Source organism: Pseudarthrobacter sp. NPDC058196, from assembly GCF_042882685.1.
Lineage (GTDB): Bacteria > Actinomycetota > Actinomycetes > Actinomycetales > Micrococcaceae > Arthrobacter.
This window is the reverse complement of sequence record NZ_JBHVVN010000013.1, coordinates 56410-114080: the sequence shown is the minus strand read 5'-3', so window position 1 is coordinate 114080 and position 57671 is coordinate 56410. Positions and strand designations below refer to the sequence as shown.

At 64.1% G+C, this 57671-nt stretch carries 44 protein-coding genes (2 of these 44 only partly in view); 28 read left to right on the top strand and 16 right to left on the bottom strand.

Translation table 11 applies throughout. The features are described 5' to 3' along the window. Together ACFVVC_RS18530 and ACFVVC_RS18525 are read left to right on the top strand one after the other, a co-directional pair. Positions 1 to 1473 carry the 3' portion of a TRAP transporter large permease subunit gene (locus ACFVVC_RS18530; protein WP_387456554.1) on the top strand. 447 nt of this gene lie to the left of the window's left edge, so 1473 of the gene's 1920 nt are visible here — the last part of the coding sequence; its start codon lies beyond the left edge, outside the window; its stop codon occupies positions 1471 to 1473. A gap of 14 nt (positions 1474 to 1487) precedes the next feature. Then, on the top strand, positions 1488 to 2387 hold the full coding sequence (locus ACFVVC_RS18525) for an NAD(P)-dependent oxidoreductase (protein ID WP_387456551.1): 900 nt from the start codon (positions 1488 to 1490) through the stop codon (positions 2385 to 2387). A 22-nt stretch (positions 2388 to 2409) separates the two neighbouring features. Here ACFVVC_RS18525 and ACFVVC_RS18520 read toward each other — a convergent pair whose 3' ends face one another. From ACFVVC_RS18520 to ACFVVC_RS18495, 6 genes are all read right to left on the bottom strand, one after another. Then, positions 2410 to 3411, bottom strand: coding sequence for a hypothetical protein (locus tag ACFVVC_RS18520; protein WP_387456548.1), 1002 nt, complete (start codon positions 3409 to 3411; stop codon positions 2410 to 2412). Then, complete coding sequence (locus ACFVVC_RS18515; RefSeq protein ID WP_387456545.1) at positions 3398 to 4360, bottom strand: hypothetical protein; 963 nt, start codon at positions 4358 to 4360, stop codon at positions 3398 to 3400. Before ACFVVC_RS18515 ends, ACFVVC_RS18520 begins: the two co-directional genes overlap by 14 nt. A gap of 183 nt (positions 4361 to 4543) precedes the next feature. Then, positions 4544 to 5023, bottom strand: coding sequence for a nucleoside deaminase (locus tag ACFVVC_RS18510; protein ID WP_387456543.1), 480 nt, complete (start codon positions 5021 to 5023; stop codon positions 4544 to 4546). Positions 5024 to 5128: 105 nt separating this feature from the next. Then, entirely contained in the window at positions 5129 to 7444 is a 2316-nt protein-coding gene (locus ACFVVC_RS18505) for a hypothetical protein (RefSeq protein ID WP_387456541.1), read from the bottom strand. A 500-nt stretch (positions 7445 to 7944) separates the two neighbouring features. Beyond that, positions 7945 to 8790 (bottom strand): class I SAM-dependent methyltransferase, encoded by an 846-nt coding sequence (locus ACFVVC_RS18500; protein WP_387456538.1) that lies wholly within the window; start codon positions 8788 to 8790, stop codon positions 7945 to 7947. Between the two features lie 39 nt (positions 8791 to 8829). Further along, positions 8830 to 10083 carry a S8 family serine peptidase gene (locus ACFVVC_RS18495; RefSeq protein ID WP_387456535.1) on the bottom strand — a complete coding sequence of 418 codons (1254 nt, stop codon included), beginning with the start codon at positions 10081 to 10083 and terminating at the stop codon, positions 8830 to 8832. Positions 10084 to 10320: 237 nt separating this feature from the next. On the opposite strand from ACFVVC_RS18495, the gene ACFVVC_RS18490 reads away from it, so the two are divergent. From ACFVVC_RS18490 to ACFVVC_RS18470, 5 genes are all read left to right on the top strand, one after another. Further along, positions 10321 to 11763, top strand: a complete 1443-nt coding sequence (locus tag ACFVVC_RS18490; RefSeq protein WP_387456532.1) for a DUF3375 domain-containing protein — start codon at positions 10321 to 10323, stop codon at positions 11761 to 11763. Beyond that, positions 11760 to 12416, top strand: a complete 657-nt coding sequence (locus ACFVVC_RS18485) for a DUF4194 domain-containing protein (RefSeq protein WP_387456529.1) — start codon at positions 11760 to 11762, stop codon at positions 12414 to 12416. The genes ACFVVC_RS18490 and ACFVVC_RS18485 overlap by 4 nt, the downstream gene beginning before the upstream one ends. Next, a complete protein-coding gene (locus ACFVVC_RS18480) occupies positions 12413 to 15820 on the top strand; it encodes an ATP-binding protein (RefSeq protein ID WP_387456527.1) in 3408 nt (1135 codons plus the stop codon). Before ACFVVC_RS18485 ends, ACFVVC_RS18480 begins: the two co-directional genes overlap by 4 nt. Further along, positions 15810 to 17048, top strand: coding sequence for a Wadjet anti-phage system protein JetD domain-containing protein (locus ACFVVC_RS18475; RefSeq protein ID WP_387456524.1), 1239 nt, complete (start codon positions 15810 to 15812; stop codon positions 17046 to 17048). Before ACFVVC_RS18480 ends, ACFVVC_RS18475 begins: the two co-directional genes overlap by 11 nt. Before the next feature lie 182 nt (positions 17049 to 17230). Beyond that, positions 17231 to 18013: a GntR family transcriptional regulator gene (locus tag ACFVVC_RS18470; RefSeq protein WP_387456521.1), complete on the top strand. Its 783-nt coding sequence runs from the start codon at positions 17231 to 17233 to the stop codon at positions 18011 to 18013. A gap of 147 nt (positions 18014 to 18160) precedes the next feature. Here the strand turns inward: ACFVVC_RS18470 and ACFVVC_RS18465 are convergent, their stop codons facing one another. The 4 genes from ACFVVC_RS18465 to ACFVVC_RS18450 all read right to left on the bottom strand — a co-directional run bounded on the left by ACFVVC_RS18465 (position 18161) and on the right by ACFVVC_RS18450 (position 21272). After that, complete coding sequence (locus ACFVVC_RS18465; RefSeq protein WP_387456518.1) at positions 18161 to 18487, bottom strand: type II toxin-antitoxin system PemK/MazF family toxin; 327 nt, start codon at positions 18485 to 18487, stop codon at positions 18161 to 18163. Beyond that, positions 18484 to 18687 carry an antitoxin MazE-like protein gene (locus ACFVVC_RS18460; protein WP_285249261.1) on the bottom strand — a complete coding sequence of 68 codons (204 nt, stop codon included), beginning with the start codon at positions 18685 to 18687 and terminating at the stop codon, positions 18484 to 18486. Before ACFVVC_RS18460 ends, ACFVVC_RS18465 begins: the two co-directional genes overlap by 4 nt. Positions 18688 to 18825: 138 nt before the next feature. After that, on the bottom strand, positions 18826 to 19797 hold the full coding sequence (locus ACFVVC_RS18455) for a nucleoside hydrolase (RefSeq protein ID WP_387456515.1): 972 nt from the start codon (positions 19795 to 19797) through the stop codon (positions 18826 to 18828). A gap of 29 nt (positions 19798 to 19826) precedes the next feature. Beyond that, on the bottom strand, positions 19827 to 21272 hold the full coding sequence (locus ACFVVC_RS18450) for an MFS transporter (protein WP_387456512.1): 1446 nt from the start codon (positions 21270 to 21272) through the stop codon (positions 19827 to 19829). Positions 21273 to 21422: 150 nt separating this feature from the next. Between ACFVVC_RS18450 and ACFVVC_RS18445 the strand changes: the two genes are divergently transcribed. From ACFVVC_RS18445 to ACFVVC_RS18435, 3 genes are read left to right on the top strand one after another with little or no spacing between them, the layout of a single operon-like run. Continuing rightward, on the top strand, positions 21423 to 22292 hold the full coding sequence (locus tag ACFVVC_RS18445; RefSeq protein ID WP_387456509.1) for a ribokinase: 870 nt from the start codon (positions 21423 to 21425) through the stop codon (positions 22290 to 22292). Between the two features lie 5 nt (positions 22293 to 22297). After that, the gene (locus ACFVVC_RS18440; RefSeq protein WP_387456611.1) at positions 22298 to 22783 is read left to right on the top strand and encodes a GNAT family N-acetyltransferase; all 486 of its coding nucleotides are present in this window, start codon (positions 22298 to 22300) and stop codon (positions 22781 to 22783) included. A gap of 33 nt (positions 22784 to 22816) precedes the next feature. After that, positions 22817 to 23479 (top strand): DeoR/GlpR family DNA-binding transcription regulator, encoded by a 663-nt coding sequence (locus ACFVVC_RS18435; RefSeq protein WP_387456506.1) that lies wholly within the window; start codon positions 22817 to 22819, stop codon positions 23477 to 23479. A gap of 35 nt (positions 23480 to 23514) precedes the next feature. On the opposite strand, the gene ACFVVC_RS18430 is transcribed toward ACFVVC_RS18435, so the two are convergent. Beyond that, entirely contained in the window at positions 23515 to 24510 is a 996-nt protein-coding gene (locus tag ACFVVC_RS18430; protein WP_387456503.1) for a hypothetical protein, read from the bottom strand. Between the two features lie 690 nt (positions 24511 to 25200). Between ACFVVC_RS18430 and ACFVVC_RS18425 the strand changes: the two genes are divergently transcribed. Next, a complete protein-coding gene (locus ACFVVC_RS18425; RefSeq protein WP_387456501.1) occupies positions 25201 to 25575 on the top strand; it encodes a hypothetical protein in 375 nt (124 codons plus the stop codon). A gap of 605 nt (positions 25576 to 26180) precedes the next feature. On the opposite strand, the gene ACFVVC_RS18420 is transcribed toward ACFVVC_RS18425, so the two are convergent. Then, positions 26181 to 27602 carry a hypothetical protein gene (locus ACFVVC_RS18420; RefSeq protein WP_387456499.1) on the bottom strand — a complete coding sequence of 474 codons (1422 nt, stop codon included), beginning with the start codon at positions 27600 to 27602 and terminating at the stop codon, positions 26181 to 26183. A gap of 510 nt (positions 27603 to 28112) precedes the next feature. On the opposite strand from ACFVVC_RS18420, the gene ACFVVC_RS18415 reads away from it, so the two are divergent. Genes ACFVVC_RS18415 through ACFVVC_RS18400 form a run of 4 tightly spaced genes read left to right on the top strand, consistent with a single transcriptional unit; the run spans position 28113 to position 35033 of the window. Next, positions 28113 to 28727, top strand: a complete 615-nt coding sequence (locus tag ACFVVC_RS18415; RefSeq protein ID WP_387456497.1) for a hypothetical protein — start codon at positions 28113 to 28115, stop codon at positions 28725 to 28727. Then, entirely contained in the window at positions 28724 to 30415 is a 1692-nt protein-coding gene (locus tag ACFVVC_RS18410) for an Eco57I restriction-modification methylase domain-containing protein (protein WP_387456495.1), read from the top strand. Before ACFVVC_RS18415 ends, ACFVVC_RS18410 begins: the two co-directional genes overlap by 4 nt. After that, positions 30412 to 32607 carry a DUF262 domain-containing protein gene (locus ACFVVC_RS18405; RefSeq protein WP_387456492.1) on the top strand — a complete coding sequence of 732 codons (2196 nt, stop codon included), beginning with the start codon at positions 30412 to 30414 and terminating at the stop codon, positions 32605 to 32607. The genes ACFVVC_RS18410 and ACFVVC_RS18405 overlap by 4 nt, the downstream gene beginning before the upstream one ends. After that, entirely contained in the window at positions 32604 to 35033 is a 2430-nt protein-coding gene (locus ACFVVC_RS18400) for a hypothetical protein (protein ID WP_387456489.1), read from the top strand. The genes ACFVVC_RS18405 and ACFVVC_RS18400 overlap by 4 nt, the downstream gene beginning before the upstream one ends. A 692-nt stretch (positions 35034 to 35725) precedes the next feature. Here ACFVVC_RS18400 and ACFVVC_RS18395 read toward each other — a convergent pair. After that, a complete protein-coding gene (locus tag ACFVVC_RS18395; RefSeq protein ID WP_387456486.1) occupies positions 35726 to 36805 on the bottom strand; it encodes a HigA family addiction module antitoxin in 1080 nt (359 codons plus the stop codon). A 518-nt stretch (positions 36806 to 37323) separates the two neighbouring features. On the opposite strand from ACFVVC_RS18395, the gene ACFVVC_RS18390 reads away from it, so the two are divergent. The 6 genes from ACFVVC_RS18390 (at position 37324) to ACFVVC_RS18365 (ending at position 47727) form a co-directional block, all read left to right on the top strand. After that, the gene (locus ACFVVC_RS18390; RefSeq protein ID WP_387456483.1) at positions 37324 to 37566 is read left to right on the top strand and encodes a hypothetical protein; all 243 of its coding nucleotides are present in this window, start codon (positions 37324 to 37326) and stop codon (positions 37564 to 37566) included. A gap of 359 nt (positions 37567 to 37925) precedes the next feature. After that, entirely contained in the window at positions 37926 to 39296 is a 1371-nt protein-coding gene (locus ACFVVC_RS18385; RefSeq protein WP_387456480.1) for a HesA/MoeB/ThiF family protein, read from the top strand. 109 nt (positions 39297 to 39405) lie between these two features. Next, positions 39406 to 40956: a TIGR02677 family protein gene (locus tag ACFVVC_RS18380; protein WP_387456477.1), complete on the top strand. Its 1551-nt coding sequence runs from the start codon at positions 39406 to 39408 to the stop codon at positions 40954 to 40956. Continuing rightward, positions 40953 to 42251 carry a TIGR02678 family protein gene (locus ACFVVC_RS18375; protein WP_387456474.1) on the top strand — a complete coding sequence of 433 codons (1299 nt, stop codon included), beginning with the start codon at positions 40953 to 40955 and terminating at the stop codon, positions 42249 to 42251. The genes ACFVVC_RS18380 and ACFVVC_RS18375 overlap by 4 nt, the downstream gene beginning before the upstream one ends. Further along, positions 42248 to 46426 (top strand): TIGR02680 family protein, encoded by a 4179-nt coding sequence (locus tag ACFVVC_RS18370; RefSeq protein ID WP_387456471.1) that lies wholly within the window; start codon positions 42248 to 42250, stop codon positions 46424 to 46426. Before ACFVVC_RS18375 ends, ACFVVC_RS18370 begins: the two co-directional genes overlap by 4 nt. After that, the gene (locus ACFVVC_RS18365; protein WP_387456468.1) at positions 46423 to 47727 is read left to right on the top strand and encodes a TIGR02679 family protein; all 1305 of its coding nucleotides are present in this window, start codon (positions 46423 to 46425) and stop codon (positions 47725 to 47727) included. Before ACFVVC_RS18370 ends, ACFVVC_RS18365 begins: the two co-directional genes overlap by 4 nt. Before the next feature lie 254 nt (positions 47728 to 47981). Here the strand turns inward: ACFVVC_RS18365 and ACFVVC_RS18360 are convergent, their stop codons facing one another. Then, on the bottom strand, positions 47982 to 49394 hold the full coding sequence (locus ACFVVC_RS18360; RefSeq protein WP_387456466.1) for an amino acid permease: 1413 nt from the start codon (positions 49392 to 49394) through the stop codon (positions 47982 to 47984). A 47-nt stretch (positions 49395 to 49441) separates the two neighbouring features. Then, the gene (gene hisC, locus ACFVVC_RS18355) at positions 49442 to 50539 is read right to left on the bottom strand and encodes a histidinol-phosphate transaminase (RefSeq protein WP_387456463.1); all 1098 of its coding nucleotides are present in this window, start codon (positions 50537 to 50539) and stop codon (positions 49442 to 49444) included. Between the two features lie 93 nt (positions 50540 to 50632). Here hisC and ACFVVC_RS18350 point away from each other — a divergent pair, with 93 nt between their 5' ends. Beyond that, entirely contained in the window at positions 50633 to 51136 is a 504-nt protein-coding gene (locus ACFVVC_RS18350; RefSeq protein WP_387456460.1) for an Lrp/AsnC family transcriptional regulator, read from the top strand. Between the two features lie 116 nt (positions 51137 to 51252). Next, complete coding sequence (locus ACFVVC_RS18345) at positions 51253 to 51534, top strand: thiamine pyrophosphate-binding protein (RefSeq protein WP_387456457.1); 282 nt, start codon at positions 51253 to 51255, stop codon at positions 51532 to 51534. 82 nt (positions 51535 to 51616) lie between these two features. On the opposite strand, the gene ACFVVC_RS18340 is transcribed toward ACFVVC_RS18345, so the two are convergent. Further along, entirely contained in the window at positions 51617 to 52291 is a 675-nt protein-coding gene (locus ACFVVC_RS18340) for a hypothetical protein (protein WP_387456455.1), read from the bottom strand. Positions 52292 to 53025: 734 nt separating this feature from the next. Here ACFVVC_RS18340 and ACFVVC_RS18335 point away from each other — a divergent pair. The 5 genes from ACFVVC_RS18335 to ACFVVC_RS18315 all read left to right on the top strand — a co-directional run. After that, positions 53026 to 54684 carry a thiamine pyrophosphate-binding protein gene (locus ACFVVC_RS18335; protein WP_387456452.1) on the top strand — a complete coding sequence of 553 codons (1659 nt, stop codon included), beginning with the start codon at positions 53026 to 53028 and terminating at the stop codon, positions 54682 to 54684. A gap of 84 nt (positions 54685 to 54768) precedes the next feature. Next, positions 54769 to 55335, top strand: a complete 567-nt coding sequence (locus ACFVVC_RS18330; RefSeq protein ID WP_387456449.1) for a hypothetical protein — start codon at positions 54769 to 54771, stop codon at positions 55333 to 55335. A 187-nt stretch (positions 55336 to 55522) separates the two neighbouring features. Further along, on the top strand, positions 55523 to 56272 hold the full coding sequence (locus ACFVVC_RS18325) for an SDR family oxidoreductase (RefSeq protein WP_387456446.1): 750 nt from the start codon (positions 55523 to 55525) through the stop codon (positions 56270 to 56272). Between the two features lie 83 nt (positions 56273 to 56355). Next, complete coding sequence (locus tag ACFVVC_RS18320; RefSeq protein ID WP_387456443.1) at positions 56356 to 57081, top strand: hypothetical protein; 726 nt, start codon at positions 56356 to 56358, stop codon at positions 57079 to 57081. A gap of 90 nt (positions 57082 to 57171) precedes the next feature. Next, on the top strand, positions 57172 to 57671 hold the beginning of the coding sequence (locus ACFVVC_RS18315) for an HD domain-containing phosphohydrolase (RefSeq protein ID WP_387456609.1). It continues 1042 nt past the right edge of the window; 500 of the gene's 1542 nt are visible here — the first part of the coding sequence; its start codon is at positions 57172 to 57174; its stop codon lies beyond the right edge, outside the window.

The following is a 57671-nucleotide window of genomic DNA, read 5'->3' as shown; positions in this document are numbered from 1 at the left end:
CTGCAGCTGCCCGTGTTCTGGGTATCCCTTCCCTTCTCGGCGGGGATGGTACTCATCGCTTGGTTCGCCCTGGTCAAGCTGAAGCGGCAGGAGCGTCGCCCCGTGTTCGTGGCGGCCGGCATCACCGCCGTACTCATGGCCATGGTGGTCCTCAGCCAGCCGCTCTTCTACTACGCGTCCCCCAACCTCCTCCTCGGCGTCGTCCTTGCGGTGCTGTTCATCCTGCTGTTCCTGGGCCTTCCCATTGCCTTCGTCCTGGCCCTGGCCTCAGGGATCTACCTCTACCTCGGCGGCATCTCCGACGTCAGTGCCATCCCCATCGGCATGGCCTCCGGAGCCAAGGGCTTTGTCCTGCTCGCCATCCCGTTCTTCATCCTCGCCGGGACGGTCATGAACTCCGCCGGGCTGACGCTCCCCCTGGCCAAGCTCGTTGACGCCCTCATCGGGCACCTGCGCGGCGGCCTGCTCCAGGTGGTGGTGGTCACGATGTACATTTTCTCCGGCATCTCCGGCTCCAAGGTGGCAGACGTTGCCGCCGTCGGCACCACCATGCGGAACATGCTCGAAGAACGCAAATACCCCCGCGGCGAGGTGGTCGCGGTCCTGTCGGCCTCCGCCATCATGGGCGAGACCATCCCGCCGAGCATCGTGCTGCTGGTCCTTGGATCCATCACCACGATTTCCACCACCACCTTGTTCCTGGCAGGATTCCTGCCGGCGGCCTTCCTGGCCCTGGTGGTGATGGCGCTCGTGTTCGTCCGCGCCCGCAAACAGGGCGGCGTGGCCAGCCCCAAGGCAACGTGGCGGACCCGCGGAACAGCCACCTTCTTCGCGATTCCCACCCTGCTGCTTCCGGTGGGCATGGTGGCCGGGATCCTCAGCGGCTTCGCGACCCCCACCGAGGTGTCCTCGGTCGCCGTCGCGTACGCCTTCATCCTCGCCGCCGCCTACCGCCGCGGCAGCAAGCGACTGCTGGGTGACACGCTCCGGGAAACCACCACGACGGCGGGCATGGTGCTGTTCATCATCGCCGCGGCCTCGCCCCTGGCGCAGACCCTCGCCCTGGCAGGCGTCTCCCAGCAAATCCACGACCTGATGTCCAGCCTGGGTGATTCCCCGGTCCTCTTCATGCTCTTCACCGTCGTGCTGCTGATCATCATGGGCCAACTGCTCGAAGGCCTCCCTGCCGTCCTGATCTTCGCGCCCCTGCTGCTGCCCATCGCCACCAGCTTCGGCGTCAACCCGGTGCAGTACGCCATGGTGCTGATCATCTCGATGGGCATCGGCTCCTTCGCGCCGCCGGCCGGCGTCGGCTTCTATGTAGCCTGCGCAACCGGACACGAAACCGTGGAGAAGAGCCTCAAGCACTTCTGGCCCTACCTCATCGCCGTGTTCATCGGGCTGCTCGTCCTCGCGGCCGTGCCCTGGTTCAGCACCTTCCTCCCCGCCCTCGCCGGCCTCATCCCCTTCTAGAGAACATGGCCACGTTGACACTTCAGCAACAGCAGCGGCCCGCCACCCATCAGTCCGTGGCCCTCCTGGGCACCGGGCCGATGGGGGCGCCCATCGCGCGGAACATCCTGGCCGGCGGGGTCCCGCTGGCACTGTGGAACCGGACGCCGGACAAGGCCCGGGCCATTGCCGGTGGCAGCATTGCGGCCTCCCCCGCCGGTGCCGCCCGGGACATCGTCCTGACGGTCCTGCCGGACCTGCCTCACGTCCAGGCTCTGCTGCAGGGCGACGACGGGCTGCTGGCGGGGTGGCAGCGCGCCGGCACCGAACAACCCATCCTCGTGATCCACGGGACGGTCTCGCCCGTGGCCGTTGCGGCGTTCGGCGAGGAGTGCCGGCGGATCTGGGGGGTGACGGTTATCGATGCGCCGCTGAGCGGCGGCACCATCGGCGCCGAGGAAGGACGGCTCAGCATCATGGCCGGCGGTCCGCGGGACGCTTTCGAACAATGCGCACCGCTGTTCGGGCTGTACGGCGCCAAAGTGTCGTGGTTCGGGGAAACGGGCGCCGGATCAGTGGTCAAAGCCTGCAACCAGATAGTGGTTGCCGCCACGGTGACCTCGCTCGCCGAGGCCATGGCCCTGGCGGCGGCCTCGGGCCTGGACCTGGCGGACGTGCAGGCCGTCCTTGCCGGCGGCCTGGCCAACTCGGAGGTGCTGGCCCAGAAGGGGCAGCGCTTCATCGACCAGGATTTCGACGGCGGCGGCTCGGCAAAGAACCAGCTGAAAGACCTCAACTTCATCGCCGAAACGGCCGGGAATTCCGGCCTGGAACTCCCGCTGGCCGGCTGCCTGCAGAGCGTCTTCGAGACGATGGTCGCGGCAGGCGACGGCGACCTGGACCACACCGGGGTCTACCGGACGATCCAGGCTTAGCGTTCCGCCTGCCGGGGAATGGTCAGGGCGCGGAGCGCGAACCCGAGTCCGTGCTCTGCCCGGTGGTTGGAACGAAGGTCCAGTCGAAGGACCCGTCGCCGTGGAGTGTCAGCCGCAGGAACCCGTGGGTGTCGCTGAACCGTTTGGCGATGTACTTCGGCTTGCTGGTGAACGGCCGCAGATCGATGCCGCCGGTGGATACCTGGAATGCCGTCATCCCGTCATCAACGCACTTGTCCGCATTGTTCACCGGGCAGGACCGTTCGTAGTTGTGCTGGGACCCGGACAAGGTGAGCCGGACCCGGTACTTCCACATCACATCGATCCACGGCTTCTGGTCGGCGGCCCGCCCGTGCTCCGCCGTGTCAGAGGTGTAGTAGGGCTCGTGGTACACGACGGCGAGGTGCTTGCCGTCGTCCTTGGCCGCGCCGAGGTCCTTGTCCAGCCACGTTGTTGCGGCCGCTGCCGCTCCCTTGTCGTACCGCCACAGTGCGGACGACAGGAAGGCGACGTGCCAGGTGCCAAAGTCCTTTGAGTACGGCTCCCCGTTCGAAATGAAGCCGCGCTCCTGGTTGATTGCGGACTTTTCCGGCGCCCCGGGGCACTGGCCGTTCATGAAGTTGTCCAGGTCTTCGTTGCGGCCAGGTTCCCAGTCGTGGTTGGGGGCGGACACCCAGTACAACTTGGGCAGGGCACCACCCCACAGCGGCGTCCAGTACTTTACATAGCCATCGCAGTTGCCGGTGTCGTATTGAAAGTCCCCCAGCCCCAGGAATGCGTCGATCCCGTTGGTTTCCACCAGCTTGGCGATCGCCGCGCCGTTCCGGCCTGACGGGCTGCCGGGGTCCACGTCACCGGCGGGGTTCATGTCCCCCACGGCGGCAAGGTGGACGTCCGGTACCGGGGATGGTGGGGGGTTTGGCGGGCTGGTGCATCCCGCCACTACGAGGGCCAGCAGGACGGCGACGGCGGCGGCGACGGCGACAAGCGGTGGGGCGGGGATCGGGGTACTACGGTGCGGCACGCGTACCGGAGTCCGTGCTCGAACCCGAGGTGGGAACGAAGTTCCAGTCAAAGGACCCGTCGTCGCGGAGGGTCAACCGCAGGAACCCGTGAGTGTCGCTGAACCGCTTCTCGATGTAGGACGGGCTGCTGGTAAACGGGCGCAACCCAATACCTCCCGTGGAAACCTGGAACGCGGTCATCCCGTCCGGCACGCACTGGTCGGCGTTGTTCACCGGGCAGGACCGTTCGTAGTTATGCTGCGACCCGGACAGGGTCAGGCGTACCCGGTGTTTCCACATCACGTCAATCCACGGCTTGTGATCGGCGGACCGACCATGTGCCTCCGTGTCCGAGGTGAAGTAGGGCTCATGGTAGGCGACGGCCAGGTGCTTTCCCTCGGCCTGGGCAGCCGTGAGGTCCTTGTCCAGCCACCCCGTCAACGCCCAGGCCTGCTCCGTGTCGTAGGTCCAGGGCGCGGAGGACAGGAATACAAAATGCCAGTTCCCAAAATCCTTCGAGTACGGTTGCCCGTTGGCGATGAATCCACGTTCCTTATTGATCGCGGCTTTCTCAGGAGCTCCAGGGCACTGGCCGTTCATGAAGTTGTCCAGGTCTTCGTTGCGGCCGGGCTTCCAGTCGTGGTTGGGGCTGGACACCCAATACAGCTTGGACTTGGTGCCGCCCCACAGGCGCGTCCAGTACTTCACGTAGTCATCGCAGTGCGCGGAGTCGTACTGGAAGTCCCCCAGCCCCAGGAACGCATCAATCTCGTTGTTCTCCACCAGCTCGGCAATCGCGGCACCGTTCCGGCCGGAGGGAGTTTCGGCAGCACCTGTCCTGACGCCGTTCATGTCCCCCACGGCAGCGATCCGAATCTCACCAGCGCGGGGCCCGGACGACGCCGGTGCCGGCTCTTGGGCGCACCCGGCGGTGGAGGCTGCAAGGAGGATGCCGGCAATTGCGGCCACACGCCGGAAGGGTCTGCGGCGAGGGAACGCTGCCTTCATCCGATACCCCCTTCAAGGAGCCTGGCCGACGCCCGGCCAGCGAAGAACAGCCCGGCCGATCGGTACCTCTGATGGTCCTAAGGGCCGGACGGACTGTCAAGGGCAGGATGGGCGGCGCGGCTCGCCACGATCCCCGTCCAAGGGCTATTCGGCGATGTCCTCAGCCCACAGGTCCGGCTTGTCGGCCTGGAATGAGCGCATCATGTCCACGCAGCGCTGATCATCCAGGACCACCACCTCAACCCCGCGTGACCGCAGAAGCTCCAGTTCGCCGTCGAACGTCTGTGCTTCCCCCACCACCACGCGGGGGATCTTGAACTGGATGATGGTCCCTGCACACATGGCGCACGGGGCCAGGGTGGTGTAGAGCGTGGTGTCCCGGTAGCTCTTTTGCCGGCCGGCGGCGCGGAGCGCTGACATTTCCCCGTGCGCAATCGGATCGGCGTTTTGGACCCGTTCGTTGTGTCCGCTGGCGAACACCATGCCGCCCCTGGCGATGGAAGCACCAATGGGGATGCCGCCCTCGGCCAGGCTCTTTTGGGCGGCCTGGTAGGCGGCTTCGAATGCGGGAAGATCGGTGCTGTCCAGGGCCGGCGTGACGAATTCAGGCTGCTCGTGGGTCATGGCGTCATTCTTGCATGGGCTGTTCCCCGTCTGTGGGTTCACGCTTCGCGCAGCAGACACGGACCCCGCCTTTGGCGAGGTCCGTGTCCACCGGATAACCAATCCTTACTGCGCGGCTCCGGCGATGAAGTAGCCGGAGATGTCGGCGAGGAGGTCGGCGGTGCCCGGCGAGTTGTTCTGAAGGGTGATCCTGCCGTTGGTCCCCACCGGGACCGTGACGGAGTTCGGGATGGTCTCTCCGGCGACGAAGTTCACGTTGGACGTCACCGGGATGGTGGTGCCGGAGGCGTAGGCGATGATGTGGCCGGCGGCCTGGGGCCGGGTCACGGTGAGGTTGAAGACGACGGCCGAGACGTTCGAGGGAACACCCGCGGCCCCCTCGGCCTGGAAGGACACCGCGGAGAACGCGCCCACCGGGGCGGTGGTACGGGTATCCAGGAGCCGGGCCGGGGCAACCGGCACGAACGCCCCCGGAACAGTAGCGGTTCCGGCGATGTAGTAGCCGGCGATGTCGGCGATGAGGTCGGCGGTGCCCGGTGAGTTGTTCTGAAGGGTGATCCTGCCGTTGGTCCCCACCGGGACGGTGACGGAGTTCGGGATGGTCTGCCCGGCGACGAAGTTCACGTTGGACGTCACCGGGATGGTGGTGCCGGAGGCGTAGGCGATGATGTGGCCGTTGGCCTGGGGCCGGGTCACGGTGAGGTTGAAGACGATGGCCGAGACATTCGAGGGGACCCCTGCAGTTCCCGCGGCCTGGAAGGATACCGAGGAGAACGCGCCCACCGGGGCGGTGTTACGGGTATCCAGGAGCCGGGTCGGGGCAACGGGCACGAACGTCCCTGGAACGGTCGGGCTCCCGGCGATGTAGTAGCCGGAGATGTCGGCGATGAGGTCGGCGGTGCCCGGTGAGTTGTTCTGAAGGGTGATCCTGCCGTTGGTCCCCACCGGGACGGTGACGGAGTTCGGGATGGTCTGCCCGGCGTTGAAGTTCACGTTGGACGTCACCGGGATGGTGGTGCCGGAGGCGTAGGCGATGATGTGGCCGTTGGCTTGGGGCCGGTCCACGGTGAGGTTGAAGACGATGGCCGAGACATTCGAGGGGACCCCTGCAGTTCCCGCGGCCTTGAAGGATACCGAGGAGAACGCGCCCACCGGGGCGGTGTTACGGGTATCCAGGAGCCGGGCCGGGGCAACCGGCACGAACGCCCCCGGAACGGTGGGCACAGGAGCAACACCGAGCGGCCTGTCGGCGAACCAGTAGCGTTTGGCGATGTGGTCGCTGGCCAGCACAACCAGGCCGGACTTGCTGGTGACGGGCTGCTTGCTGCTGGTGACGTTATTCATGTTGGGCGAGGCCGGGTCCTGGATGACGGGGGTACCGCGGCCGGATGCGAAGACCGGGTTGTCCATGGAGGCGGTTTTTTCGTAAATGCTGCCGGCTGCTCCGGAGAACGCGCAGCCGGTGGCGGATGTGGCTGGTGCTGTCTGGAACGCGTGCACCAGGTTGTTTTCAGGGTCCAGTACGATCTGCGGTCGCGTCGTGCAGTCGCCGGTGGTGGAAATCGTCGACTTTGTAAAGGCGCCCGTGCCTGGCTTGAAGACGAGCAACAGAAGTTGCGGAAGCGTGGGGTCGGAGGAGACGGTGTCCAGGCTGGTCTTGACCGCCGCGAAAACCCGCCCCGCGGAATCGGCTTGGAGCGCCTTGATGTTGAGGTGGTCATCGGCCTGTCCGTTGCCCTTGATGGCCGTTTGGACATTCCACGACGATGATGCTGTTGGAGCGGTTCCGTCTGTATGCGTTGCCCACCACACGGTTCCGGTGACTTGATCGCTCCACATCACCCCGATCTTCTTGGCCCCGTAGGCCACGACGGCTGAGATGTCATCCGGTGCCGGGTGCGGATTGGAAACCGGCAGGACGAAAGGCTTGGACCAGCTGGTTCCCGCCGCGTTGGTGTTGTTCACGTAGACGGTGTTGGTGTAACCGGAGGTCGCATTACCGCCCACTTGCGTCCAGGTGGCCCAGATGGCGCCTGTGCTGTCCTCATCGATCGTCATCGACTCGCTGCTGTTGTTGGTGATGACGGACGGGAACCCACTGTCCAGTGTGTATTTCCCCGCGGCATAGCTATACCGGTAAAGGTAGGCGGGCTGCCCGGACAAGGAGGGCTGGGGCGCCACTTCGGTGGACAGCGTGACAACGTGGGAGGCGATGTACAAATGGCTGCCGTCCCACAGCGTGTCCGACAGGGTGCTGGGACGGCTGTCATTGAGCAGCCCGGTATCCACCCACGTCTCAGTGCCACGGTCCAGCCGGTAGATATGCCAGCCGCTGCCGGACTTCCACATGTCCGCCCACCAGGCACCGTCATTCCACCACAGCTTGCTCTGCGGTTTGTCCGACGTCGGAGGATTTGCCACGGTGGAATAGCTGATACTCGGATGCCCGTAAGCGGTGTCAGCCACCGCAAGGCCCGAAGTAGCAAGGACACTCCCGGCCAGTACAGCAGCCAAGGCCAGTAACTGGGCCAACCATCTAACAGAACGCTTCATCGTCATCTCTCCCGGACTGATCGGATCATGCAACGCCGCACCCCTTGAGGCAGGGCATGGCACCAGCTCTCATCCGGTCACGCTCCGGGCTCAAACCCCCCAGCGCCAGTCAGCCATCAGCCGCGGCCGGTCAGCAGAGCCTATATTCCGGTCCAAAACCCGTCACCAGTAGCAGGTACTCGACTCTGAACAGCAGGTACCCCTGCTATCCAGCAGATTCCCGATTATGTACCTGCTGAGGCCGCTGATTTGGGTACCGCCCGGGTCCGGAGCCACGCCTGGGACGGCTGGGCTCCGCTTGGCTGGCCCGCGCGCGCAACGATCCCGTCTGCGGGCCAGCAGCGCCTGATGGAACGACGACGGCGTGACTACCTTCCGCCGTCGGCCTTGGTGAGAGTGAAGATCCCGTAGCGCATGGCACCGGTGCGGTAGGCGAGGATCAGGCGCGGGATGCTGAGGACGAAGACGCGGTTGCGGGCGCGAAGGGCCAGCCGGCGCATCTCGGGATCCACGAGCAGGGCCTTCACCAGCCGGCGAGCGCAGATCGGCCAGGTGCGGGCGACCCGGCGGCTGACATCCTCATAGCCGGTGACCTCAAAGCCGGCCGTCGTCGCCATCGCCTCGTACTCTTCGCGCGTGCCCATCGAGGGGAGGCGTCCCTCGCGGCAGATCGGCTCGAGCAGATGGCGGATTTTCCAACGGCCCGCATCGGTCTCGGCGAGCCACGCGCAGATGACGAACCGGCCGCCGGGCGCCAGCACGCGGTGCGCCTCGGCGAAGAACCTGGGCTTGTCCACCATGTGCTCGCTCGACTCGACGGCCCACGCGGCATCGGCCGAGGCGTCGGCCAGCCCGTTGGCGAGCCAGTCGCGGACTTCGATGTTCACCCCCGGTACGGGGTGCGCGGCGGCATAGTGGGCCTGCTCGGCGGACAGCGTGAAGCCGGTGACGCGGACCCCACGCGTCACCGCGAGCCGCCGTGCGGTGGAGCCATAGCCGCAGCCGATGTCCACGCACACCTCGCCCGGCATGAGTCCCAACCGGTCGCCCACCGTATCCACCAGCGCCTCGACCGCCTCGGCAGGTGTCTCGCGGCCCGTCGTCCACAGCCCGTGATGGACATGCTCGCCCCACACCCGGCGGTAGATGGGATCCAGTTCGTCGTAGTGATCCGCCACCGCCACGGCGTCCTGGGAGATATCGGGGACGATCACGCCCCGACCCTACAACGGCGCATCAGAGCGAAGGAAGGGTCAACAACCTGTTGCCCCGACCACCCTGCAGGCGTTCACCCTCCCGTGGGCCCAGTCAGTCCCGATGGCGCCTACGGAGTCGGTGGTGGATTCGATCTTGGTACGGATGTCCGAGTTGGTGCCGCCGGGGTTGGCGCTGCGGGCGAGCGCGGCAACAGCGGCGACAATCGGTGAGGCCATCGAGGTGCCGCTGCCAATGTCGTACCCCTGGGAACGGTTGTACTCCCGGGCGAGAACGAACTTGTGGTTGGGGAAGGTGGAGTAGACGCTGACCCCCGGCGCGGCAACATCCACCCACGCGCCATAGGTGGAGAACGACGCCTTCTTATCATTGTTGTCCGTTGCCCCCACAGCAATGACGTTCGGGTAGGCTCCCGGGTAATTCATGCTGGTGTTCCCACCATTGCCCGCTGCGGCAACGAGCACCACGCCCGCGTTCCAGGCGTTGTTCACCGCGGTTTCCAGGGTGGCTGACGCGCCCACCGCCAGGCTCATGTTGATGACCTGCGCGCCATTTTTGACGGCCCAGTTGATGCCGTTCGCAAGGCCTGAGCTGGACCCTGCCCCGGCGTCGCTGAGGATTTTTCCAGCAAGGATGCTGCATCCCGGGCATACGCCGGCCACGCCGATACCGTTGTTCGCAGTGGCAGCGACGATCCCGGCGACGTGGGTTCCGTGGCCGTAGTTGTCATCGTTGCTTCTGGACGTGGTGTAGTTGACCCGTGCCACCACCTTCGGGGTGATGTCGGGGTTGTCCAGGGCGACGCCGGAATCGAGGACAGCCACCTTGATCCCCGTGCCGGTGGTGACGGTCCAAGCTTCGACGGCGTCCACGTCGGCGTCCGTGGTGCCCGCGGGAACCGTCACCGTGCCGTCCGTGTTCGTGAACGACTGGCCTGTGTTTTGCAGGGCGTACTGCCGGGGAAAGTAGGTGTCGTCCGAGGCCGGAGTGACCACATAGTCCGGTTCGGCGTACTCCACGACAGGGTTCCGGCCCAGCGCTTCGACGAGCTGCAGCTCCTTCCCTGCCGGGACGGTAATCAGGTGCGCGCCGGTGCTGCCCACATCGGGCCCATCGGTAAGTCCGTGCGCGCGGAGGACACCCGCGGCCCCGGCACTCTCGCGGAACTTGACCAGGATCTGCCCCACCGTGATGGCCGGGCCGGGTGCGGCGTTGCCTGGGACCACCGCGCCCAGCAGGCTGCCAATGACCAGGAGAAGGGTGGCGAAGCTCGCCAGCACAAGCTTTTTCATGGGGTTATCTTCCGCGCCCACGGGCCGGGTGGATAGGGGGAAAGGCCCCTTGATATGTTTCCGGCAACCCCGGGCAGTGGTCAGAAGGAAGGGGACGGACAACGGCGGAACATGCGTCCCGCCGTCGGCCTTCCACCGCCCCCCACCAGTGCGTCGTTGACACGCTGGGGTAAAGGTTGTCGGGGGTGTCGCTTAGAGTAAAAGCCGACGACGTGACGCACCAAACACGGGACCCCAATGGACTTCTACTCCATCAATTCCCTGCGGGAGAACCATGCAGGCTGGTCACTGCTCCGTGCCCAGAATGCGCCGCTGGCACTGACGTTTTTCATGGCCGCGTTCACGGGTCCGAACCAGCGCAACCTGGGCCGGCAGGAGTTGATCGATGTCCTGGATGACGTGCTGTTCGGCCTCCGCGACAGCGAAGGCGAGGACAGGTTTCCCCGTCCCGCAGGCGAATACCTTGATGACTGGGCGGCCGACGACCGCCAATGGCTGAGGAAGTACTACGTCCCCGGCGAGGACGAACCCCATTACGATCTCACGGCGGCTGCGGAGGACGTGGTCCGCTGGGTGGAGAACCTGCGCGGGCGGGACTTCGTCGCAACCCAATCCAGGCTCACCAGCATCTTCGCGGTCCTAAAACAGCTGGTGCAGCAGTCCGAGACGGACCCGGAGGTGCGGCTCGCAGAGCTGCAGCGCCAGCGGGACGGGATCGACGCCGAGATGCAACGGATCCGCGATGGCAACATCCGAGTTATGACCGGCCCGGAAGCATTGGACCACTTCCAGCAGCTCACGGCCCTGGCAAAGGACCTGCTTTCCGACTTCCGTGAGGTGGAGCAGAACTTCAGGAAACTGGACCGCCAGGTCCGCGAACAGATCGCCACGTGGGACGGCACGCAGGGTGAACTGCTGGAGTCGATTTTCGACAACCAGCAGGACATCAGCAGTTCCCTCCAGGGCCGCACGTTCCAGGGGTTCTGGGACTACCTGATGTCGCCCCAGCTCCGCACCGAGCTGCAGGACCTGCTTCAGCGCGCCACCCGGATCGAAGCCCTGGCCAACGCGGACAGCCTGAACGCGCTGGCAAACCTCCACCAGGACTGGCTTCCCGCCGTTGAACAGACCCAGGCCACCGTCCGGCAGCTTTCCCAACAGATGCGCAGGCTCCTGGACGACAAGGTGTTCCTGGAGAACAAACGCATCATGCAGCTGATCCGCCGCATCGAGTCCGGTGCGCTGGGCACCCGGGAGGCGCCGCCGTCGGGCGCCTTTATGGAGGTTGACGCGCCCTCCGTGGACGTGGTGCTGCCCTTCGAACGGCCCCTCTATGAGCCCAGCCGTAAGGTGCTGGTGGACGACGCCGTGGAAACGGCCGACGACGCCGACGTGGACGCATCGGCCCTGTTCGGCCAGTTCTTCGTGGACAAGGAACGCCTGCGGGCTAACATCGATGCCATCCTGGCCGAGGCGGAGCAAACCACCCTCGCCGAAATCACGGCAGCGTACCCTCTTTCCCAGGGCCTGGCGGAAGTGGTGGCGTACTACCAGCTGGCCACCGAATCGGACTGGGCCACCATCAACCCTGAGCAGTCCCAGCAGCTGTCCTGGCAGCTGCCGGACGGTTCCATCCGCGAAGCCACCATCGAACAGATCATCTTCGGAAGGCCGGCATGAAAACCCCAGCCACAGCTGAAACCCGCACGCCCGAGGAGCTTCCCGCCGTCGTCACCCGGCTGTTCAAGGGCGTGCTGTACGCGGAAAACGATGAGAAGCTGTGGCAGTCCCTGCTCGGGCTGACCTCACACGTGCGGGACTACGTCTCGGTGCTGGGCCTGGACCTCGTCCTGGACGAATCCGAGGGCTACGCGTTCCTGCGGTCCAAGGATGATCCGGACGGCACGCTCCCCCGGCTCATCGCCCGCCGCACCCTGACCTTCAATGTCAGCCTGCTGCTGGCGCTGCTCCGCCGGCGCATGATGGAGTTTGACATCAACAGCAGCGAGGTCCGGCTCATCATGAGCGAGCAGGAAATCGCGGACATGGTCTCGGTGTTCCTGCCCGAATCCAGCAACGAGGCCCGGGTCCTGGACCGGCTGGGGGCTGACATCAAGAAAGTGGTGGAGCTCGGCTTCCTGCGCAAGCTCAGGGGGCAGACGGACACGTACGAGGTGGCCCGGATCCTGAAGGCGTATGTGGATGCGCAGTGGCTGGAAGAGTTCGACGCACGGCTGGATGACTACCGCCGGACGCTCGCCGGTGAACCGCCCGCCTCTCCCGAGCAGGCCAGGGCAACCGACGCCGCACGCACAATTGGGGAGGACCAGTGACCGCGGATTTGGGCACGGACTTGCAGGAGAGCCTGTTCAGTCTGGATGAAACAGCTGCCGACGGCGGGACTCCCCCGGGCTTCCGGCTGCACCGCCTGGAGCTGCTCAACTGGGGCACCTTCCACCAGGGGGTGCGCACGTTCCGGCTGGACGGGGCCAACAGCCTGCTCACCGGCGACATCGGTTCGGGGAAGTCCACGGTGGTGGATGCGATCACCACGTTGCTGCTTCCGGCGCACAAAATCGAGTACAACAAGGCCGCGGGGGCGCAGAAGAAGGAACGCTCCCTGATGTCGTACGTCCGGGGCTTCCACAAGAGTGCCCGGAGCGCCGGTGGAGAGTACTCCAAGCCGGTACCTTTGCGCGCCACCGGCCAGCTGACTGTGGTGCTGGGCGTTTTCCACAACGCCGTGCTCGGCAAGTGGGTCACGCTGGGCATCACGTTGTGGGCTACCCAGGAGGCGGGGCAGCCCAACCGGTTCTACTCGCTCGCGGAAGCGGACCAGACGATTGCAGCGGACTTCAGCAATTTTGGCCAGGACCCTCTGAAGCTAAAGAAGAAGCTGCGTGCGGCCGGCGTATCGGTTCACGACGCCTTCGAACCGTACTCCGCAGCTTTCAAGCGCCAGTTCGGGATCAGCGGTAACCAGGCCATGGAGCTGTTCCACCGCACGGTGTCCATGAAGCAGGTGGAGAACATCACCTCGTTCGTCCGCGGCAACATGCTGGAGGAGGACGACGTCGCCGTCCGGATCACTAACCTGATCCACCACTTCGACGACCTGAAGAAAGCCCACGACGCCGTCCTCCGGGCCAAGGACCAGATCGCCCTGCTGACACCCATCAAGGAAGGCGCCGCCCTCCATGCCGGGCTGACCGCCGACGACGAGCGGGCCCGGAAACAGCGTGACCAGCTGCATCCGTGGTTCACGGACCGGAAACTGCAGCTGAGCCTGGAGCACCAGGCCGAGCTGGAGCGCACCGGCGTGCGGCTGCAGGAGGACTGGACTCGGCTGAACGGCGAAGTCAAGCAGCTGCGCCGGGACCTGGCCGGAGTGGATGAGGACATCCGCACCAACGGCGGCGGACGTCTCGCAGCAATCGACGCCGAACTTGCTGCTTTGGCCGCCAAGTCCGCCGAGCAGCGGCAGCGGTTCGAGGCCTACTCGGATGCAGCCGCGGAGCTTGGCCTGCAGGCCCCGGAGGACCGTGTCCTGTTCGACGCAAACCGGGCGGGGCTCGCCGGGGTGGAACAGGACCTGACCGTCCAATCCGAGGCGCTGCACGAAGAGCGCACCACGCTGTCCATCCAGCAGGCAGGGCTCAATACCAGGTCCGGGGAGATCAAAGCCGAGCTCACCAGCCTGCAGGCCCGCCGCAACCTGATCCCCCTACCCCAGCTGGACATCCGCCGTCGGCTCTGCGAAGGCACCGGGATCACGGACAGCGACCTGCCGTTCGTGGGCGAGCTGCTCAAGGTCCGCGAGGGCGAAGCCGCGTGGGAGGGCGCCGCGGAACGGACCCTCCACGGGTTCGCCCTCTCGCTCCTGGTCCCCGCGGAGCACTACGCCGCGGTCAGCAGCTGGGTGGACGCAAACAACCTGCGGGGCCGGCTGGTGTACCTGAGAATCGGGGAGTCCTACGCGCCCGGGGCCGCCGAGCCGGGCACGCTGGCGGCGAAGATCGCCATCAAGCAGGGCACCCCGTTCAGGGACTTCCTGCAGGACGAGCTCAGCAGCCGGTTCGATTACTTCTGCTGCGAGAACCTGGCTGATTTCCGCCGCTACCCGAAGGCGCTGACACCCAACGGCCAACTCAAAGGCGGGCGGGGCCGGCATGAGAAGGACGACCGCAAGGACCTGGCCGACCGGCGCAACTACGTGCTGGGATGGGACAACCACGACAAGGTTGCCGGGTTCCGCGCCGACCTGGACGAGGTACAGGGCACGCTGAAGGTCGTGGCCGGGCAGCTGGAGCGCGTCAACATCAAGCTGGGGTCGCTGGGCCGGCACAACCAGCAGCTCGGCACCGTCCGTTCCGTCACGGAGTTCGGCGAGATCAGCTGGCAGGTTACGGCCCGCAGTATCGAGGACCTGAAGGCGGAGAAGCGGGCCTTGGAAACCGCCAGCGACGTCCTGCAGCAGCTCATGGCCAAACAGTCCCAGCTGGCGCAGGAGCTGGAGCGGCTGGAGGAGAAAGCCGGGAAGCTGCAACAGCGGCTGGGCGCCAATGAGAAGGATGCCCGGGACATCGCCGAGGCAATTGAGGAGTGCCGGGCCATCCTGGTTGACACGCCGGTGACTGACGACGCGGGGGTGCTGGCCGACGTCGGACGCCTCACCGACGCAGCACTCGGGGACAAACCGCTCACGTACAAGAACACTGCCGCCCTGGAAAGCACTGTGCGGAACGGGTTGACGGACACCATCGACGCGTTGTCCAAGAGGATCGCCCGTGCAGCGGAGAGCACCGTCACCAAGATGGCGGATTTCCGCAACAAGTACACGAACGAAACCACCGACGTCGACGCCTCGCTGGAAGCCGCGGCAGACTACAACCGGCTGCTGGAGCAGCTGATAGGCAATGACCTGCCCCGGTTCGAGAACCAGTTCAAGGACCTGCTGAACCAGAACACCATCCGCGAGGTGGTGGCGTTCAATGCGTTCCTGGACAGCCGGCGGCAGAACATCATTGACCGGATCGGCGAGATCAACCAGTCCCTGGCCGGTATTCCGTACAACACGGGCCGGCACATCCAGCTGGAGCACCAGGCCACGGCGGACCAGGACGTGCGCGAGTTCGGCAGCGACCTGCGGGCGTGCTCTGAGGGGACCATCGGCGGGACGGACCAATACTCCGAGCAGAAATATCTGCAGGTGGAGCGGCTGATCGACAGGTTCCGGGGCCGGGAAGGACTGACGGACCTCGACCGGAAATGGACGGCGAAGGTGACCGACGTGCGGAACTGGTTCACGTTCTCGGCGTCGGAGAAGTGGACGGAGACCGGCGAGGAATACGAGCACTTCACGGATTCTGGCGGCAAGTCCGGCGGCCAGAAGGAGAAGCTGGCATACACCATCCTTGCGGCGGCCCTGGCGTTCCAGTTCGGGCTGGGGTCCGGCAAGGGAGCGGGCAGGAACGCCGGCAACGGCAGGAGCTTCCGGTTCGTGGTGATTGACGAGGCGTTCGGCCGCGGCTCGGACGAGTCCGCCCGCTATGGGTTGGAGCTGTTCCAGCGGATGAAGCTGCAGCTGCTGATCGTCACTCCCCTGCAGAAGATCCACGTCATCGAGCCGTTCGTCTCGCACGTGGGCTTCGTGGCGAACATCAACGGTGACGATTCCCAGCTGCGCAACATGACCATCCAGGAGTACCGCGAGGAGAAGGACCGGCGTGGCCACTAAGGCGTGGACCACGCTGGCGGACCTGAGGGCGCTGTCGCTGAAGGCGTGGAGCAGCGGTTCGCTCCTCCGGGAGCTGCTGGAGCCCAGCGGATTTTACCCGCGCCGTCGTCCGTTGAAGCGTCCGACGGCGGCAGAACTGCTCAGCGATTACGCGGCGGTCCGTGCGTGGGCAGGTGAGCTTTTTTCCGGGGCAGGTGCCTACTCATTGGAAACGGTAGAGACCGGACGGCGGACTGTGGGGACCAATTCCCTTCCCGCCGCCGCTGTATTTGCCACGGTTGAGGACGAGATCGGCTTTATTGGTAAGGCGCGGGAGGCCGGCGACTTCCGGTCCCTGACCGAGGGCCTGGCCGGACTGGATCCCCAGCTGGTGGACTGGGCAGCGAGGCGGCCGATGAAGCTCCTCGAACTTGGCCCGGCGGCCGTTACTGCGGCGCGCGTAGCGTTGTGGCTGCGGGACAACCCGGCGCCGGCCATCTTCGTCCGCCAGTTGGGCCTGCCCGGGGTGCACACGAAGTTCATCGAGCGGCACCGGCAGGTTGTTGACCAAATGCTGGCCACCGTCGAGCCTTCTTCCCGCGACTTGGAAATGTCCGCGGGTGCCGGCGAGCTGGAGTCCTCGAATCATGATGCGGGGCTCGAAGACAGCGCAGGAAGGACGCCTGCGGCGAGATTCGCCCGCCGGCACGGGTTCCTGCACCCTCCGGAGCTCGTGAGGTTTCGGCTGTTGGATCCTGACATTGACCAGTTTGGTGGGGCACGGGACATCACCTTGACTGCCGAAGCGTTCCGCGGGTTGCGGCTGCCGGTGGATACCGTCATCGCAACGGAGAATCAGGTCAATTTCCTGGCGCTTCCCGACCGTCCAGGGACGCTGGCACTTTTTGGGGGCGGGTATGGATTCTCTTCCCTGCGGGACGCCGCCTGGCTCCGTGACTGCCGGGTCCTCTACTGGGGCGACATTGACACCCACGGCTTCCGGATCCTCGACCAGCTCCGCGCCGCCCATCCGCACGTGGAGAGTGTACTGATGGATGAGAGAACCCTGCTTGCACACAGGGATGCTTGGGGTAAGGAAGGATCGCCCTCGCGGGCGGCGCTTGCGAGGCTGACGGCGGCAGAAGCGGCGCTGTACGAATCACTGAGGAACAGCACCTATGGCTCGAATGTTCGCCTGGAGCAGGAACTGATCAACTGGTGGTGGGCGCTCCGAGAACTGGGGGCTTGAGTCCTGCTCGCCGGCAGCAGGATTGGCTGGGAAGGACAACACATTCGTGGCATCTCCGTGGCCATTACGCACCGCGACCAACACCACTTGTCCAACAAACGAGTGCTACTGGTAGAAGAAACAAGTACAACTTGTCTTAGGCTGGAATCCCCCGAGAAACCAACCGAAGAGCGAGGCAAAACGTGCACCAGGACGCCGCCCGGTTCCTGTCCCAGCCGGTGGCGGCCCATCCCGGCTCGCCGCTGCGTGTGGCGGTGTACTCGCGCATCGCCGAGGCCATCCGCAACGGCCTCCTCACCCCTGGCTCCATGATCCCCACCGAAACGGAACTCGGCGCGGACATGAAGGTCAGCCGCACGGTGGTCCGCGAAGCCCTCATGCTCCTGGAGGAGGACGGCCTGATCAGGGCGCGGCGCGGCGTCGGACGCTTCGTCTCGGACACGCTCCCCCGCATCGGCATCGAACGCATCCGCCCCTTCGAGGAAGTCCTCGCCGGCCCCGGGCAGACCCTGGAGGTCAAGCGCACCCAGGCCATCCGCCAGGCCGCGTCCGAGTTCGTCGCCCCCGGCATCGGCGTGGAGCCTGGCACGGAATGCTGGCTCTGGGAGTCGGTCCTGATCCGCGACGGCGAGGCGATCGCCCACCTGCAGGAGAACGTCACCGCCCAGCCGGTCAGCTTCGACAAGAGCGCCCCGGCGCCCCTGGAAATAGCGGACGACGGCGGCGCCACCTTGCTTGCCACGCTCAACACCCTGCTGGGCCGGCTGGCCGGGCCGGGTGAGTGCCAAATCAGCCTCAGCCAGGTGGGCCCCAGCCGCGCGAAGCTGCTGGACCTCCGCGCGTCGGACCCGGTGCTGGTGTTGACGCAGTACGTGCGGCACGCCAACCGGCCCTTCTACCTGGCCAAGTGCTTGGTGTCCGCGCGCGCCGGGCACCTGTCCGTGATGCAGCAGTTCCAGTCCTGAGGATCTTCCCTTTACGAAGCACTCCGCAACGGCACGTTCGGGCCCGCCGTCCGCCTTGAACAGGGACTGCTCAGCTGGGACTGGGCGTTGGAACGCCTCAGCCGTACCGCTGAGGTCCACCGATGAGTAGCCAATGATGAGCCGCGATCAGCGTGCCAGCCCGAGGAAGACCGCGAGCGACTGCTCGACAGCGACCATCGTTTCGGAATCAATCCGACCGATTCGCTGCCCCACGTTGGATCGGCGCACGGTGGTGAGCTTGTCGACCATGATCTGGCTGGCCCGCTCCAGGCCGTTCAACTGGCCGGGTTCCACCGTGAGCCTCAGCAAGGGAGCGTCCGTGAGGTGCGACGTCAGTGGAAGAAGAGTGACGGACTCTGATTCCGCGAAAAGGTCGTCCTGGATAATGAGCGCGGGACGCGGCTTTTGGGCATAGGTTCCGCCAGAGACGGTCCACAGCTCTCCGCGGTTCACTCCGGCCAATCTTCGGAGATCTGTTCAACAAAATCCTGATCGTCCGTTACACGGTCGGAGGCGGCGACAGCGCGGGCCTGGCGTTCTGCCTCACGCTTGAACTCGTCTGTGCGCGCATCCGGTACCCACATTTGAATCTGGCGAAACCCGCGCTCACGCATGGCTATCCGGTGCCTCGCTACACGGTCCCTAACGCTCATGGCATCAACGTTACATGTAACGCCCTGCCCTGTCAGCGGTCTGGGCAAGACAGGTCATGCGGTGAGCGGGGATTTGTGTACGGGCCGCCAAAGGTGAGCGCGCGTTTGAGCGATGACCGCCGGAAGGTGAGCGGGCGTCTAGATCAGCTCGGGCACCGGGGAGAGCTTGAGCAGCGTGTCCACCAGATGCGGGGCGAAGTCCTCCTCGAGCGAGAGGATTACGCGACAGCGGGCGCCCTTCACCTCCGGGTACCCCGCGTACAGCCCGCGCATGTCGCACACGGTCTGCCCGCGGCCGGGCCCGTCGGAGGTGTCGACGACGGCACGCACCACGGGTGCCAGCGCAGGCTTGACAGCGCCAACAGCGAGCGCCGCCGCCAGCGGATCGTGCATGGCGGAGCAGGGCCGGCCGTAGATGCCCTCGTAGAACCGGAAGTAGTAGCCCAGCATCTCCCCCAGCGCCCGCGGCACAGCCCCCGCAGAAGAAAGAAGAACCTGCCGGTGCGACTCCTCCAGCACCGACGCCATGGTCACGTCCAGCGGCACCAGGGTCACGTCCCAGTCGGCGGCCAGCACCAGGTCGGCGGCCTCGGGGTCGTGCCAGAAGTTAGCCTCGGCCACGGGCGTGATATTCCCCGGCGCCAGCGCGGCCCCACCCATGATGGTCACGGACTCCACCAAGGAGGGCAGCAAGGGATCCAGTTCCAGAGCCTGGGCGATGTTGGTCAGCGGCCCGATCGCCACCACGCGCAACTCCTCCGGGTACTCCCGCGCCAGCCGCACCAGCATCTCCGCCGCGGACTCGGCAGCCAGCGAAGCTCCGGAAGCAGGCAGCTCAACCTCGCCTACTCCGTTGGACCCGTGAACCCACGGCGCCCCGCCATGGAAGGACGCGGCCAGCGGATCGTGAGCGCCCAGCGCCACCGGAATATCGGCGGCGCCGGCAAGCGCCAGCAGGTCCAGAGTATTCCGCGCCCCAACCGCGGCACTGACGTTCCCGCTGACCGTCCCGATGCCCACCACGGAGGCAAGCGGAGAGGCGAGCAGGTAGGCCAGGGCGAGGGCGTCGTCGATGCCGGTGTCGCAGTCCAGGTAAACGGGGGCAGTCACAATAGGTTCCTTCAAGTCAGGTAGAGGGGTTAGACCGTCTCGCCCTTGGGGGCGGCGACGAAGAGGCTGACGATGAACGCGGCGGCGGTGATGCCCACCGAGATCCAGAGCGCGGTGGCGTAGCCCGCAGAAGTACCGAAGGCGGCGAACGGCGCCACGAGCACGACGCCGAGGCTCGCCCCGATCCCGAACGACGCACCGTTGATGCCGGGCAGCGCCGCCGGGGCCTCCTTGGGTGAAAGCAGCACCGAGAGGCCGTTGATCGCGGTCAGGAAGAAGCCGTTGTACAAGATGCCCAGGCAGGCAACGGCAATCAACACAGCAACAGGCGAAGTGGAAAACACAGCGGCCACCACGACACACACCAGGCTCAGCGAGGTCCCGAGCCGCAAGATGCCGATCCACCCGCGCCGGCCCGCCAGCCACCCGGCCAAAGGCGCGGCGAAGACGCCGATCAGCGCGGCGGGGGTGAGGAACAGCAAGGCCGAGATGGAGGCGGAAAGCCCGAAGCCGCCGTCGTGATCCTGGCTTAGCAGCACCACGGTGAAGTTGATGACCGCGAAGATGCCGGCCAGGGTGAGGACGGTGGTGGCGATGACCGGCCACACCTGGCGGGAGCGCAGGTGGTGCACGGCGATGAGCGGGTGGCTGCGGCGCTTCTCGATGAACCAGAATCCCGCAAAGGCCAAAACAGTGCCGGCCAGCAGGGCCAGAGCGGTGGGTGACGTCCAGCCGGCGACCGACCCGTCGGACACGAAGTACGTCAGGAACACCAGGAACAGCGAGAGCGAGCCGGCGCCCCACCAGTCCATGGCGCCGCGCACCCCAACAGGCCGCCCGGCGGGCACCAGACGAAAGATGCACAGAGCGGCGATGGCGGTGAGGACCAGCACGACGACGAAGATGGACCGGAAGCCGAGTGTCTCGGCCATGAGCCCGCCCGCGTAGCCGTCCACGCCGCCCACTCCCCCGTTGATGGCGGCGATGATGCCCACGGAGGTGCCGAAGACCTTGGCCTGCAGGTTCTCGCTGAGCACGATGTAGGCGAGCGCGAACACGGCGCTGGAGACGCCCTGCAGGAACCGGCCGGTGACGAGCAGCGGCAGGGTGGGCGCGGCGATGCAGAGGATGGTGCCGGCGCCCATGATGCCCAGGACCAGCAGCAGCGAGGCGCGGCGGCCGATGAAGTCGCTCCACCGGCCGATCACGGGCCCGGCGATGGCGCCGGCCAGGAAGAACATGGACTGGACGGGGGCGGCGCTGTCCGCGCTTTCGCCGAAGCTCGCGGCGATCTGCGGCAGCGCTGGGGTGACCATGCTGGCGTTCAGCTGGAAGGACAGCACGCCCAGCAGCAGGGTGGAGATCAGCAGGGCGGCGCGGCGGCCGGAGAGCCTGGTGGCGTCGTCGTCGGGGATGACGACGGCGGCGCCTCCTTGGGCGGGAGGCGCGGCTGCGGCGGGGGTCGGGGTGTTCACATCAAACTCCTTTGTTCGAGCAGAAGGGGATCGTCTTTCGCGACGATTCGAGTTGTTATACAACCATGTATGACTCACAAGTACAACCGTGCGCTACACTTTTTCGAAAGCCCGGCCGCTTCCGGCCCTCCCCCTTCAGAGAGTCATTCCATGAACACCACACGTCCTGCCGTCACCGTGGTCGGCAGCATCAATTTGGACCTGATCGCCACCGCAGAGCGGCTCCCGACGGCGGGCGAAACCATCGGCGGCGCCGTCCTCTCCGAGCAGCCCGGCGGCAAGGGCGCCAACCAGGCCGCGGCCGCAGCCCGGCTCGGCGGCAGTGCCCGGATGGTCGGCGCCGTGGGCCAGGACGCGTCCGGGCAGAGGATGCTGGACGCCCTGGCCGCCGCCGGCGTGGACACCTCCGACGTTGCCGTCCTGCCGGAGCCGACCGGAACGGCGCTGATCGTGGTTGACCGCGACGGCGAGAACCAGATCGTGGTGTGCCCGGGCGCCAACTCGCACCTGTCGCTGGACGGCGCGGAGTTTCACCCGGAGGAGTCGGTGCTGTGCCAGCTCGAAGTGGGTCTGGACGTGGTGCTGGAGGCGGCCCGGAAGGCACCGGGCTTCTTTGTGCTGAACGCGGCGCCGGCCATGGACCTGCCGGTGGAGCTGCTGGACCACTGCGACCTGGTGGTCGTCAACGAGAGCGAGTACGCCCTGATCCCCGCGCTTGCGGAGGCGAAGCTGGTGGCGGTGACGTACGGCAAGGACGGCTCGGCGATGTTCGAGCATGGCCGGAAGGTGGCCGAGGTGCCCTCTGTTGCGGTGTCGGTGGCGAACACGGTGGGCGCCGGCGACGCGTTCTGCGCCGCCCTGGTTCTGGCGCTGCGGAGCGGGCTGGACTACACGCGGGCACTGGCCGTGGCCAATGCTGTGGGTGCTGATGCCGTGCGTGACCCGTCGTCGCAGCCGGATTTGGCACAGCTGGGCCACTACGTGGAGCGGACGGCTTCTGCTTCGGGCGCTTCCTCGTGACTGTTCTGTTCCGGCGGGCTGTGCGGGCGGACTTTCCGGAGGTTCGGCGCATCACCCGCGACGCTTATCTCCGGGCCGGGCACTTTGCCGCCGACCATCCGTCCATGATCGTGTTGGAGGACGTGGAGCACCGCGCCGAGCATGCCCAGGTGTGGGTGGCGGAGGCCGCGGGGAAGGTAGCGGCGGCGGTGACGCTGACGTTCGCGGGCCAGCCATACAGCGAGATCGCGCGGGACGGGGAGCTGGAGTTCCGGATGCTGGCGGTGGACCCCGCGCACCAGGGCGGTGGTGTGGGCAGGACCGTGGTGCGGGAGATCGTCGAGCACGCCGGTCAGCTGCCGGGTATCGAGGCGATCAGCATCACCAGCGCCACGTTCATGGAACGCGCCCACGCCCTGTATGAGTCGCTGGGCTTTCGCCGGGTGCCCGAGCGGGACTGGTACGTGCCGGGAGAGGATGTGCTGCTGTGGGTGTTCAGGTTGGAGCTATAGCGGGCGGTTGAGATTATCCACCCCCTCGCCTCCGTGGAGGAGCTTTCGGCCAAGTTCGAGGGGACGGCGTCCACCATCCGCCGGGACCTGGCGCTGCTGAACTCGCCGGGCCGCTGGCCAGGACGTATGGCGGCGATGACGCTGGGCGCGCACCCGGAGGCGTCGCTGCGGCAGCGCACAGGCGAGGCGTTCGAGCAGAAGCATGCGATCGCCAGGTGGGCGGCGTCGGTGGTCCCGCCCGGGGAGAACATCCTGCTCGGCCCCGGCTCCACTGTGGGTGCCCTGGCGCACGAGCTGCGCGGGTTCGGTCAGCTTGCGGTGACGACTCCTAGTCTGAATACTTGCAGGAGTTGGTCGATTCTGAGGGCATCGACGTGGTCTGCCTGGGCGGCTGGTGAGGCGGCGCTGGAGCGGATGAGCTTCGACCGGGTGTTCCTGGGTGCCGACGCAGTTACTGCCGACGACGGCATCTGCGAGGCCGACCACGCCCAGACCCGGCTCAAGGAGCTCATGGCCAGGCGGCGGTCCGTTTACGTTCTGGCTGACTCCTCCAAGCTCGGGCTGCGGCCCTTCCACGCGTGGGCGCGGCTTGCGTTGCCCTGGACCTTGGTGACGGACGACGGCGCCGACCCAGCCCAGGTGCAGAAGTTCCGGGACGCCGGGGTGCAGGTTGAGGTGGCAAATGTTGGCGACTGAGGAAAGATCCAATATGAAGGAACATCCTCACGACTTCATAAACCCGGCAGCGCTAGCGCTTGCAGTTGTGGCCATCCTCGCGCATTGTAAGTAAGCTGGCAGCCGGCGCCCGCCTGGAAGAGCGAGTCCTCGGCATCCACCTGGATGCCACGGACCGGCACGGACTCGGCGGCCTCAATGGATTCAATCGCTGTAGTCGTTCGTTTGGACGGATTGACCCGGTCCTGTTTGCGTGGAAGGCGAAAGCATTCGGCGACGTGGCGAGGAATGAAGTGGATCCTCCAGGTTCCGCCGTCCCTGGACAGTTTGTGGGGGGCGAAGGTCCTCATTGGTTGCTCGCCCAGTGACCGCAGGAGTCTCACGGCATCGTTGACGAGCCGTTCACGCCCGCAAAAGCCAACCCCGCTCCGGCTCGCCCAACCGTCCGAGTCAAGCAGGCCCTGCAAAAGGGCAGTCCGCTGCGTGACAGACCCCTCCAGGTACTCCTCGGGGATGTGCTTGTTGCGAAAGCATGACAGCCTTCGCAGCGCCCGCGCGTCGGCTCCGCCCATATCAGCACCGAAGCCGATCTTGGATGAGAACGACATACGAGTGCAGTTACCCTTTTTGGCTCCGACCGGGTGTACTTCGACCCCGATGGCATCCATGCTGGCCATGAAAGCGTCAAAGTCTTCATCGCCGACCGTGATGTTGCATGCGCCCGTGCTCCCGTCACCCAGCCAGTAGCCGAGCAGGTAGGGCTCTACGGGAAGATCGCGGTCCGGTGCCTGCTGCGGGCCGGGGGTTGGAATACTCCAACGCTTCGCAGTGTGCTCATACATCTGGCGCGTTGACCACACGCGATTGTATGCTGCCGGCCAGCCCGTCGGCCGCGCCTGCCACATTTGGTCCTCTGAGGCCACGACCGACGTCCCGTCCCGGAAGGTGAGACGGAAGCAGTTTTGATCGGTCTGGACGGGGAAGGCTTCGACAACGGTTAGTGGCTCTCCCGTGGTGCCGTAGATTTTGTCGCCGACCTGGAGCTTACCCATAGTAGTCCAGCCGTTTGGGGTAGGGACCGGCGTGTCCAGGGCTAGGGCTGCAGTGGCTTCGAAAATGACACGCGCACCCCCTACGGACCGGAACTTTGCACTCTTGGCGCGTAGCTTTCCTTCTCGTTCTTCTGCCGTATCAACCTCTCGTAAGAGAGTGAAAAGTGGAACGCTCTGTGCTTCCAGCCTTCTGTCCATGCCCAGCCAACTCCTTCTTGGTATGTGTGGAAGCATAAAGACCAGCTCTGACACTGGCCCTCATAAGGGTTAACTCTTTGCGGCAACCATGCCTTATCACTGGATGGCAGCATCAGCCTGTACCCAAAAGCCCAAGAAGGGGCGACCTCCGGTGGCGGTAAAAAACATCGGGGCGAATGGCGGAACGAGCAGCCCGGCGGCGAGGTGGGTAACAGCGGCCTCGGCACGGCTGGTGCAACGCACTGACGGGCCATGGCCTTGCCATGATGAGCCTCGGCAGCGGATGGAGGCGCCTGGCCAATTCCCGGGCGGACCCCGCCCGGGTGCAGAAGTTCGGCGACGCCGAGGAACAGGTCGAGGTGGCTTCGGTTCCAGTAATGCCCGCAGCGGTGGAATGCCCTCGGGGGTTCTGGGCTTGGTCGCTAAGGCGTGCGCTATGGCTGCTTCTCCCTCGGCCGCGTCGGGCGGATCTTCGACAGTTACCGGCGAGAGGTGACCGCGTACCCTGCCGGCGGGTTGTACGACCGCTACGGCGGCGGCCAGTCCTTCAAAGATGTCGACTCCATGCAGCTCGGCGATGACTTCATGGAGGCGATCACCAGGGCCGTCGGCTCCTGCGACGTGGTGCTGGTGCTGTTCGGCAACGAGTGGACCACCATCGCTGATGACGGCGGCCGGTGCCGGCTCGATAACCCTGACGACTTTGTAAGCCTGGAGGCCCAGGTGGCCCTGACCCGCAAAGAGCAGGTCATCCCAATCTTGGTGGATGGCGCGCGGATGCCACGCGCGGATGAGCTGCGGGAGAGCATGGCGAAGCTGGGGCGCCGGCAGGTCCTGGAGTTCAGCCTCGCCACGCTTTTCGTTTGAGACCGCCGGCTGTACAAAGTGCTGGACGGGACCCTCGCCGAGATGCGGAGGAATCAAGACATCGGGAAGAACAGGAGAACGCAGAGGAGCAGACGCCAACGGCGGTCGCAACGGGACCGGGCGACACCCTACGTGTGAGCGGGAGACGCTGTCCCGGATACGGGGGCGGTTTCCCGCTGCGCGCTCATCCTGGGCGGGAGAGCCGACGTCGTTCTTCTGCTCCTGTTTATCGCCCTCGTAGTCACCAACTTCCAGAAGCCCTCACCCAGCGCCAACCATGCCGACGGGCAGGCACCGGTCCAGGCCGGGGGCGGCGGCATCGACGTCGACAGTTCCCCCGTGACGAGAGAAAGGGATCCGCCTGACCGGGCTGCAAGTCACAAGCCGTCGCAATCCCGGCACTCCCCGGCTGGGAGACACAGTCACTGTGAGCTATGCGCTGACGAACACCACTACCAGACAGTGCAACCGGATTACAGTTCGTGGGAGTGCGGGATGCCCGTAAACGCCAGAGTTTTGTTCCCGCAGACTTCACGCCAGCGCCTGTCCTCCGTGCACGAGACCCGCGGAGGCGAAACAAGAAGCAACTGTTATGGGCATACGTGTCAGTTGGGCTTAGGTGTGTTCATGACGAGAGCATTTACAGCCAAACTGGGGTAGTTTGGCACGAGCTTCGAGTCCGTCGCAAAGCGGAGACTGCCGGGGATAACGTGGCCTTCGCCTAAGTCCATTCCGTCGTATTGTTGGACTGCAAAGACCTGGACCTGCTCACCACGATAGGTGGCCGTCAGAGTCCAGTCTTGGGATGCACTGCCATTAAATTCGAGATGGAGCTTGTCTCCATCAACTTCTGTTTGTTTGGCCGTGTCTTCGTAAAAGCCCTCGGCCCATTCGAAGTTTTCGAGCCCTGGAACGTCAACGAGGCTTTCTAATATTGCCAGCGGTCCGTCATCATCCCATCCTTCTTCAACTGTCTCAACAATCGAAGTGAACCTCACCGCTCCCATGGAGAGACTTTGCACCGCTCCCTTATCGACCAGATAGGTTACACCGACATAGACTGCACTGTCTCGGTAAGTCCTCTGCGTGCCAGCTTCCTCATGCCCATCCTGGTACATGTCGTAGGTGACTTCGGGGCCGAGTATGTCAGTGACTATGCAGGCCTCGGCTGTTACGAGTTGCGATTTCTTGTCAAGCTTGGGTCGGGAGAGACCAACAAGGGTCTTCTTGCCGATTGCAGCAAAAGAAATGGTCTTTTCCTCTAAGTTCCATCCGCCCAGGTTGGTCCGTGAGTTGAAGGATGTGAGATCTAACTGTTTCAAATTGGCGTTAAGGAACGTAGCGCAACTTCTAACCAGCGCGTCAGGTGCCTGAATCATCCTGAAGATGTCATCGTTGAGGGCGTCCCGTTGCGCGAATACTTTAACGTCGCTGATCCCCCAGTTTTTATGCGCCTTAGAGACGTCACTGTCGCCGCTCAGGATCACGTAGGCGTCAGGCTTCTCTTTTGCCTGGTGGTAGTACGCCCGGTAGATGGCGCTATCAGCGGCACCCGTTTTGACCGACTTGTCTTTGTGAGTCTTTACGGCCCTACCATCCCTCGTGATGCGTTCACCGGGCGAACGCACCAGGATCTGATCCTTCAGCGCTTCAAGGGCGACGGGTTCAATCGAGACGATTTTGACGCGTTGACCCAAGCTGGTTATTCCATCTTGGACAAATTTCAGAGCGTCTTCGATTCCCGTGGGCTGGGCGTCGAGGTCGATACCAGCGCTCTTCAGATTGCTACGCGCCTGATTGAACTTGGCACGGTCCTCGCGTAGGTGGTCTGCCCATTCCCATACGACCGGCTCAGCGATCCACAGTTCCAGGCCACCGTGCTGTTCTGCCTGACGCGCAAGGTCCCGAAGTTGAACCTCGTTGTACCCGCCCTTTCCCACCGCATTCGTGTCCACACCAATTGCACGGACTTTGGCAACCCATTCGGGCAACTGATCTTGGGGTTCTTGGGAAGTTTCAATAGTCATAAGGGCCATCGTCTGTCACGTTGGCATTCGAGGCAAAACTAAATGAACGCAGAGCTAGGACTGTGCTTGCTTGGAACTAGCATTGCCTTTTAGCTTCCTTCGCTGGCCGGCCCGAAGTGCGGGCTGCATGGAAGGATAAAGCGCATCTACCTCTCCGCCACCGACTTGATCGTCGCCATAGTACTCCTGGGGGATGCGTCGCGGTTGGACCATGGGGCAAACACAAGGACTCGGGCGGGAGGGTGGAAGTCGAATGAGTGCGAACGTGTCCGCGTCGGAGCACCTTTAGGCCGCTTATGGGCTGATCCGTGGGTGCCCGCATCCCCCGAGGAGGAAGCTTTGGCCTGCGGCTGGCATGTTTCATCACAGAGAACCTAGCTGTCCTGACAATCGTTCCGAGTAGGCGACATGAGTCTGACTGGCCGTTGGCAGATCCCACCTATGGGTGGAAGCAGCCAGCAGTGTGTGTTTGGACAAGGGAATGTCAATAGTCACGCCATAATGGAGGGCATGACAGAGGCAACTGCAGGCGGAAGCGTGATGACGAAACCGCGGCATATTAAATCCCGGGAGCGAGTGCGGGACCTCGGCGAGGTGTACACCCAGCCGCGCGAAGTCCAAGCGATGCTCGACCTCGTCCCCGATACATTCACCGATGTCGACACTCGTTTTCTCGAACCCGCCGCAGGTGATGGCAACTTCCTCGTTGCAATCCTCGATAGGAAACTTGCGCTCATCGACGAAGGGAAATTCGGGGGAACCGTCGAACGGATCGAATTCGCGCTTCTGCGCTGCTTGGCTTCCATCTACGCGATCGACATTGACGAGCAGAACGTCGAGGAAGCTCGCGACCGCATGTTCGCAATGGTCACAGCGGCAGCCGCCTTCGACAACGGCGAAGCCTCGGATGCATTCTGCCGTGCAGCACTCGAGATCCTCCGAACGAATGTCGTCGTAGGCGACTCGTTAAACGGAGCGAATCAGATCGTATTCGTCGAGTACACGCCTCTGCCTGGCGAGCGCTTTCAGCGCGTTCTCTCGGAGCTAGAGCCGCCAGAGATTGACTTGTTCTACGAGCCTCCGACGCCGCTGCCGACGGTGCACTACTCGGAGTTGGGGGCATGACCGCTGTAGCGGTCGCGGTGACACTCGACCAGCGGACAGACGTACATGTGCCAGATGTGCTGGAGACTCTCACGCAGTTGCCGAACGACGACGTCTACACCCCGCCGAAGGTCGTCACCGCGATGCTCGACATCTTACCTGAGCATGTGTGGTCGGAGCCGCACTACAGATGGCTGGACCCTGCCGCGAAGTCAGGCATTTTTCTCCGCGAGGCGTTCAAGCGACTAATGGTCGGTCTTGCTGACTGGGAACCAGATGGCCGCAAGCGTCGCGAACACATCCTGAAGAACATGCTTTTCGGTGCCGCCACCACACAGCTTAACGGCGAGATCGCCCGGCGCACGCTCTACCAGACGAAGAACGCGACTGGTGCCGAGGTTACAGACCCGGCTCTGACCGACCTCGTCGTCGGTTTTGACTCGACGGCGGGGAACATCCCGTTCGTCGAAACCGAGCATGCGTTCGCCATTAGTACTGCGAACCGGAAGTGCCGGTACTGTGGCGCACCTCAAGCGCTAGTGCGGGCTCAGCGTGAGTCCTACGCGTACTCCTTTCTTCATAACACTTACCCAACGAAGGATATGGCTGACATGAGATTCGATGTCATCGTGGGCAACCCGCCCTACCAGATCGGCGTCGAGGGCACCAAAAGAGCTAAGCCGATACATCAGTTGTTCGTGGATCGTGCGATCAAGATGAACCCTCGTTACATCGTTATGGTTACTCCATCCCGTTGGTTCACTGGTGGATTTGGGCTCGATGATTATCGGGATCGGATGATCAATGACCGCAGGCTGGTGAAGATCGTGGATCATCCAAAGATTTTCGACGTGTTTCCCCAAGCGAAGATTCGGGGCGGGGTTTCATACTTCCTATGGGATCGCGAGTACGACGGCGACTGTGAGTTCTCGACGCGCGTGGACGGCGAGATTGTTTCGACAGTGATTCGAGACCTACGCGAGGGGCACGGGGTGCTCATACGGGACAATGCGGCATCGGCTGTCATTCAGAAGGTGCTTCATCTCTCCAAAGAATCAATTGAAGAGTGGTTCTATCCCCGTTTGGCCTTCAGCCAAGAGTGGAGGACGAATTACAGGGGTGAATCGAACCGACCATTTTCTGGCGGTCTGCCCATCGTTCACAACAGCGGCATCGGTTACGTCGCCCGTCAGTCGTTCGAGCGGAACCACGAACTGGTAGACAGATGGAAGGTTTTGCTCCCAAAGGCGAGCAGTGGGGATACGGCGCAGGACGCCACAGGTCGCATCGTGGATGTAGTGCTGGGAGAACCGATAGCTCTTGCGCCTGGCTCGGTTTGTACCGAGTCCTACTTCGTCGCGGGCTCGTTCGGCTCCGAACGAGAGACTGAAAACTACGCCCATTATCTAGCCACGAAATTCGCTCGGTTTCTGGTACTGCAGCGCAAAGCGACACAGGACATCACCGCCGATCGGTTCCGGTTTGTGCCTCGGCTCGATTTCACTCGTCGTTGGACGGATGAGGACCTGTACGACCGGTTCAAGCTGACGCAGGAGGAAATCGACTACATCGAGGCCTCGATCAAGCCCCGGTCGGTCAATTTCTCCCTCGACTCTCCAATCCCCGCGACCCATCTCCCCGGTGGACGGAAGTACCGTGCTGGGGACGTCTCGGCCGAGCCCGAAATCGAGGACGGTGACGACGAATGAAGACCGACGTCGTCAAGCCGAAGGACGTCTTCTACAACCCGACACGGCTCGTTGTGCCGCTTTTCCAGCGGCCCTATGTCTGGTCGAAGGAGACGCAGTGGGGGCCGCTGTGGCAGGACATCGTTCGGCTGATCGAGGTGATCTCACAGCACAACCCGACCGCGACGCACTTCCTTGGGGCGATCGTTATCCAGCAGGTGCCGACGCCCCTCGGCGCGTTGCCCACGTGGAACGTGATCGACGGCCAGCAGCGGCTCACGACCCTGCAAGTCCTCCTTGATTCGCTTCATACCGAACTGGAGCGCCGAGGGTGGGCGCAACTCGCCGGCCAGATTCTGCCGCTTATAGAGAACCCGTCCGATTACCGAGACGATGAGAACGATCGTTACAAGTTGTGGCCCACGAATCGCGACCGTGAGGGATTCACCTCGGTGATGTCTGCCCCAGCGCCGGTCGACTACTCGTCGATCGTGAAGTCCAGGCTGGGTGATGCGCACGAGTTCTTCGCTGAGGCGATCACCCACTGGCTGGGCGACGACGACATGGCCGAGCGACGTGCCCGGATGCTCGTGGCTACCGTCATGGATCGGCTTGAGATAGCGAGCATTCGCCTCGACACGAACGAGGATGCGCAGGCGATCTTTGAGACCCTTAACGCTCGTGGCACGCCGCTGTCGGCCGCCGACCTCATCAAGAACTTCGTCTTCCAAAACCTCTCGAGCACGCCGCTGGACGCGGAGAAGGCCTATCTGAACTACTGGACTGAGTTCGAGACACCGTGGTGGGAGACCCAGATCACCACCGGTCGAATCAAGAATCCCCGTGCCTCGCTGTTCTTGTGGCAGTGGCTCACAGCGCGCACCCTGCTCGACTTCCCGATCCGCGAAGTGTTTACGCAGTTCAAGCATTACGTAAACACCGTCGCCAAGGACCTCAGCGTACTGCTTCCGCAGATCAAGGCTGCCGGCGATCGGTACCGGTCGATCATCGAGGGCGCGGCGAATGTTAGCGGCGTGCTCAGCCGGGTGGAGCTGTTCAGCTACCGCGTTGGGACGCTTGACTCAGAGATCGCGCGCCCGCTGCTGATATGGCTCGACGAGCCGGAGCAGGCCACGGTTCCTGAGGCTGATCGGGAGCGCATCCTCGCGATCCTGGAAAGCTGGTTTGTGCGGCGCGCGCTGGTGAAGGCGCCGTCGCAGGGTTCGAACCGATTCATTATCGACCTCATGCAGCACCTAAGCACGCAACCGAAGGACGTACTAGCCCACGCCACCGAGGCGTATCTCCTCGCGAACCACACCACCGTCGGATACTGGCCCGGTGACGACGAGGTTAGCGAGGCGCTGACCGGCGCGCCCGCGTATTGGAAGTACCTGCGCGGCCGTCTGCGGATGGTACTCGAAGCCTTGGAAGACGCCAAGCGCGGCTACCCCGATGGGACGCAGCTCGCGATGGGGCCGATCGTTCGCGGCAAAGGCACGATCGAGCACCTGATGCCGCAGAGTTGGCGCAAACACTGGCCTGCTGATCTCACCGATGAGCAGGAGGCTGTGCGAGACCGTACCGTTCAGCAGCTGGGAAACCTCACCCTGGTCACGCAGAAGCTCAACAGCAAGATCAACAACGGGGCGTGGTCGACCAAGCGAGATCACTTCCTCAACCACGACGATGTTCTTATCACCAAGGACGCGATGAATCTCGCCTCGGAGAAGTGGGACGAGACAGCCATCGAGCAGCGCACCGCGTTGCTCATCAACCAGATTCTCGGGATCTGGCCAGCTCCTGAAGGGCATGTCGGCCTCGGTGGAGTCCCCGTCACACCGCCGACTTCCATCAGCGTGGATGTAGCGCAGCTCGTATCGTCGGGCTGGCTGGAGGTGGGAACCGAGCTGACCACAAGGCATTCGACCTCCAAGCATGCAGGCGTTATCGCATCGGTTGCGCAGGACGGCCGTATCTTCGTCGGTGATGTGCCTTACGCGACGCCATCGGCTGCGGCGGTGGCAATCACCGGGACGGAGACGAACGGATGGTGGTGGTGGGTCATCACGGCGACCGGAAAGTCATTACAGGATCTCAGGACCGAGTACTTGGCAAGTCTCGGCGAGTCTGATGCTGAGGTCATCGACGAAGTCGGCGATGAGGTTATCGTGCTCGATAGGGACGATGACTCGGAGGACGACGCCGCGTGACGAACTACATCTACGCCTACACCCACGCGGGTAACGCGAAGCCGTGGCGGCGTGCGACCGGGCAAACGGGCCACACTTGGATCAAGGTCGGCGAGACCGCGACTCCCGGGATTGGCCGTGTGCACCAACAGGTCAACACCGCCTTCCCTGGGCTCCGGGGCGTCGAGATCCTGTTCCATTCCGAACCCGCGACGAAGCCGGACGGTAACGACTTCCGCGACCACGACGTGCACGATGTTTTGCGGCGTGCCGGAGTCGTCAATCCGGGCGGGGAATGGTTCGAGGCAACTGAGGCCGAAGTCTGGGCCGCGGTCCGGTCACTGCAGCACGGCTTGCCCTTTAACCCGGCCCGCATCCAGAACTTCGAGACGCGCCCCGAGCAGAATCGTGCAGTCGAGCGGACCGCTGCCTTTTTTCGAGCGCACTCCACGGGAGCGCCCAAGTATCTGTGGAATGCAAAGATGCGTTTCGGAAAGACCTTCACCACCTACCAACTCGCGAAGGAAATGGGCTGGACCAAACTGCTCATCCTCACATACAAGCCAGCAGTGCGCAGCGCATGGCGTGACGACCTACTCAGCCACGTCGACTTCATTGACTGGCAATATGTCGACCGTGACACCCCGCCCCACGAAGCGGACGCGATGATCGACAGCGGGCGACCGACCGCCTGGTTCGCATCGTTCCAAGACGTGATCGGACGCGATGCCGAAGGCCGGCCAAAGGAACGCAACGAGACTTTGCACATCGTCGACTGGGACTGCATCGTCATCGACGAGTTTCACTTTGGCGCCTCAACCGCGGCGGCTCGAGAAGTCTACGACCCACAAGACAGGGCCGAGGCCGCAATCGCGGAGATGTTCCAAAAAGCGGCAGATGATGCCAACGACACCGAAGCCGATGTTGTCCCCGAACTCGACTACGGCCTGAAGACCAAGTACCACCTGCACTTGTCGGGGACCCCATTCAAGGCAATTACGAACGGCGACTACGACGAGTCCGAAGTCTACAACTGGACCTACATCGACGAGCAGCGAGAGAAAAAGAACTGGGACGGATCCAAGGGCCGCAACCCCTATAGCGAGCTGCCCGAGATGCGAATGTATACCTACGCAATGGGTACGCAGGCTGGCGAATGGGCCGGGAACGGCGAGTTCGACGGCTTCGACCTGAACACCTACTTCAAGGCAAAGAATGCCGAGAACCGTTACATCTTTGAGAAGCCGGACTACGTCGCCTCATTTCTCGACCTCATCCGCGGCAAGAAGGCACTACCCGAGCGGATGATCGAATCCGGGAAAGCGAACGCACTCTTCCCATACGAGGCCGCTGAGTTCAAGGACGCCGTGCGGCACTCAGTCTGGTATATGCAGGACGTCGCCGCGTGCGAGGCGATGGCCGATCTTCTGCGTAATGACCCTTTTTTCTCCACATTCGAAATCTACGTCGCCGCCGGGACGAAAGCGAAGATCGGCGCACAGGCCCTCCCACCCCTCCAAGCGGCAATCCGCCGCGCGGACGAGACTGGAAAGTCCGGATCGATCACTCTGTCGTGCGGGAAGCTGATGACCGGCGTCACCGTACCCGAGTGGTCGTCGATCTTCATGCTCCGTTCGCTGAAAGCCCCTGAATCGTACTTCCAGGCCGCGTTCCGGGTGCAGTCGCCATGGAAGAACGACGGTGAGATCAAGAAGGATATCGCCTACGTCTTCGAGTTCGACCCAAACCGAGCACTGTCTCTCGTCGCGCTCTACGGTACGGAACTGGCGAACAACTCCGCCGACCGGAAGGCGACCCAGGCCTCGGTCCTCGGGGAGCTGATCAACTTCCTCCCGATCTTCGCAATCGATGGAGGACGGATGGAACAGCTCGACGTGCAATCGATCCTCGAGTGGGCCCACGGTGGGATCGGTGCGAACGCGCTAGCCCGCCGCTGGCGGTCGGCCGATCTGTATAACCTCAACGGGGTCACGATGGATCGGCTGCTCCAGGATGCCGACCTCATAGCCGAGCTGGAACAGATCGAGGATTTCCGCACTATCCGCGAGGAAGCCGAGAAGATCGTCACCGCTTCGAAGAAGCTATCTGCCGTGAAACGGGCTGGCGGCGGAGCCAGAGAACAAAGCAGGCCGAAGAAGGAAATCGCCGAAAGGCGAAAGAACATCCGGGAGAAGCTCAAGAAGGTCTCCGCGAAGGTGCTGATCTTCATGTACCTCACCGACTTCCGCGAAGAACGGTTGGTACACGTCATCGAATCGCTCGACACCGAGTTGTTCCTGCGATCCACGGGCCTGTCGCTTGGCTCCTACGCGAAGCTGACAGAGATCGGCGTGATTGACGTCGGCAACATGACCGATGCGATTCAAAAATTCCGTTACTTTGAAAAGAAGAGCATTGAAGTGCTGGTTTCGGTCGGAAGGGAATGATGTTGTGGCGACGGACGGGGTGGGTGCTGGGGCTGTAGCGCTCTGGGACGCATTCGCTGCGCTCCCCGGGCTCGTTAGCTGAGGCGGCACGCAGACGCGAGGGGGGGATCGGCGATGCGGCGGGCGAGTACGTCTGGGCAGTCTTGGTCCTTTATGTCTGCGAAGACTGGCAGGAGTCCGTGCTCTCGCTTCAGATGGTCGCCGAGCATATCCGTGTTGAGCAGTTCGTACAGGCCCTCGGGCAGCTGCCCAGCTGCCAATCCCCCAATGCAACTAGTCACTACGCCAGGGTATTGTCAGGAGCGCTCACCACTAAACTTCTATTCTCTGTGTCTATCGATATCTGCCGTCAGTTACGCAAAACCATCAAACGAAGTCGATCGTTTCGTGCAAGGAATCGAGGATTCCAAGCCTTTTACTCATACGAGCTCCAGGTCGAATGCGTACCCTAGATCGGTGAGGGCCGCGGTGGCAACAACAGAGCCAAAGCCCCAAACGTTGTTGAACCACGAGTAGTCCAGTATCTGGCTGAGAATCAGACTTGCATCAGTCTGGTCGAGGAAGCTTGGGCTTCATGTAACGGACGCATCTTCTGTTCGACCTTCCCGCAATGAGTGGGCTCATGGTTCTTTGCCGGAACGTGGGCGATCGGACCCATTTTCTGGCCACTCCTGGGGACCGACCTAAAACCACTAGGACTTCGAAAAAGTAAAGCGACGCTTGAGTGCCGCGCCCCGCGTATAGGGCCACCTTTTCTCAAACTGCAGCCGGCCAACTACTATGTCTGGACCAATCTCCAATTCACCTGCAAATTTCTTTACATCATCATCGGTTTGAAGCGTACTTAAGCGATCTTCAAAACGGCGAGGGATCAATAGCTGGGACGCAAAGGCATCGGCTTCTGACTCCGCACCGCTATGAGGTCCTTGGTCATTAATGAAGACGTCCTTCTTGGAGTGCAGCAGCAAGTGTCCAATCTCGTGGAAAAATGTAAACCAAAAAATGTCACTCCACCGATGTCGCAGTGAGAGCTGAATCAGCACTTTATCGGATTGGACCCACCGCGTAGCACCGACGATTCGTGCTCCAGAAATCTCAGGCTCGAAAACAACAGCAATTCCCATATCCTGGCAAGTCGACTTCAGTCGAGGTACCCACTCGTTGGGATCGGATAAGCGAGTGAGACTTCGTAGGTCTTCTAGGGAACTCAGTAGCTTCGCTTTATCGAAGGGGCTGCAACTGATCTTCATTGCTTCGATCTCACCGATCCGAAGCCAAGCTGCGACAGCCGTTGGATCACTTGAGAAGGCTTTGGATCGTCGGTATGCGGTCGGACGTTCCCACAAAGCCTCCCACGAGGCTTTGTCTGCGACGCCGAAGAAGTTGCATACTTCTCGAAGAGTATTGATCGAGTAGCTCGCCGATTGAATCCGCTTCCTCTTAACGAGTTCTGCAAGCGGCAGCGTCTTCAGCCAGTCCAGGTCTAATTTCAGCTTCTCTGCCTCTTTATTACGCGACCTATCCAGTTGGTATGCGCTCTCGAGATTTGTCCACATAGATGCAGAGACGCCTGTTGCCCGCTCAAGCAATATCGTGGTCTCAGGGCTTATCGACGCCGTCCCTTTGACGATCTGATTGATGTGCTTAGTGGAAAGCCCTGTCCGGATCGCGAGATCGCTTTGGGTCATCGCTCGTTCGTCGAGCACCTCCAATAGCGTCGAACCAGGCGGCAGTACGCGCTCAGGAGCGTAACGATATGCCGTCGCCGTCATGGCTGACTCCTCCCTGATAGTCGCTGGTAGTCACTTACGGTGATGCTTTCGATCGATTGCCACGCTCGACCGCCCAGGACTTCTCCGCCTTGGCCGATGTCCGTTGGATGAAAAGTAAGTTGGCAGTGCGGTGAAACATCGATCGCGAAATACCCGCGAAGCGGTGAGTTCAGCTCCCGGCACCTGCCCGGCATCGCTTTCATTTCCGCAAGTGTCGGCGCACCCATCAGCTGCTGAAGGCGGAGATCAATACGGCCAGCCCCATCTGCGCCAAACTCGCGGACCCTATTTTGCTCGTTGCCTAGCAGCATGGCGAGCCCCTCGGTCCTGAAGAAGACGTCCATGTACCCGCCCAATCGATTCCATTGCGTACCACACCTGAGCATACCGCCTGGGCCTCGCTTCGCGTAAACCGAAACAAGGTCGGCTGACGCCGAGGTTTGATTAACCGTTCTAGTTGGTGTTACGGTTTAATTCGAATGGAACAAAGCGTTCCATCAGAACTAAGGAGTGTCGCTATGACGGCCGAGAAGAAGCCCGCCAACATCGCATTCACGATCGACGGCCGGTCGTTTACCGTGGTCGATAAGCACCAGCTCGCCAGCACACTGCTGGGCCTGGCAGGATTGCCAGCGCTGGGATACGACCTGGCCGAGGTGAGGGGGCACGGCGACGTTCATACCTTCAGGGACGACCAGCAAGTTGTGGTTAAAACAGGGGATGAGTTCGTCACCGTCCGGCAGAGTGCGCAGGTCGCCTAAGTGACGGGCGTAGGACAGGCCAATGGACTCGACGGCCTTATCTCAGGACTGGAAGCCCTTGGCGCGAAGCCGACTGTCGAAGGCAACGTGCTTAGCTTCACGGTGAAGGCAACTTCCGGATCTCTCGCCGGCGTCGAAGTTCGAAGCGGAATCGACGTGGAGGAAACGGGAAGCTGGCCACTCATCCCTCCCCACTGGGTGCACTTCCCAGACTCTGTAGCGTTCCAAACCACGAATGTCCAGGCGTCGAGCAAAGAGGGGTGGCTCAAGCACTCGCGCAATATCGTCAGTTGGGGAGATGCGCGTGACCCTGCCCAGTCCTGGCTTTCGCATGTTCGCGCTGTCCTTCGGGATGCCAGATGACAGAAAACTTTTCCGTGGCCATGACGAACGTGACTAACAGCGAACTGTCTGATCACTTGCTCCGCATGGACGGCCAAGAAGACATCTGCCTTGCCCTTTATGCGCCGTCAACCGGCAGCCTCCGACGCACGGCAATCGTTAACGATGTACTGCTTCCTCAGCGGGGGGAGCGCTCTGTGCATGGCAACGCCTCCTTCAGCGGGAGTTACGTATTGCGTGCCTGCCAACAGGCCGCCCGGACGGGGCAGGGTGTAATGATTATCCACTCCCATCCGAATGGCCGCGGATGGCAAGGAATGAGCGCGCAAGATGCTGACGCAGAGGAATCGTACTCCCGGTTAGCCTTACAGCTAACCGGGAAGCCACTCGTCGGCATGACGTTGGCGGGTGAGGGCACGTGGTCCGCCCGTGCGTGGACAGCCTCGGAGTCTATCCAAGCCGACTACGTCCGCGTTGTGGGGCCCTCTCTCAACGTGCACTGGAACAACAAGCAACGCCCGGTACCCCCAAGCAATGATCGGCAATTGCGTACCATCTCAGCCTGGGGAGACAAAACGCAGGCAGACATCGCCCGTCTGCGCTTGCTCGTAGTCGGCGTCGGGAGTGTAGGGCTGGACGTCGCGGTCCGGCTCGCGGCCGCAGGTGCACGCCACGTGGGTGTCATGGATTTTGACGTCGTCCACGAACATAACCTGGACCGAATGATCGGCTCAACACAGTCTGACGCCGCGATCCGGCGGCCCAAGATAGAAGTCGCACACCGAGAAATGGAGAGGGCAGCCACCGCCTCTAGCCACGAGTTCCGGACCCATAACCAGGACGTAACGACTGTAGAAGGCCAAGCAACCGCCCTGGACTATGACATTGTCATCAGTTGCGTGGACCGACCCTATCCGCGCGCAGTCCTGAACCAGATGGCGTACTCAGACCTAATCCCAGTCATTGATGGCGGCATAGGAATTGACGTCTTCTCTGACGGCGCAATGCGAGGCGCCACTATTCGCACGCACACGCTAACCACCGGGAGGCCGTGCTTAGTCTGTTCCGCCCAAATCGATCTGTCGGAAGTGACCCTAGACAAAGAGGGCCTACTTGATGATCCTTCCTACATAGCTGCAGCCGGGCAGGCTGAGCGCGGCAACCAGAACGTTGCACTGCTTTCCATTTGCGTCACGGCCGGTCTGCTAAGTCAATTGGTCAGTCTCATCGCAAGGCCCGGAGGGCGTGGTGTCTCGGCGCCGCTTAGATACTCCATAGCGACGCATTCTCTTGAGCACCTGCATGTGAAATCGCGAACTCATTGTCCATTTGAGGCGGAGACCGGTAGAGGGGATTTGCGCGTAGCACTGACCCGTCCGAATGCTTGAGAACTCCAAAGTGTCGGACCGCTGCCCTAGTGTGGGCCGAACCATAGTCAGTTACCGACCCATGGCGAGGGACTTGACCGCAGCAGGATCACCAGAAAGGGATACCGGGATGCACGCTGGGCCAACGCCGACTAAGCCCGAGGCAGGGCAGGAGCGGCGAGATCTGTACCGGTACGTTACCGCTGACAATGCCGAAGAGTACATCGCCATCATGCGCCTCTTTTCTTCCACTCTCCTGGCCGACCTGTCGGCAGGCGAGGCACAGTCGGCGCTTGAACGCTCCGGCGCCCACATCAGTGTCGACGACCTCGAAAGCCGCTGCCGCCAGCTGGAACAGTGGGGCAACCTTGTGCGGTCGGTCCGCGACGCGCGCGCCTCCACCGTTGCCGAATGGATCCGCTCCCGCTCGCGGTATCAGGTGTCCAAGCTCGGAGGTCGTGTCGCCCGTCAAGTCGACGAGGTGATTAGCGCCAGCGACGGTGCCCGCGAAGTCGCCCGCGAGCTCTTGGGCATGACTGTGGAGACGCTGCACCGCATCACTGACATGCTCGACGGTCGTAGGCCCCTCGACATGGACGTACTTGCGGGTGACGTCACCACCGTGTTCCAGAACCAGCGCTTATTCGCTGAGTCCGCCACGGACTTCTACGCCTTCGTCCAGTCCCGCATCTCCCGCTACGACCTCGGCGGCCCAGAGTACGCAGGCTTCAAGGACATGCTGATGAGCTACATTGACCTAATCAGTGCCGATGTCGCCCGCCATGCACCCGCAATCTCCACTCTCCTTGAAGCCCTTGAGCCGCGGCTGCCCGCGCTGCTCGACGCCCTAGATTCGCTGCCTTCTGTGCCCGGAACAAACGGAACAACCGCTGAGCGCTCTCCGGGCCGCAACGCGGAGGACTGGGATGAGCTCACTACCTGGTACACCGGGCGTCGTGGTCGATCTGGGCCCGCTCAATTGCGCGGAGCCGCCGACCAGGCTTTGGGGCAGCTCATCGCCAACGCCAAACGGATGCTGGCCGCAGCAGGGACCGGCGTATCCAGACGCGCGGACCTGCTGCGCTTGGCACGGTGGTTCGACACAGCCGACACGGATATGGCGCACCGCATCTTCGATGCCGCGTTCGGAGCGTACCCGTCCCGACACCTGCTCCGCGGTCCCGAGGAGGATTCCGGCCGGGACGGCGCGACCACATCGTGGTGGGAGGCAGAACCAGTCGACGTGCCCTTGTCCCTGCGCGAGCGCGGTGACCGTGCGGCACGTGGGCGTACCAGCCGCGTTCTGGACCCAGGTCTGGAACGCGAGCTGCTCCTCACTCTGGCCCAGGAGGAGGCCGAAAGGCAGGCAGCCGCCGCAGCCGAACTCGCTGCGTATGGAAACCTCGACGGCGCACGCTTGTCCCCGGCAGCGCGTGACCTGCTCCTAGACCGGCTCGGCGCACTCCTGGCGGCAGAGCAGGACTTCGACGACGCCGCAATCCATACAGACACAAACCTCGGCCTGGCTCTGACCGCAATCCCCGCCAAGGGGCGCAGCACCGTGATTCACAGCGACGACGGGACCCTGACCGTGCATGACCTCCTCTTGCGTGTCCACCCTGCCGATGTTCCCGTTACCCTCAACGATGATGAGGGCAAGATGACAGGAACCGGGCTGTGAGCGCCGCCGCCCGCCCGCCAGCGGGGAACGCTGTTACGGCCTCGCACGCCTCTTCCGAGCGGCGAGAAGCGGCGCGCTTCCTGCTCATGCACCCAGTGATGACCACAGCGCAGTACCCCGAGGAGATGGCGTTGGTGCGCCGGAACGCAGCCGCGCTGAGATCCACGTTCGCCACAGCCCTCGGCTATACCTTGGTCATCGAGGCGAGCTTCGCCCGACTCGCCAAAGCTCCCCTGCCGGTAGACGCTCCCGTGCGCCCTGCCCGACGCAGCAATGGCGGTGATTTCACTCCCCGGGCCTACACCTACCTGGCCCTGGTTTGCGCCGGTCTGCTCTCACCGTCAGTCGGCGAGCAGATCTTGCTGTCCCAGCTCGTCGAACAACTGCGCGCTGATGCCGCTACCGTCGGCATCAGCATCGACGACGCCTTACCTGAACGGCGAGCCCTGATTGCCGCAATCGGTCTTCTACTCGACTGGGGCGTGCTCGCCGAGACAGATGGAACGGTTGCCGGCTGGAGCGAGCGGCATGATGAGGCGCTCCTAACAATCAACCGGTCCCTGCTGCCGCAGCTGCTCGCCCGGCCGCTCTACACCGTTGAACAGCCGGACCAGCTGTGGGCACATGATCCGGACCTTCCAGCACAGCCGCGGCGCGACTTGCGGCGTCGTATCGTCGAGAACCCCCTCGTGCGGCGCGAGGACCTCACCGAGAGTGAACGTGACGCGCTGTCCCGTGAACGAACTGACATCACTCTGGCCCTAGAAGACGCGTTCGGGCTCGAGCTGGAGGTCCGCGCCGAGGGCGCTCTCGCTTATGACACGGAGGAGGAGATGACTGACGTCGCCTTTCCCGGCAACGGCACCACCCGACAGGCCGCACTGTTGCTTCTGGATGCGCTCGTTGACACGCTTCGCCCGTCCGCCGGCGCCGACGCCTTGGTCAGCGGCCGGCTCGTGCCGGGCGTTCTTGCCACGTGGGATTTGGTGGCGGACAACCTTGAGCACCTCGCAGAGCAGAATGCCCGCAGCTGGCGCAGCGAGGTCATTAGCGATCTGGGCCGCCTGCGCGCCGAGGTCGTTCAACTCCTCACCTCCGTCTGCCTGGCAACCGCCACCGATAACGGGCTCGTGCTGCACCCAGCATGTGCTCGATACCGGCCAGAACCTGTCCGATCTGCTGCCAAGCCTCGCGCCCTGCGCCGGCTCGAGGCCCCGGGGCTTCCGGACCTCACCGAGCCGCTCTTCCCCTCCCCTGCCGACTTTTCCGACTCCGCCAATGAGGATCTACCATGACTAGCACCCATATTTCCGGTCAAGACACCGTTGAAACCCTCGCCCGCCACCACCCGTCCCGGTGGCGGATGAGCCGCGCAGGGCTGATTAACGTTTGGTATTACTACGACACCACATTCGACTGCTCCGGTGGCCGTCTCGTGCTGCGTGGCACGAACGGATCTGGCAAGTCCCGCGTACTGGAGATGCTACTGCCGTACCTCCTCGACGCCGACCGGCGCAAAATGGACGCCACCGGCTCCGGCAAGGTCCGCCTTCAGGACCTGATGAAGGCCGGCGGCCCAGAGTCTGGCAGCCGGGAAGGCTACCTGTGGCTGGAACTGGAGCGGGAACTGGCCGAGGACCATTCTTCTGACGGCGGCCACGAGCACCTGACGCTTGGCGCATTCATCAGGTTCTCGCAATCCACCGGGGAAGCGAAAGTCTGGTACTTCACTAGCCCACTGCGTGTCGGACACGATTTGCAACTTATGTCGCCGGCGCGGGAGGTCCTCTCCCGCGACCAGCTCACCGCGCTGGTCGGCGCCGATCGAATCACTGATTCCCCCGAGGCACACCGCGAGCGAGTACGCAGCACCGTGTACGGCCTGACGGGTGAGTCCGGCCGAGACCGGTACATCGGGCTTATGCAGCTGACACACACCCTGCGCTCTCCCGATGTAGGGAACCGCATCGAAGAGGGACGCCTGCCGCAGATCCTTTCCGAAGCTCTGCCTCCCCTCAGTGAGGCGGCCCTGAATGCGGCCGGTGAACAGCTCGACGGGCTGTCCGAGACGCGCGCAGGGCAGGAACGGCTTGAATTGGCTTACCGTCACGTTAACACCTTCTTCGGCACATACCGCCGCTATGCCGCCGGCGTCCTCGGCGGCGCCGCCGCCGCTGCCGAGGAAGCGGCAAAGACAGCTCAGCAAGCCGCGCAGCACGCCGACCGGCGCCAGGCAGATCACCGCGAACTGGTGCGCCAGCACAGCGAAGTAGAGGTAGCGGTAGCCGAGCTCGCAATCACCGGGGCTGAGCTCGAAGCGACCATCACCGGCATCAAGTCGTCAGCAGCCTACGCAAACGCCCGCGATCTCGACGACCGGGAGCGGAAGATCTCCGCGCTGGCCAGGTCCGCGGACAGCGCCCTGTCAGAGGCAGCGGCGGCCCGGCGCACGGAGGCTTCATCTGCAAGCGACGCCTCCACCCGCGCCGACGATGCCGCCCAGGCCGCACAGGAAGCCGCCCAGGGGCTCGCCGCAGCCCGCGACCAGCTGCGCTCCGCAGGTGCCCCCACGAACATCGCCGAGACAGCTGCGGTACGCGCAGTGCCCGCCGCTCCCATCACGAATATCATCCGCACCCGCCGCGAGGCCGACCCCGAAGCCGTGGCCCGTCCGATAGTCGCTTCACTGGACATCACCCCCGCCGACATCCCAGCCGAGCAGGCCCGGCTCACTCTCGTAACTCAAGCAGCGAAGACCCGCCAAGCGCAGGCCGGCACCCGGCTTGACCAATCCCGGCGGCTGGAGAGGCAGGAACGGGGCGTCGCCGAGGCTGACCAGCGCGCCGAAGCGGAGCAGGCACGCGCAGAGCGCGCCGCAGACGAGGCGGCCGAAACTGCCGACCGGCTCGACAGCGCCGTGGAAACGCTGGCAAATCAGTGGCGGGCCTGGACTCGTGCACCGCAGACGTCCGGGGCTCTCGGCGAAGTAGACTTCGTACACGGCCCGCTCGCCACGTTCCTCGCGGACCCAGATTGCGGCCGGGCCGACCCCGCACTCCTGGACAAGCTCGACCGGATAGCGACCGTCGAGGCAACGGGCGCCCGTCAGCGGCATGCCTCCGCCCTCGCTGCCCTCGACAGCGCGGAGATGGCGGACCAGCTACAACGGGTCCAGCTTGAAGATGAGCAAGCCCAACTGCTCGCAGCCGTGGACCCAGCCCCGGCCGGACCGTCCTGGCTGGGCAGAGGACCGGAGGGATCTGTCCCGCTGTGGCAGGCAGTCGACTTCGCCGACGGCGTCTCCGACGCGGACCGTGCCGGGATCGAAAGCGCCCTCCTGGCCTCCGGCCTGCTGCTCGGCTCCGTCACCGGCGACGGAACACTGCACTCCCTCGATGGGCAGCTCCTCCTCCACGGAACTGGCCCTTCCGCCGGCGGCTCCCTCGCGCAGGCCCTCACGATCGTCCCGACCACCGTCCACCCGGACGCTGTCGCCGCGGTACTAGAGCGAATCGGATATGGCCCCAATTCGCACACCACCTGGGTTGGCAACGACGGCACCTGGGGGAACGGCCCGCTGACGGGCCGGCACCTGGCCGGTTCCGCCCGGCACATCGGCGCCGCTGCCCGCGCCAGCGCCCGCGCGGCACGGCTTTCCTCGATCGCCGCCGAACTCGAAACCCTCGATGATGCCGTCCTCAGGCGCGCAGCGGCGCGCGCCAGGATCGGCCGAGACCAGGAACAGCTCGAAAACGTCGTCGCCACAGCGCCACGCAGCCAACCAGTCGCGACAGCGGCCGCCCTCAGCGCCGCGGCGGCAGACCGATCCGCGAGCGACAACGTCGCGGCCCTCGCCGCCCTCGAACAGGCGCAGCAGCTGCGCCGAAAGTGGACCACGGCTTTGACTGCCCACCGCGATGCCTGCGCAGCCTTCAGCCTGCCCACCGGCACGGACTCCCTGAGCCAGGTCCAACGGGACGCCGCCGAAGCAGCCAGGCTGTGCGCCTCCGCAACTAAATCCCTAGAGCGCCTCGCGGCCGCTCTTGCAAGGCACGCTGTCGCCATAGACCGGTTTGGAGTCCATGTGAAGGAGCGCGTCGGCGCAGAGGCTCGCGCCGACACCGAATGGTGGACGTGGCACTCAGAAGAGGCTGAGTTCGCCGCGGTCCGCGCAACCGTTGGCGCCGACGCAGCCCGCGTCCGCAAGGACTTGGATGATGCTGAGGGCGAGCTGACCCGGATCCGCGCCGAGCTCGGCACCGAGCGCACCCGGGAATCCGGCCTCGCGCAAAAAGCCGGCCACGCCGAGTCCGAGGCAACGATCGCCGGTGAGCGGGCAACTATTGCACACCGCGAATTAGAGGCCGCCGCTTCCGCGCTCCAGCAACTACTGGATCTGCCCGGCGTCGCCGCCTCTGCGCTGTCTTCACCGCTCGGGCCGCTGTCGCTGGCGGAGGTCACTGATAAATCGGTGCGGGCCGCCGCAGGCGCAGTTACCGCTGCCCTTAGAGGCCAACACAGCGCAGACGAGAACACCCTCATCCGGGCACAGCAGGCACTCGAGCGAGAGATCAGCGGCACTTTCGACGTCCTTGCCGAGGTCAAAGACGGAGTCCGCCTCATCGAGCTGTCGGACGCCTCCGGCCGACGCACCATCGCCGCAGCCGCAACAGAGCTCGCCCGGCAGCGCGATGCGGGCAAAGCCGCTCTGTCGGACCGCGAACATCGAGTTTTCAAGGACTTTGTTCTAGGGGGTGTCGCGGACGAGCTCCGACGGAGGCTGGACCAGGCCTCGACGCTCGTAGCAGCGATGAATACCTCGCTCTCCTCGATACGGACCAGCCACGGCATCGGGGTTCGACTGCGCTGGAACCTCGCGGAAAGCCCCGGCCCGTCCGTGGCCCGAATCCGCGAACTGGTCACGACCGCGGCCCCGCTGCGCACCGCCGCGGCCACCGCAGAGCTGACCGACCTCCTCAAAGCACGTGTCGAGGAGTCGTTCGCTGCGGACGCCTCCGCCGGGTACGCCGAGCACCTTCGCAGGGCTCTGGACTACCGAGCCTGGCACGCGGTCGAGGTCTTCATCCTCGGTCCGGGCACCGGGCAACAGCGACGGTTGACGCGAAGCGCGAAACTGTCCCAGGGCGAGACGCGCTTCGTTTCCTACGTAACCCTGTTCGCCGCTGTCGACGCGTACTTGTCCAGTCTTCCCGACAGCGGACGGGCGCTGCGTCTCCTCCTGCTCGATGACGCGTTTGCCAAGGTCGATGACCCAACCATCGCTGAACTAATGGGCCTTCTGGTCCGCCTCGACATCGACTTCGCAATGACCGGACACGCGCTGTGGGGCATGTACCCGCAGGTGCCTGCTCTGGACTGCTACGAGGTCAGGCGCCGTCAGGACGGCCCTGCTGTAACTACGCACATGCACTGGGACGGCCGCAACCGGCACCTGCGGGCCGCTCGATGAGCACCGGAAAAGGTCTGCCGCCGAAGACCCGCGAGTACCTAGCGCACCCGTCACTGGCACCTCTATGGGCGGCAGTTCGCAACCAACTCGAGAAGAGCCGTCTCGCGGCTTCCGGAAGCGTGAGTTTGACGGTCGACGACACGGGCGCGGATCTGCTCTCCGGAATGCTGGCGACCCCTGTCACGGCGGGAGTGGTACGGGTTCGCCTGGACCGCCTCGACGCCCGGTTGCGAGATTCCGCCGCGCAGGCCGGACTTTCCACTGTCGTTGAGGCGTTAACCGGGACGCCGCTAAGAGACCGGGCCGCAGCACGGGAGCAATCCCAGATTTCCCGTGCATCCGTTTGGGCACGGCTGGACGGGGCCATAGCGGGTGCCGGGCTGGCATGCGCACCATGGGTGCCAGAGTTCATCGACGGCGTCCGACAGGCTGGCTTGCTTACCCGGGCAGGAGAGGAGATTGCTAACCACTGCGCGGACCGAACCGGCGCTGTCTTGACCGCGCTCGGAACTCGCACCGACCTCAGCGCGCCTGACCCGGGGTCGCCGGGACCGGGGCCGGTGTGGGAGCTCGCCGAGCTCGCGTCTCAGTGCACTGGAACGGCACACGGCCTTGACGACGGCACACTTACCAGCGCGCTTGTGCTCCGAGCTGCAGCAGCAGCGTTTAGCGAACCGGTAGCCAACCGCGCAGCTACGCGGCGAGCCCTGTGGGAGCGGCTCGGCGTCGTCGCCGACGTTCTCTCGGGAACGGTCCTCGCCTGGGGCCTGCGGCCGCCCGGTACAGGCCCATGGTCCCAGATGATGCGGACCCGCGCCGACCTTGGCCTGGTCACCCACCTGAATACGTATGAGCTGCGCGCTGCCGGGCCCGGCACACTCCTCGCCAGCCCTGGCACGGTCGTTTCCGTGTGTGAGAACCCGCAGGTGATGCAGGCCGCGGCCAGGGCGGCGGTTCCTGGCGTGCTGTTGTGCCTCTCAGGTAACCCTGCCAGTGCAGGTCTCATGGCCTTGGACCGACTCATAGCCGACGGCAACGTCGTCCGGTATCACGGCGACTTTGACTGGCCCGGAGTCGCGATCGCCGGCCGCCTCCTAGCCTCTGGCGCCACACCCTGGCGTCTGACCGCACGTGACTATGAGGCGGCGGTGAAGAGCCTTCCCGCCGACGAAAAGCTTTCACTTGAAGGTAAGTCGGTCCCGACCCCGTGGGATCCGGCGCTCGCTGTTGTTATGGCCCGGCAGGGAGTAGCTGTACACGAGGAGTCGATCCTTAGTCAGTTACTCGCCGACCTCTCGTAGAAAGGCTACCTTCGCACCGCGGGAGCTGCCGGAGCGCGACTTCCCCATCAACTCGGACGTCACCAGCGACAAGTCCGACTCCCCAACTTCCCCCATCGTGGCGACGAGCAGGCAGCCTACGACCCCAACCCATCTCCTAGCCTATTTCAGGACAGGTATGGACAACCCGGGTAAACATTGCGGACGGGCGCGCCGACCAAAGCCGGAAGGCTCTCTCGCAATGCCATGCCGCGAAGCGGATCGCAGCGTCTGATTCACTCGATAAGTACCTGCGCCTTGACGCCCTCCGAAGTCCCAACAGCGGGGGCGACCTTCCGGCCTCGAGGATTCAGCCAGTTCGCCACCGCCAGCAGCGCGACGAGCCCGAAAGTGCTCAGCAGCTGCGGACGGGAGTCCTCGCCGATGAAGCCCACGGTGAAGATCGCCGCGAGGATCAGGAGGCCAAGACCCGTCAGCCAGGGGAAGCCGGGCATCCGCAGGGGAAGCTCCGTCCCCTCGCGGTCGGCGCGGAGGCGCAGCGCGAGCTGGGCGAGGAGCGCGGAGGTCCACACCAGCAGGCAGGTGGAGCCCACAATGTTGAGCAGGACCGGGAGGACCTTCTCGGGGAAAACCAGCTCCAGAACCACCGTGACAACGCCGAAGGCGACGCTGGCCAGGACCGCGACCACCGGAACTCGTGCCTTCGACACCGAGGCAAGCAGGCGGGGTGCTTCGCCCCGCTCCGCCAGGGAGTACGCCATCCGGGAAGCGCCGTAGAGGTTGGCGTTCAGCGCGGACAGCAGTGCCGCGACGGCCACCAGGGTGATGGCGGTGGCCGCACCGGGCATGCCGGCGGCATTAAGTACGGCGGCGAACGGGCTCTTCAGCCCTGCCGACCCCACCGGCACCACGGCGGCGATCACGAAGATAGCGCCGATGTAGAACACCAGGATCCGCCACAGAACTGTTCGGACGGCCTTCTTCACGCTGCGGGCAGGCTCAGCCGTCTCGGCAGCAGCAACGGACACGATCTCGGTGCCGCCGAACGCGAACGCCACCACGAACAGCGCCGTCGCGATTCCGCCGAAGCCGTTGACCGCGAAGCCCTCCCCCATGAAATTGGACAGGCCCGGCGACTGCACGCCCGGTACTAGACCGAAGAGCAGCGCGAAGCCCACCAGAAGGAACCCGACGATCGCCGCCACCTTGAGCAGCGCGAACCAGAACTCAAACTCGCCGAAGTTCTTCACGCTGGTCAGGTTCACGGCGGTCAGCACCACGATGAACACAAAGGCCATCAGCCACACGGGCAAGGCCGGGAAGATGGTTGCCAGCAGGCCTGCCGCACCGAGCGCCTCGGCGGCGATGACCACCACCAGCTGCAGCCACCAGAGCCATCCGACGGTGGCGCCGGCCACCGGCCCGTAGGCCTTGGCGGTGTAGACGGAGAAGGCACCGCTGTCAGGGTTGGCCGCGGCCATCTCTCCGAGCGCCCACATCACCAGGATGATGAGGGTGCCGGCCACGAGGTAGGAGATGAGCACCGCCGGGCCGGCGGCCTGGATGCCCGCGCCGGAGCCGATGAACAGGCCCGCGCCGACGGCGCTGCCCAGGCCCATCATGGTGAGCTGCCGGGGTTTGAGGGCTGCGCCGAGTGGGCGGGCAGACGTCGTTGTCTGTTGTTCCATGGGGATTCCTCTGGTTGTCGAACGGATTGGGGAAAGGTCAAAAGTTGTCAGGCCACGTGGGCCGCAAGGAGCCTGAGGACCCGGTTGTTGGAGGCGGGATCGGCAACGGTGATCCGCACGCCGTCGCCCTGGTACGCGCGGACCAGGATGCCCGCGCTGTTGAACGCGTCCACCAGCGTCGCCAGCAGCTGCTCGTCGGCGCGGATCCACAGGAAGTTGCCTTGGCTGGGCTGCAGCTTCCAGCCCTGGACTGCCAGCTCCGCGGCCATCCGGGCGCGCTCCTGCTTCACGGCGGCAACCCGCGCTGCCATCTCCTCCCCCGCGTCCAATGACGCGATGGCCGCCTTCTGCGCCAGCGCGCTTACGGCGAACGGCAGGGCGGTGCGGCGCAAACCGTCTGCGATTGCCGCCGTCGCAATGGCATACCCGACGCGGAGGCCGGCGAGCCCGTAGGCCTTGGAGAAGGTGCGCAGGATGCAGACGTTCGGGTACCGGCGGTAGAGTGCCAGGGAATCGGGGCCGCTGCCGGCGTCGGTGTATTCCACGTAGGCCTCGTCGATCACCACCAGGACGTCGGAGCGGACGGACTGCAGGAAGGACTCGAGGCGGTCGTGGCTGATCGGGACGCCGGTGGGGTTGTTGGGCGTGCACAGCAGGATGACCTTGGTGCGGTTGGTGACGGCGGCGGCCATGGCGTCGAGGTCGTGGCCCTCGGCGTCGTCCAGCGGGATGCGGACCGGCCGGGCGCCGGCCAGCTCCACCAGGATGGGGTAGGCCTCGAAGGAGCGCCACGCGAACACCACCTCGTCCCCGGCGTCGCACAGTCCGGTGATGATCTGCTGCAGGACGCCCACGCTGCCGGGCCCCACTGCCACCTCGTCGGCGGTGACGCCCAGGTGCCGGGCGATCTGTTCGCGGAGTTCGACGGCGGCCATGTCCGGGTAGCGGTTCATCCTGCCCGCCGCCTCGGTCACGGCTACGGCGGCTGCGGGCAGGGGCTCGTAGTGGCTTTCGTTGCTGGCGAGGGCGGCGATGTCCGCGCCGGCGCTGCGCCGGCCCGGGACGTACGACGGAAGGCCGGTCACCGCGCCGCGCAGGGCGGGCAACGCAGTTTCGGGAACGCCCAAAAGCTGATCACTGGTCATGAGGTCCGATCATGGAAGTGACCCGGGACACAATGCAAGGTAGGCTCCGGTGCTTGGGACTTCTGCTCAACTTCTAGTACCTCTGGAGAAAATATGACCATCACAAACTCCCGCACCCTCGATTCCCTCGACGGCAGGATCATCCTTGCCCTGGACAAGGACCCCGAAGCCAGCGCCCTGGCACTCTCCCGGACACTCGGCGTCGCCCGCAACACCGTCCACGCGCGGCTGGCACGGCTGGAGCGCAGCGGCGCGCTCCGCTCCTTCAGCCGCAGGCTCGACCCCGCCGCGCTGGGCTACGAACTCATGGCCTTCCTATCCCTCTCCATCAGCCAGACCCGCACGGGCTCGGTGGAGAACGGGCTCGCCGCCATCCCGGAGGTCATCGAGGTGCACGCCACCACCGGGGACGCGGACCTCATGGCCAAGGTGGTGGCCCGCGGCACGGCAGACCTCTACCGCATCACCAACGAGATCCTGGAGATCGACGGGATCGAGCGGACCAGCACGGCCATCTCCATCCTGGAGCTCATGCCGCCCCGGTACGACGGGCTGATCAGCCGGCTGTCGGAACAGGAATCCCGCCCGTCAGAGTAACAGGTGACGGGCGCCACAGTTGGGCACATTGTCAGCATCGGCTCCTCTTGCTGCCAAGAGTCCCAGCTGCATCACGCGGTATTGCAAACGCGAGATGCAGGCCACACGATGCCTGCATGACTACTCTCATTGTCTCCGGTCGCGTAGCAGAGGTTCTCAGCAGCTATGTCAGCGACGTCTTCGGCGTCATGGGCAACGGCAACGTCTACTTCCTGGACGCCGCCGAGCAGCAGGGCCTTCGTTTCTCCCCCGTCCGGCATGAGGGCGCCGCCATCGCCGCGACCGACGCCTACTACCGCACCTCGGGACGGCTCGCCGCGGGCACCACCACCCGCCAGGCGGTGGAGCACGCACTCCTCCGCCGCACCGTTCCGGAAAGCTGCAGGCATCACGGCTGATCAAAACGCATAAGTCCAGATTTTGCGCCGATGTTGGACTAGAGTCGTGCACTGCGGAGAGCAGATACCATTCAAACTTTGACTACACAGCAGTATTGCTTGCTTGCCACGCTTCGATTTGGTCTCTAAATGGCTTCATGCGCCTGTACGCGCGTTTTGATAGATCCAGCTGATAATCAAGTGATTTTCGAATCTCCGCGTGGATATGAATAGCATTCCGCGCTTCATATATGTCGATAAGATCATCCCGAAGATCTTCCGTTATGATCCCAAGCAAAGATGCGCAATTTGCCTTATTGTCAAATCGAACTTTGGTACTACTGGTCTTGCCTATCGCTTCATAGGTAGGAATTATTTCTTTCCCGTCATGGGATAGATGTTTTTCAAGCTGAGCCTGACTAGCCGCAGGTATCGAAATTTTCTTGTTGGTCGGAAACTCAGTGAGCGCTACTACGGCCGGATCAGTTGCTAGCTCGTCGAACAATATGTGATGGATAACAGCCTCATATATCGATGCATATTGGAGTATTTGAATTCTTATCTGAGCTCGGAGGAGCCAACCATCAGCTCCTACGCCCTCGAGCATCTTGTAGATATACCTTGCCGAATTGAACTCTTCTCCCAAACGAGCCGCAAGTTTCGAGTCGGATATGAAACTGAAATAGTCGGCGTGCCAGTTTTCATCACCAATATGCACGTTCACATACTCTTCAATGGCACTCTTGACGTCGTTATTGAAGACCACACTTACCCCCATTTATGCTGCCTGCTCGCTCACCTTCAATAAGGAGATGCGGTTCGGGACAACGCCCCGTTGCCATTCCACCATATCGGAACCTTCTCCACAGGCCCTCTGATTCCGCGTCGCGCCCCGCACTTCTCATGTCGGGCCGTCACCGTCATGGAACTCATGCAGCCCGCTGCGGGGGCTCATTTGGGGACCGACCGAGCGGGAAGCGCAACCTCGGCCTGCCCAATCGGCGGTTATTCCGTCGTGAACTTTCCTGTTGCGCGGATGGAACAAGTCCTCGTCCGCGTACCGGTGGGCTCACACTGAACATATGCCAACGCACCACCTGTCCACGTGTGTCGCACCGCTGCCGGAACGGGATTTCTCCAGCCGGACTGATCCCGACCGCTATCATGGATGGATTGGCGGGGGTCACTGAAGTGACAGACCCCGTCGGCTCGGTCAAAGAGGTAGACAGCCGCTACAGGGTGCAAATGGTGCGGATGGCGACCCCATCGAAGTCCCCGCCGCTCAACGGCCCCGCCACATATGAACCAGCTTCGTCAACGCGATCCTGATGGGCGAGTCCACCGTGGCGTTCACCACCGTGGCGAGCCAAAGACGCTCCTAGCACCCGTTGAACGGCATGGTGAGCTCACCACAGCGGGCGTTTTGGCATTTTCCTTGCTCCTACGCTGCCAAAAGTCTCAACTGAATGCGACGGTATTGCAAACCTGAGATGCAGGCCACACGATGCCTGCATGACTTCTCTTACCGTCTCCGGCCGCGTGGCGCAGGTCCTCAGCAGCTATGTCAGCGACGTCTTCGGCGTCATGGGCAACGGCAACGTCTATTTCCTGGACGCTGCCGAGCAACAGGGCCTGAGCTTCACGCCAGTCCGGCATGAGGGCGCCGCCATCGCCGCGGCCGACGCCTACTACCGCACCTCGGGACGGCTCGCCGCGGGCACCACCACCTACGGCCCCGGCTACACCAACGCGCTCACCGCCCTCGCCGAGGCCGTCCAGGCGCAGATCCCCGTCGTGCTGGTCACCGGCGACGCCCCCACCACCGGCGCCCGGCCCTCGGACGTCGACCAGGCTGCCATCGCCGCCGGCCTCGGCGCGGCCACCTTCACCGTCACCCGCGACTCCGCGGGCGCCATCACCCGGCAGGCGGTGGAATACTCACTCACCCGGCGCACCGCCGTCGTCCTTGCCATCCCCTACGACCTCGCCGCACTCGAGGCTGCGGACGAGGACCTTCCGGAACCGGCGGCACCACAGGTGACGGACGACGTCGACGGCGGCCTTGGGCAGATTGCCCGCCTGCTGGCCGGTGCCAGGCGGCCGCTGATCCTGGCCGGCCGGGGCGCGCACCTGGCCGGTGCCGGGCCGGAGCTCCGCGAACTCGCCGACCGGCTCGGCGCACTGACCGCCGGAACCGCCCTGGCGCTCAACCTCCTCAATGGCGAGGGGTACCTGGGCGTGGCCGGCGGTTTCGGCACCGACACCGCGGCCGGGCTCATGGGCGAGGCCGACGTGGTTCTGGTGGCCGGGGCCAGCCTGAGCCCGTTCACCATGCGGTTCGGGCATCTGATCGGCCCTGGTGCGACTGTTGTTCAGATCGACACCGCGGTGGAGCCGACCAACCGGCGGGTGGACCTGTTCGTCCAGGCAGATGCGAAGGCTGCTGCCTCGCGTCTGCTGTCCTTGCTGGACGGTGAGGTTCCTGTGGCTGGCTGGCGGGCGGAAGCTTCGAAGCGTCTGGCTGCGGGGCCTGGGCATGACTTGGGTTCGGACGTGACTGAGGACGGGCGGCTGGACCCGCGCGCCCTGGCCACCGCGCTGAACACAATGCTGCCGGAGCGCCGCACGGTGGTCCAGGACGGCGGCCACTTCATCGGCTGGGCGCCCATGTACTGGAACATCCCGCGGCCGCAGGACCTGGTGATGGTGGGCACCGCTTACCAGACCATCGGGCTGGGCCTGGCGAGCGCCGTCGGGGCCGCCCGCGCGGTGGAGGACGGCCGCACCCTGGTGCTGGCCTCCGGCGACGGCGGGTTCCTGATGGGCCTGCCGGATCTTGAATCGCTGATCGGTGCAGCCCGCAGCGCCATCGTGGTGATCTACAACGATGCCGCCTACGGGGCCGAGATCCACCAGTACGGGTCCCAGGGCCTGACCGAGAAGCCGATGCTGATTCCGGAAGTCGATTTCAGTGGCGTTGCGCGGGCGTTGGGTGCTTCGTCAGCGGTTATCCGTACGCTTGGCGACCTTTCCGCGCTGCAGGAGTGGATCGACGCCGGCGCTCGTGGGACCTTCGTGGCAGACTGCCGTATCACCTCCACCGTGCGGGCGCCCTGGCTGACTGAGTGGATGAACGCGACGCGGGCGGCGAAGGCGGCGGTAGCGGGGTAGTCGACTGCTAAAAAGTTCGATGGCATGCTGATTGAGCCGAGGAGGCTTTTGAGCGTTTGACAGCCGAACAGATAAGGAGGACGCGTGGAAGACGAAGAGCCCTGGTACTCCAAGCTACGGAAGCAATGGAAGCCCGAACGGGTGAAGTTATTGATGATCGCTGAAAGCGCCCCAGCTGATGGTGGCAATGCTGTGCATCGCAACTTCTTCTATCGTTCCGACCGGCTTGGTCCAGATAATTTGTTCCGCGGAGTGGTCGCCGCAACGTATGGGACTACAAGCGATGCCTTGAAACAAAGCGGTAAGCGTCCATGGTTGGAGCGTCTCCGTGATGACGGTTTCTACCTTATTGATCTGGCTTCTCACCCAGTCAATAGGCTAGGGCCAGCCGAGAAGCGTCAAGTGCTGAGAGATGCCGTTGTAGATTGCGTTGCCCGAACAAGGCAGCTTGACCCTATCGGCGTGGTCATTGTGAAGGCGAATCTATATCCACTACTTGCTGCACCCCTGGTTGAGGCGGGTCTTCCCTTGCTGCATGACAGACCCATTCCATTTCCTCTTGGAAACACTCGTGCTGAATTTATCGCAGCGTTCAATACCGCACGATCGAATCTCCCAGTATCACCAGAATCCAACCGAAGAATAAGATGACGATCCGGAAAGCGATGGTTTCGACCTTATGAGAAGTGGAACGATACGGGCCCGGAACAGACCTTCATAGAGCAGTTGCCCGCAGCGATGGAGTCAGATCAGGCACAACGAGCACCAGAGCGTCGCACACCTCCCGAGGCCAACCTTTCCTAGAGCTTTGTCGGAGGAGCCGCATAGGATTCCAACCATGAGGATTGCCGTTGCAGGGGGAACCGGGACAGTGGGCCGCCACGTGGTGGCCGTCGCCAGGGAGCGCGGGCACAACGTGGTCAGCCTCAGCCGCGCGGAAGGGGTGGACCTCATCACCGGGCATGGCCTCGCCCAGGCGCTCCAGGGCGTCGACACCGTCATCGACGTCTCCGGCATCCAGGTCCTGTCCACCAAGAAGGCCGTGGATTTCTTCACCAACGCCACCCAGAACCTGTTGGTAGCTGAGAAGAAGGCCGGCGTAACGCACCATGTGGTGCTATCCATTGTGGGCATCGATAAAGCCAACTCGGGACTGTACGCCGGGAAGCTGGTGCAGGAGGACGAAGTCAGGCACGGCGGCGTTCCCTGGACCATCCTCCGGTCCACCCAGTTCCACGAGTTCGTGCCAATGTCCATCAAGGCCGCCTCCGTGGGCCGGCTGGTCTTCGTGCCCACCATGCTCACCCAGCCGGTGGCAGCGAACGAGGTGGCCGCGGCCCTGGTGGACGCGGCCGAGGCCGGGCCACAGGGACGGCTCCCGGACTTCGGTGGCCCGCGGACCGAACACCTGAAAGGCCTGGTCGCTGCCTACCTGGCCAAAACGCGGCAGAAGAAACGGATCGTTCCGCTTCGCGTCCCCGGCCCCATGGGCAAGGCCATGCGCAGCGGCGCGCTGATCCCGGCGCCGGGCTCCGCCGTCGGACGCCAGACGTTCCAGGAGTGGCTCGACGCCATCGGTGCCGCGTAAAACCGACGCTAAATGAGGCAACTGCCCCATGCCCCTGCCGCGGCCCGCTCCTAATCTCGAGGCATGGAGAAAAGGAGGCGGCCATGACCACCTACCAGCCGCAGTCATCAGCACAGGCAACACCGACACTTGCCGACCTTCCCGAGGACCCCGCCGAGCACTTCGCCGGCAGCGCCGTCTTCGGGCTGCCCTTCACCAGCGGCCATTACCTGGCATTCCGGGATTTTCCGGTGAGCTCCGTCGGCCCCGGCTACCGCTCCGTCTGGCACCGCACGCCCGGCGGCGAGTGGACCCTCTACGCGAACGTCCCGCCGCAGTTCAGCTGCGCCCGCTACTTCGGGCTGGCGTTCCACCGCACGGTGGAAACCGACGTCGACATCACCTGGAGCGGCCCGTCCAGCGCCGTGATCACGGTCCCGGGAGTCCTCGACTGGGACCTGCAGCTGGGCACCTCCGCAGCCACGAAAATGCTGACCGCCATGGCCGCGCGGATGCCCGAAAGGTTGTGGCGCAGCGAGCCCGTCCTCAGGGCCATGGGGGCGTTCGCCGGGCCGCTGCTCGGCGCCGGCCGGATGAAAATGTCCGGCCGGGTACCCAACGGCCAGACGTTCCAGGCCCAGCCCCGGCAGCTGTGGCTCGTCACAGATTCCAGGGCAACGGTCCTGGGTGAGGGCGCCGGACGGCCCGGCCCGCTCAAGGCCCAGGACCACCTGGCGGACTTCTGGCTGCCGCAACGTGGACTGTTCGGCGCGCAGGTGGGCGTCAGGTTCCCGTCCACCGCCCATCCCGCCGGACCAGGCGCTGTCTAGGGACGGACCGGGAGGAGCCAGGCGGCATAACGGCCGACGGCGCGCGGTCCCTACTGCCGCGGCCGGCGGCTTCCTAGAATGGCAGGTGTGATGCAGTCACCGGCTGCGCCCCGCCGCAGCGAAGTCCTGGCCGCGCTGTCGCTCGCCATCGACCTGGGGCTGGGGCAGCCGATGGAGCACATGCTGCGTGCGTCCCTGCTGGCGCTGCGGATCGCCGGGGCGGCGGGCGTGGACGCCGCGGGCCAGGGCAGGATCTACTACGCCAACCAGCTGGCCTGGATTGGCTGCCACGCGGATTCCTTTGAACTGGCCGCGCTGTTCACGGACGATATCGGCTTCCGCGCCGACTATTACCGCCGCGACCAGCACGGCCTGCCCATGTACGCCGGCATGTTCAGCCACACCGGCGCCGGCCTCCCGCCGCTCCCCCGCCTCGCCCGGTGGACGCGTTTCGCCGCGACAGGCAGCGGCGCGGTACGCACCATGATTGCCTCGCACTGCGTCTCCGCCGGTGTGCTGGCCAGCAGTGTAGGGCTCGACGACGGCGTGGCAGGACTGCTCACCCACACCTTCGAGCGGTGGGACGGCAA

What these genes read in the sequence shown, in the direction of transcription:
- ACFVVC_RS18510 (WP_387456543.1), bottom strand. Translation starts at nt 5,023, where the DNA reads ATGACCCACGAGCAGCCTGAATTCGTCACGCCGGCCCTGGACAGCACC.
- ACFVVC_RS18495 (WP_387456535.1), bottom strand. Translation starts at nt 10,083, where the DNA reads ATGAAAAAGCTTGTGCTGGCGAGCTTCGCCACCCTTCTCCTGGTCATT.
- ACFVVC_RS18490 (WP_387456532.1), top strand. Translation starts at nt 10,321, where the DNA reads ATGGACTTCTACTCCATCAATTCCCTGCGGGAGAACCATGCAGGCTGG.
- ACFVVC_RS18485 (WP_387456529.1), top strand. Translation starts at nt 11,760, where the DNA reads ATGAAAACCCCAGCCACAGCTGAAACCCGCACGCCCGAGGAGCTTCCC.
- ACFVVC_RS18460 (WP_285249261.1), bottom strand. Translation starts at nt 18,687, where the DNA reads ATGAGCGTTAGGGACCGTGTAGCGAGGCACCGGATAGCCATGCGTGAG.
- ACFVVC_RS18445 (WP_387456509.1), top strand. Translation starts at nt 21,423, where the DNA reads ATGAACACCACACGTCCTGCCGTCACCGTGGTCGGCAGCATCAATTTG.
- ACFVVC_RS18430 (WP_387456503.1), bottom strand. Translation starts at nt 24,510, where the DNA reads ATGGGTAAGCTCCAGGTCGGCGACAAAATCTACGGCACCACGGGAGAG.
- ACFVVC_RS18420 (WP_387456499.1), bottom strand. Translation starts at nt 27,602, where the DNA reads ATGACTATTGAAACTTCCCAAGAACCCCAAGATCAGTTGCCCGAATGG.
- ACFVVC_RS18415 (WP_387456497.1), top strand. Translation starts at nt 28,113, where the DNA reads ATGACAGAGGCAACTGCAGGCGGAAGCGTGATGACGAAACCGCGGCAT.
- ACFVVC_RS18410 (WP_387456495.1), top strand. Translation starts at nt 28,724, where the DNA reads ATGACCGCTGTAGCGGTCGCGGTGACACTCGACCAGCGGACAGACGTA.
- ACFVVC_RS18405 (WP_387456492.1), top strand. Translation starts at nt 30,412, where the DNA reads ATGAAGACCGACGTCGTCAAGCCGAAGGACGTCTTCTACAACCCGACA.
- ACFVVC_RS18395 (WP_387456486.1), bottom strand. Translation starts at nt 36,805, where the DNA reads ATGACGGCGACGGCATATCGTTACGCTCCTGAGCGCGTACTGCCGCCT.
- ACFVVC_RS18390 (WP_387456483.1), top strand. Translation starts at nt 37,324, where the DNA reads ATGACGGCCGAGAAGAAGCCCGCCAACATCGCATTCACGATCGACGGC.
- ACFVVC_RS18385 (WP_387456480.1), top strand. Translation starts at nt 37,926, where the DNA reads ATGACAGAAAACTTTTCCGTGGCCATGACGAACGTGACTAACAGCGAA.
- ACFVVC_RS18380 (WP_387456477.1), top strand. Translation starts at nt 39,406, where the DNA reads ATGCACGCTGGGCCAACGCCGACTAAGCCCGAGGCAGGGCAGGAGCGG.
- ACFVVC_RS18370 (WP_387456471.1), top strand. Translation starts at nt 42,248, where the DNA reads ATGACTAGCACCCATATTTCCGGTCAAGACACCGTTGAAACCCTCGCC.
- ACFVVC_RS18365 (WP_387456468.1), top strand. Translation starts at nt 46,423, where the DNA reads ATGAGCACCGGAAAAGGTCTGCCGCCGAAGACCCGCGAGTACCTAGCG.
- ACFVVC_RS18360 (WP_387456466.1), bottom strand. Translation starts at nt 49,394, where the DNA reads ATGGAACAACAGACAACGACGTCTGCCCGCCCACTCGGCGCAGCCCTC.
- hisC (WP_387456463.1), bottom strand. Translation starts at nt 50,539, where the DNA reads ATGACCAGTGATCAGCTTTTGGGCGTTCCCGAAACTGCGTTGCCCGCC.
- ACFVVC_RS18350 (WP_387456460.1), top strand. Translation starts at nt 50,633, where the DNA reads ATGACCATCACAAACTCCCGCACCCTCGATTCCCTCGACGGCAGGATC.
- ACFVVC_RS18345 (WP_387456457.1), top strand. Translation starts at nt 51,253, where the DNA reads ATGACTACTCTCATTGTCTCCGGTCGCGTAGCAGAGGTTCTCAGCAGC.
- ACFVVC_RS18340 (WP_387456455.1), bottom strand. Translation starts at nt 52,291, where the DNA reads ATGGGGGTAAGTGTGGTCTTCAATAACGACGTCAAGAGTGCCATTGAA.
- ACFVVC_RS18335 (WP_387456452.1), top strand. Translation starts at nt 53,026, where the DNA reads ATGACTTCTCTTACCGTCTCCGGCCGCGTGGCGCAGGTCCTCAGCAGC.
- ACFVVC_RS18325 (WP_387456446.1), top strand. Translation starts at nt 55,523, where the DNA reads ATGAGGATTGCCGTTGCAGGGGGAACCGGGACAGTGGGCCGCCACGTG.
- ACFVVC_RS18320 (WP_387456443.1), top strand. Translation starts at nt 56,356, where the DNA reads ATGACCACCTACCAGCCGCAGTCATCAGCACAGGCAACACCGACACTT.